The organism is Streptacidiphilus jiangxiensis (genome assembly GCF_900109465.1).
Lineage (GTDB): Bacteria > Actinomycetota > Actinomycetes > Streptomycetales > Streptomycetaceae > Streptacidiphilus > Streptacidiphilus jiangxiensis.
The window spans coordinates 332382-388670 of the sequence record NZ_FOAZ01000002.1; the positions used below are offsets into that span (position 1 = coordinate 332382).

Below are 56289 nucleotides of genomic sequence, written 5' to 3' on the forward strand. Positions count from 1 at the left end.
TCGCACCCTCGCGCAGCTGGTCGTGGGTGACGGTGAGCCGGCAGGAATCCCCGACGGGCTCGATCTGCCAGGTGACCCTGGAGGTGCCCTCGGCCTTGGCCTCGTCGCTCCACAGCGCCGTCATGCTCTGCACCAGGCGGTGCGGCGGATCGACCTCCAGGGTGACGCCCTCCCCCAGCGGCCGGCCCGCACCGGGCGCCGCCATCGTGAACGTGGCGCCGGGGGCGAGCTCCCCGATCATGCCGGCCCCGAAGTTGTACTTGGCCCGGATCGCGGGGTCGGTGATCGCCTCCCAGAGCCGCTCGGGCGTGGTGCGGATGTAGATCTCGAAGACCTTCTCCATGGTGGACTCCAGATCGTGCTTGAGCCCCGTGAGCGCGGCTGCCCAGGGCTCGGCGTACTTGCTGACCCAGCGGTCGTGGACCAACCGGATCGGGACGGGGTTCAGAAAGTGCAGCTTCTCCCGGCCCTGCCGTCGGGTGACGACCAGGCCCGCCTCTTCCAACTGCTTGAGGTGCTTCATCACGGCGAAGCGACTCGTCTCGAACCTTGATTCCAACGCACTCAGCGTCTGGCCGTCGTGCTCGTACAGCGCGTCGAGAAGGGCGCGCCGGGTCGGGTCGGCCAGGGCCTTGAAGACCTCGTCCACGCCAACAAAAATAGGTGACCTTTTGGTCACATGTCAAGGCGTCCGTTAATTTCCCCCCAAGACACCTTGTGACCAGCGGCGATATCAGGGCAGCATGTCCGCAACCTCCCCAATCGCCCTGCGAGGTCGCCCTGATCCCCGCGCAGCACACCGCAGAGGACGACATCCTTGACGTCGCTCCTCCCGCCGTCCCCTTTCCGGGGGCGGAACCCACGGCTCCGCGACGCCGCCCCACCGTCGCCGCCGTGGCCTGGCTCGTCGCCCTGGCCCTCGCCGGCGCCACCGGCGCCGCCTCCCCCTCCCAGGAGCTCGGCACCTCCCGCACCGCGCCCGTCGACCGCGCCGACGACCGCATCGGAGCGATCTTCAGTGGCGGCCTGTCCGGCACCCACTACTGCTCGGCCAGCATCATCGACAGCCCCCGCGGCAACATGATCGTCACCGCCGCGCACTGCCTGAGCGGCGACGACGGGGACAAGGTCTTCGTGCCGGGCTACCGCGACGGCACCGCCCCGCACGGCGTCTGGCAGATCACACAGACCGTCGAGGACCCCGCCTGGACCAGCAGCGCCGACCCCGACGTCGACGTCGCCTTCGCCCTGGTCGCGCCGCTCGGCGGACGCAGCCTGCAGCAGACGCTCGGCGCCAACCGCCTGGCGGTGGACGAGGGCTTCGACCACGTCGTGACCATCACCGGCTACCCGGGCGCGACGGATCTCCCGATCACCTGCTCGGACCTGGTCAACCAGTTCAGCTCGACGCAGATGCGGATCGACTGCACCGGCTACAGCGACGGCACCAGCGGCAGCCCCTGGCTCATCCCGGGCCAGGCCGGCCCCTCCCACGACGAGGGCGAGGTCATCGGCGTCATCGGCGGCTTCGAGACGGGCGGCTACACCGACGACGTCTCCTACAGCTCCTACTTCGGCGACCGCGTCGGCGACCTCTACCGCGCGGCGGTGGCCGACGACGCGAAGCGCTGACTGCGCGCGCAGGACAGGACAGGCGCCCGCCCCGGGTCACCCCGTCAGCGTGAAGGACCGGCCGTCAGCCGGGGCTTCCGGGGTACCAGGCGAGGGCGTGCGCCTCGGCGAGGGTGTCCCGGACCTGGTTGCGGTAGCGCACCGCCTGCTGGGGATCGGTTTCGGCCAGGGCCGCCGCCGCGAGCGCCGCCGCGGAGGTGGACCAGGCCAGAAGTCTGACCGCGTCCTGCGCCGACGCGTCCAGCAGCCGCTCGTCGGGAAGTTCCGCCGCGTGCCTGGCCAGGAGCGTGGACAGCACCCGCAGATGGGTGCGCGTCACGGCCGGAGGCGGAAGGGGTTCGTTCGCATGACGTCCCACGTCGACGACTCCATGAAGAGGGCAAGGGTTCGTAGACCCATCATGGCGCAATTGCCTCTGGCATGTACGCGCATTCCTTCAACAAATACGCACACCTTCCGCATCACTTGATCACTTGTGCGGCAGGCGGGGACTCGCGGAACGGCACCGTCGACACCAACCCACCACTCCCCTAGGCTCCGAGCCATCAAACCCGCCGTGAACAGGGAGCTCTCACCCATGTCCGTCGAGCTCGATCCGGGCCTCTCCCACCGCCGCGGCGCGGCCGAGCCGCCGCTGCCCGACGCGACGGTCAGCGCCGACCTGGCGCGCACCGCGCGGACCTTCCCCGACCACGACGCGCTGGTCGAACGCGCCACCGGCCGCCGGTGGACCTACGCCGCGTTCGACGCCGCCGTCGACGACGTCGCGCGCGGACTGCTCGCCGCCGGCGTGCAGGTCGGCGACCGGGTGGGCATCTGGTCGCCCAACTGCGCGGAGTGGGTCCTTACGCAGTACGCGGCCGCCCGCGCCGGGGCGATCCTGGTCAACCTCAACCCCGCCTACCGGCAGCACGAGATCGCCTACGCGCTCCAGCAGTCCGGCACCAGGCTGCTGATCTCGGCCACCCGGGTGAAGACCAGCGACTACGTCTCCCTGGTGCAGGCGGTCCGCGACGACTGCCCCGAGCTCGAGCGCGTGGTCTTCATCGGCACGCCCGACTGGGACGCCCTGGTCGAGGGCGGCACGTCGGTGCCGCTCGGCACGCTGCGCGAGCGCGAGGCCGGGCTGACCCCGGACGACCCGGTCAACATCCAGTACACCTCCGGCACCACCGGCCGCCCCAAGGGCGCCACGCTGTCGCACCGCAACATCCTCGGCAACGGCTTCCAGGTGGCCGAGGTGCAGGGCTGGACGGCGCACGACCGGGTCTGCGTGCCGGTGCCGTTCTACCACTGCTTCGGGATGGTGATGGCCAACCTGGGTGCCACCTCGCACGGTTCCTGCATCGTGGTGCCCGGCGCGCTGTTCGACCCGGTCGAGGCGCTGGACGCGGTCGAGGCCGAGCGCTGCACCGTGCTGTACGGGGTACCGACGATGTTCATCGCCGAACTCGCCCAGCTGGAGGCGCATCCGGGCCGCTGGGACCTCTCCTCGCTGCGCACCGGCGTGATGGCGGGCTCCCCCTGCCCGGTGGAGGTGATGAAGCGGGTGATGGCGGAGATGGGCATGGCCGAGGTGACGATCGCCTACGGCATGACGGAGACCTCGCCCGTCTCCACGCAGACCCGCCCCGACGACTCGCTGGAGCACCGCGTCGCCACCGTCGGCCGGGTCCACCCGCACGTCGAGGTGAAGGTCGTCGACCCGGAGACCGGCGCGACCGCCCCCGTCGGCACCCCCGGAGAGCTGTGCACCCGCGGCTACTCGGTGATGATCGGCTACTGGAACGAGCCGGAGCGCACCGCGGAGGCCGTCGACGCCGACGGCTGGATGCACACCGGCGACCTGGCCGAGATGGCCGCGGACGGCTACGTCTCGATCGTCGGCCGGATCAAGGACATGGTGATCCGGGGCGGCGAGAACGTCTACCCGCGCGAGGTCGAGGAGTTCCTCTACACCCACCCCGACATCGAGGACGTGCAGGTCATCGGCGTCCCCGACGCACGCTACGGCGAGGAGCTGATGGCCTGGGTCAAGCTGCGCCCCGGCGCGCCCGAGCTGACGACCGAGCAGTTGCGCGACTACTGCGCCGGCAAGCTCGCGCACTACAAGATCCCCCGCTACGTGCACCTGGTCGACGCGTTCCCGATGACCGTCACCGGCAAGGTGCGCAAGGTCGAGATGCGCGACGAGGCGCGCAAGCTGCTGGGGCTGTAGCCCCGGCTGGGCAGGTCAGCTTCCGCGCTGGACGAGGGCCGCGCCGAGGAGCACGATCACCGCGCCCACCAGGGTGTTCCAGTGCAGCGCCTCGCCCAGCACCGTCACCCCGGCCACGGTGGCGACCAGCGGGGTCAGGTAGGTGACGGTCTGCGCGGTGGTCGGGCCGACCTCGGCCACCAGGCCGTACTGGAGCAGGAAGGCGAGGCCGGTCCCGAGCACGCCCAGCGCGAGCACCGAGAGCGTCGGGGCGAGCTCGAAGCTGCCCGGCAGGTGCGTGCCGAACCCCGTGACCACGGCCAACTGGGCAGCAGCCAGCAGCAGTTGCCCGGACGTGAGGGTCAGGTGCGACTCGGTCCGGCCGGCCAGGGTACGGCGGACCCAGATCCAACCGACCGGGTAGCTGAGGGAGGCGGCCAGCGCCATCGCCGCACCCAGCGGGTCGACGCCCCGGAAGCCCTGCCAGGCGCCCAGCACCGTCAGCACCCCGAGGAAACCGAGACCGAGCCCGGCGACCCGCCGCCGGGTCGGCCGGTCCTCCGTGAGCGCGACCACCGACAGCGCCATCCCCCACAGCGGTGACGTCGCGTTGCAGATACCGGCCAACTGCGAGGGGATGCGCTCCTCCGAGTAGGCGAACAGCGCGAACGGCAGCGCGTTCAGCAGGAACCCGGCCACCGCCAACCGAACCCACAGGCCCATGCCACGCGGCAGCGGCTGCCGTTTCACGGCCAGCGCCACCAGCAGCACGGCCGTGCCCGCGACCAGCCGCCCGAGGGTGACCTGCAGCGGCGCGAAACCCCGGTTGCCGACCTTCATGAAGAGGAAGCTGAAGCCCCAGATCAGCGAGAGCGCCGCGAACTTCACCCGCCAGTCGACGCCGCGACGGCGCGCCGTCACGAGGGGGGTCGAGGTATCGGTGCTGGTCACGACTGTGGTGGCGGCTGGCATGAGCCCACTTTCGCCCCGCAGCACGAATAAGCACAAGCGAGAAATAGTTCCACCCACCGCGTAGTGTTGCTTATATGTTGAACCTGGAGCGTCTGCGCGTCCTCGACGCGGTGGCCCGGCACGGCTCGGTCACCGGAGCCGCCGACGGTCTGCACATCACCACGTCGGCCATCTCGCAGCAGCTGGCCAAACTGGAGCGCGAGGCCGGCCAGCCGCTGCTGGCCAAGCACGGGCGCGGGATCCAGCTGACCGACGCCGGCCGGCTGCTCGCCGAGCACGCCGCCGGCATCCTGGCCCAGGTCGAGCGGGCCCGCTCCGAGCTCGAGGCGCAGCGCGGCGAGGTCGTCGGCGAGCTGCGGATCGGCGCCTTCCCGACGGCCGTGCGCGGCCTGCTGCCGCGCGCGGTGACCGCGCTGCGCCGCGAACATCCGCAGCTGCGCGTACGCGTACAGGAGAGCGAGCCCGAGGGCTGCGCGCGGCAGCTGGTCCGCGGCGATCTCGATCTGGGCATCGTCGTCGACTGGTCCAACAAGCCGTTCGCCCTCCCGGCGGGGCTGCTGAAGGCGCCGCTGGTGTCCGACACCGTCGACCTGGCCGTCCCGGCCGACCACCGGCTGGCCGACCGCACCGAGGTGGGGCTGGAGGACTTCGCCGAGGACGACTGGATCTGCTGGCGGGAGGGTGAGTTCTGCTACGACTGGCTGGTCTTCACCATGCGCGGCATGGGTGTCGAGCCCCGCATCGTCCACCACGCCGAGGAGCACGAGACCCAACTCGCCCTGGTCTCGGCGGGCCTGGGCGTCGCCGTGCTGCCCCGCCTGGGCCGCGGCCCCGCACCGGCCGACGTCCGGCTGCTCCCGGTGCGCAGGTCGATCCAGCGCCACCTCTACGCCACCTGGCGCGCCGACGCCGACCGCCGCCCCGCGATCCGCGCGGCCCTCGCCGCGCTGACCTCGGGAGCGTCCGCCTCGGGAGCGTCCGCCTCGGCGTAGTGCCGTTCGCTACCGCTCCTCGCCGACGACGGACAGCAGGTTGGCGACGAGCGGGCTGCGGTCGTCCCGCCGCCAGGCCACCGCGACGCGGGTGCGCGCGTGCGCGGGCTCGATGCGGCGGTAGGCCACGCCGTCGAGGCGGATCCGCCGGATGCTCGCCGGGGCCAGCGTGACCCCGAGACCGGCCTGCACCAGCGCGCACAGCGTCTGCCACTCGACCGCACGCCCGGTGATCCGGGGCGCGAAGCCGGCGTCGGCACAGAGCCCGACGATCCGGTCGTGAAGCTGCGGGCCCACCGCGCGCGGCAGCAGCACGAAGGGTTCGTCCGCCAGCGCCCCCAGGGGCACCGTCCGGGCCGCCGCCAGCGCATGGCCGGTGGGCAGGACCGCGACGAAGGGCTCACGCAGCACCGTGCGGAACCCGAACTCCGTTTCCTCGTCCGGCGGTTCACGCAGCAGACCGATGTCGATCGCCCCCTCGCGCAGCGCGGTCAGCTGCGGGGAGCTGGTCATCTCGCGGACGTCCAGCTCCACGTCGGGGAACCGCTGCCGGTAGGTGCGCAGCAGGCCGGGCAGGACCGTCAGGGCGAGGGAGGCGGCGAAGCCGATCCGCAGCACGCCCAGCTCACCGGCTCCGACTCTCCGGGCCGCCCGCAACCCGGCGTCGAGGTCGGCGAGCGCGCGCCGTGCGGCGGGCAGCAGCTCCCGTCCGGCCGGGGTCAGTGCGACCCGCGCGGGGCCGCGGTCGAACAGCGGGTGGCCGACCTTCTCCTCCAGCCGCCGGATCTGCTGGCTCAGCGGGGGCTGGGCGATGCCCAACCGCTCGGCAGCGCGGCCGAAGTGGAGCTCCTCGGCCAGCACGGCGAAGGCGTGCAGTTGCAGCAGCGGAAGTTCGGGGCGGTCCATACGCCCAGTGATATCACCTCATGCCCTGCCCGCTATTGGACGTATCAGTGCAGGTCACCTAGCGTTCGGGCCATGACAGCAGAGAACACCGGGCGACGTTCCATCCTCAGCGGCTCGACCTTCGAGGAGCAGATCGGCTACGCCCGCGCCGTCGTCGACGGGGACTGGGTGCACGTGTCCGGGACGACCGGCTACGACTACGCCGGCATGACCATCTCCGACGACGTCGTGGAGCAGGCGGAGCAGTGCCTGCGCAACATCGGGGCGGCGCTGAAGGAGGCGGGCTGCAGCTTCGCCGACGTGGTGCGGGTGCGGTACCTGCTTCCGGACCGTGCCGACTTCGAGCCCTGCTGGCCGGTCCTGCGCCGCTGCTTCGGCGAGGTCCGCCCGGCCGCGACGATGCTGGTGTGCGGCCTGGCGGACGAGCGGATGAGGATCGAGATCGAGGTGGACGCGCGACGTCGGACGGCGTAGGCCCGGTCCGCCGGACCAGGGATCAACCGCCGTCGGCCACGGCCTGGTTGTAGAGCGCGAGGACGTCGTCGTCGAAGTAGGGGCTGTACGAGATGTCGGCGGTGTCCCCGCCCTGCTGGTAGCCGCCGATGACGCCGATGACCGTCCCGGTCCGGGTGGCCCGGTCGAAGGCGGTGAGCCACGGGCTGCCGCTCGTGCCGCCCGGAAAGGACGGGCAGGCGATCTTCATCTGGTGCTCGCTCTGCTGCGTCGTGGTGTTGAAGCAGGCGATCGGTTCACCGGCGTTCGACGGGTAGCCGGTCAGCGCGACGGTCCGGCCGAACCCGAGGTTCACGCCCAGCTTGTTGCCGCCGAGCACGGACTGGATGGTCTTGCCGTCGACCGTGCCGACCACCAGGAAGGCCACGTCGAGATCCGGGTCGGTGGAGTCGATCCAGCGCTGGTCGACGACGATGCTGCGGACCGGCCACTCGCCCTGCGGCTCGACGCCGTTCCGGTAGCCCGGCACGAAGACGATGTCGGTGTTGTAGCCGCCGCCCTTGCCACCGTGGACGCAGTGGGCCGCGGTCACGACGATGCTCTGCCCCTGGCTCTCCACGACGCTGCCCGTGCAGAAGTGGTCCCCCTTGCCGTTGTGCGCGAAGATCGCCCCCACCCGCGCCGTGACCTGGTTGGACGGCGCCGTGCCGGTCTGTCCGCCGTGGTCGGACACCGCCCGGGACAAGCGCTGTTGCGCCCAGGGCGACGGAGAGGCCACCGAGCGGACGACGGCGTTGCCGGCCGAGGCACTGGCAGCACCGGATGTCTGAACGGTGGCGGCGGAGCCGGAGCCGGAGGGTGGCGCGGCGGACGGGGTCCCCGAGGCAGCCGTGCTGCCGCTGCCGCAGGCCGCCATCAGCCCCGCGACCAACGCCACCGCGGCGGCGCCGGTCAACCGCTTCCGTGCCGTCGTCCCCACGTCCTGCCCCGGACGCCCGTCCTGCTCTCGTCCCTGCCCGCGCATGCGCCGCGCCCCTCCGTCGAATCGGTCGGCCACCGCTCGGTTCGCCTTCCGTCCATCCTGGGGCGCGGCGTGGACCCGCGCGCGGCGGCGCGCCGGTCCACGTCACGGGCCCGAGGCAGGCAGCGGCGGTAGTCGGTCAGCGGCGGTGGCGTTCCGGCAGCACGAGGCCGCCCAGAGCCACCGCCAGCACCGCCAGCCCGCCCCAGGAGAACAGCGGCAGCCGCTCGCCCAGCACCAGCACCCCGAGCACGGCCGCCACGGCCGGCTCCACCAGGGTCAGCGTGGTGGCCACCTGGGCGCTCGTCCGTCGCAGTCCGTGGCCGAAGAGCCGGTAGGCGAGGAACGTCGTGACCAGCCCCAGGTAGAGCCAGACGGCGGCGCCGCGAGGTGTCACCGCCCCATGGAGGCCGACGACGACCGGCACCGGCAGGACCAGCAGGGCACCACCGCCGAACATGGCCCCGAGGACGGCGTCGGAGCCGTGGCCCCGCGTGATCAGCCGGCCGCCGACCAGCGCGTACACCGCGTAGGAGAGGCCCGCGAAGACCGCGAGCCCGACGCCGAGCAGGTCGATCGGCGCGGCGCCGCCGGTGAGGTCCGGCCCGAGGACCAGCAGCGCGCACCCCAGGACGGCCGCCGCGGTCGCCAGGCACCAGCGCACCGTCGGTCGAGCACCGCCGGCCAGCCAGGCGAGCAGCCCGGTGAAGACCGGGGCACTGCCGAGCGCGACGACGGTGGCGACAGCGACGCCCGCCCGGGCGACCGCCGGGTAGAAGGTGACCGGATATCCGGCGACGCCCAGCGCACCGAGCGCGCACAGCCACCGGTCGCGGCGGTCGCGGGAACGCGGCAGCCTGCGCGCGTCCCGGCTGCTGAGCAGGAGGAGCAGTCCGCCGAGGACCAGCCCGGCGCAGCCGACGGCGGCGGGATCGCTGCCGTCCGGGGCGAACGAGGCGACGGTCCCGGTGCTGCCCCACAGCACGGACGCGAGCAGGATCGGTGCGGCCCCGCCCGGCGAGACGGGTCGCCGCTTCGAGGGGGCAGGCACGGAGACAGGGACAGGGGACGAAGAAGTGCGGTTCGGCACAGTCGTGGACTTCCGTTGTCGAGAACCGTATCTGGCATCGGATTCGCAACGGGCGCACGCCACAGCACCCGGGCACTGCCCGGGGCCACTGCTACGAGGTCAGACTGTCAGCGGTGCGCCCGGTCAGGCGCACAGCGGCGGCAGCACGACGTGCCAGTAGGTGTCCACGCGGCCGAGCGTACCGGAGGCGCAGGCGGCGGAGGAGCCCGCGCGCTGCCGCTCCGCCCGGTCGGCGCTGCTACGTCCGGTCGGCGAAGCGGAGCAGCGTGACGGTGGGGACGCGGTCGTGGACCGGCCCGAGGCAGTCCAGCGCGGGCGCGAGCCGTCCCCAGACCCCGCCGCGGCCGCGCGGGACGGGGATGGCGTGGATCTCCGCGACGCCCGGGTCCACCGTGTGCAACGCGGGACGCTCGTCGGCACCCATCGCCCAGGCCATGCCGGGCAGCGCGGGGCCGCCGGGTGTGCGCAACAGACCGGCGCGCGCGGCCGCGGCGAACCAGCGCGGCACCGCGTCGAAGACCAGCCCGCCGCCGTGGAAGCTGCGTGCGCAGAGCGCGATCAGGTCGCGGACCTCGGGCGGCCGCAGGTACATCAGCAGGCCCTGCGCGGTCACCAGAACCGGCGTGCCCGTCGCGGCCGCGTCCACGGCCCAGCGAGGGTCGCGCGCGTCGCACGCCAGCGCCCGTCGGCGTCCCCCGGCGGGCAGCAGTGCCTCACGCAGCCGCAGCGACTCGGGCAGATCCACGGTCAGCCAGTGCACCCGGCCGTTGTCGAGGCGCCAGAACTGCGTCTCCAGTCCGTCTCCCAGCGCGGCCACCACGCCGTCGGGGAACTCGTCGAGGAAGGCGCACACCACCCGGTCGAACGCCAGCGCCCGCAGCGCGATCGCCTGCGCCACCAGCCCCCCGGCCCGCCCGAACCGCTCCACGAACGGGTAGTCGATGCGTCGGCACAGGTCGATCGCCCAGGGGTCCACCAGCACCGGGTTCGGCCGCGCGGCCTCGCTCGCCCGCTGGTAGAGCGTCCACAGCAGGGTCTCGGGCACCCCCGTGAGCCCGGGCGCGACCTTGGTCGGTGACGGCGACGTCATGTCTTCATCGTCGCGCTGCCCCACGCCTGCGGCGCGCCGGGACACGGCCGGGCCCGTGTCGCCCATTCAGGTGGAGGTTCCAAGGAGACGGCGTGGCGGCTGCGCCGCGTGCGTATGGTTCACCCTGCGGGGGCGAAGCCGAGCCAGTGCTATGGCACCGGGAGCTCCACGTGATCGCATTGACGCTGTTCGTTCTGCTGACGCCTCTCTTCCTGCTGCTCGTGTGGCAGGCCGTCGAGAGCCGGGTGTCGCGGGCGCGCGAGGCCCGTCTCCGCGCCGCCCTGGCGCCCGAGGCGACGCACCCTCCGCTGGTCGGTGCGGGCGCTACGCCGGGTAGGCCCGCGTCTGAGAGGCCTTGACGGCGGCCCAGACCTCGCTGCCCTCGCTGATGCCGAGGTCGGCGACGGACGCCGGGGTGAGATCGGCCGTCAGGCGCAACGGGCCGGAGAGATCGAGGCGCACCTGGTCGCCGTGACGCTCCATGCCGAGGACGGTGACGGGCCACTGGTTGCGGGCGCTGGTGTCCGGCCGAGTGCGGTGCACGGTGACGGCGGCGGGCGGGAACGCCGCGAAGACGGGGCCGTCCCCGGCGTCCGCGGCGGTGAGCACGAGCTCCCCGTCGGCCCCCTCGGCCCCGTCGGCCCGGTCGAGGGTGACGTCGTGGCCGTGGGCGGTGCCGCGGAAGAGGTTGAGGCCGACGAGGCGGGCGATGTAGTCGCTGCGCGGGTGGCGGGCGATGTCGGCGGGTGCGCCCTCCTGGACGGCGCGCCCGTGCTCCAGCACGACCAGACGGTCCGCCAGGACCATCGCGTCGAGGGGATCGTGGGTGACCAGCACCGCGACGGCCTCGAACGCGGCCAGGTGGCGCCGCAGCGTCGTGCGGACCTCCAGGCGGGTGCGGGCGTCGAGCGCGGCCATGGGCTCGTCGAGCAACAGCAGACGCGGACGGGGAGCCAGGGCCCGAGCGAGGGCGACGCGCTGGGCCTGGCCGCCGGAGAGTGCGCGCGGGCGGGACCGGGCGTGGGCGGCGAGGCCGACCCGGTCGAGCCACTCGTGCGCGTGGGCGCGGGCCTCCGCCTTGGACCGGCCGTGGGCGCGCAGGCCGAAGGCGACGTTGTCGAGCGCGGACAGATGCGGGAAGAGCAGATAGTCCTGGAAGACGACCCCGACGGGCCGCCGCTCGGTCGGCACGCGCACCCGAGCCCCCGGGTCCTCCAGGACCTCGCCGTCGAGCCGCAGGTGTCCCCCGGTCAGCGGCGCGAGCCCGGCCAGCGCGCGCAGCGCGGTGGTCTTGCCCGCCCCGTTCGGGCCGAGCAGCGCGACGACCTCACCGGACGCGGCGTTGAGCGCCAGATCGAGTGAGAACCCGCCGCGCTCGACGACCAGCCGGGCGTCCAGCGCGGGTGCGGGCGCGGCCGCGGCGAGGCCGGTGCGGGCGGGGTCGGTGGGGGCCGGCGGGGTGGTCATGCCTGGGCTCCTGTGGTCCAGCGTCCGCGGAGCGCCAGCAGGACGGCGAGGGAGACCGCCAGCAGCACCAGGCTGAGGGCGACGGCGGCGTCCGGGCTGTCCTGCAGGGACAGGTAGACGGCCAGTGGCAGCGTCTGCGTGGTGCCGGGGAAGTTGCCGGCGAAGGTGATCGTCGCGCCGAACTCGCCCAGCGCGCGGGCCCAGGCCAGAACCGCGCCCGCGCCGACACCGGGGGCGATCAGCGGCAGGGTGACCCGGCGGAAGACCTGGAACCGGGAGGCGCCCAGGGTCAGCGCCGCCTCCTCGTAGCGGGTGTCGGCGCCGCGCAGCGCGCCCTCCACGCTGAGCACGAGGAACGGCATGGCCACGAAGGCCTCGGCGACGACGACGCCCGCGGTGGTGAACGGCAGCGTGACACCGAACGCGCTGTCGAGCCAGCGGCCGATGATGCCGTTGCGGCCGAGCACCAGCAGCAGTGCGACACCACCGACGACGGGCGGCATCACCAGCGGCAGGGTGACCAGCGTGCGGGCGAGGCGACGGCCCGGGAAGTCGGTCCGGGCCAGCAGCCAGGCGAGCGGGACGCCGAGCACGAGCGAGACGGCCGTCGCCGCCGTCGCGGTGGTGAGCGACAGACGCAGCGCGGGCAGGACGGTGTCGCCGCTGAGCAGCTCCGGCATCGCCCGCCAGGGCGCCCGGACCAGCAGACCCACGAACGGCAGCACCAGGAAGGCCAGGCCGACCACGGCGGGCACGAGCAGCGCCCACGGCCGACCACCGACCCGGGGCGCGCGGGCCCGGTCGCGCCCCCAGCGCTTGAGGCGGTCGTGCTGCCGCGCCGGGACCGGCGACGACTGCTCGCCGCCGGTCACCTCGCCGCGCCCGTCGGTCACGGCGTCACGCTCGTCCGACATGTCGTCACGGAGCCATGAAGCCGGCGCCGGAGAGGACCTGCTCGCCCTGCGCCGAGGCCACGAAGGCGGCGAAGGCCTGCGCCGTGGCGGCGTTGCTGCTGCCCTTCAGGGCGACGATCGGGTAGGTGGTGATCGCCTTGGCGGCCTCGGGGAAGTCCACCCCGGTGACCTTGCCGGACGCGCCCTGGACGTCCGTCTTGTAGACGAGCGCCGCGTCGACCTCGCCGAGCTCGACCTTGTTCAGCGCCGAGGTGACGTCCTGCTCCAGGGTGACCGGGGTGAGCTTGACGCCCGCGGCGTCCAGCGCCTTGACGGCCGCGGCACCGCACGGGACGGTCTTGGCGCACAGCGCCACCTTGACGCCCGAGGCGGTCAGGCCGGAGAGGGTGGCCAGGTGCTTGGGGTTGCCCTTCGCGACGGCGATCTCCAGCTCGTTCTTGGCGAAGTCGACCGGCGTGCCCGCGGCGTCGCCCTTGGAGACCACGGTCTTCATGGTGGTGGTGCTGGCGGCGGCGAAGACGTCGGCCGGGGCGCCGGAGACGATCGAGGCGGCAAGGGTGTCGCTGCCACCGAAGTTGAAGCTGACCGTCACACCGGGGTGCGCGGCCTCGAACTCCTTGCCGAGCTCGGTGAAGGTCTTCTTGAGCGAGGCGGCGGCGAAGACCGTCACCTTGCCGCTGAGGGCGGCGCCGGAGGCCGCGGCGGACGAGGGAGCAGAGGCCGAGGCGGTGGTGCTGGACCCACCGGTGGAGGACGAGGAACTACAGGCGGCGAGGCCGAGCAGCGCGACGGCGGCGGTGGCGGCGACGGCGGCGCGGCGCAGGCGCGGCGAGGTCGCGGTGTGCAGAGTGGTCATTGGATAACCCCCAGAGGTCTCAGGTCGGTTGCGGTACGACCGGCGCGCACGGCGCCGGCGGATCAGGTCCGCTCGACGACGACGTTGGTCGACTTGATCACAGCCACGGCCGGCACGCCGGGCTCCAGGCCGAGCTCCTCCGCGGACTCCCGGCTGATCAGGGAGACGACGCGGAACGGGCCGGCCTGGATCTCCACCTGTGCGGCGACGTCGCCGAGGATCACCTCGGTGACGATGCCGCGGAAGCGGTTGCGCGCCGACGAGGGGATGCCCTCCTCGGCGTTGCCCGACCGGGCGAGCTCGCGGGCGAAGGCCGCGAGGTCGGGGCCGGGCACGATGCGGTGGCCGTGCTCGTCCCGCTGGGCACTGAGCCGTCCCGCGTCGACCCAACGGCGCATGGTGTCGGCGCTGACCCCGAGCAGAGCGGCGGCCTCGCCGATCCGATAGCTGTTCACGTGACGATCATCCTGTCGCACCTGCCGCCCCTTCGTCACTCGTAGCATGGCACAAGCGAGCCTCCCGGCGAACTTCCTCTCGCATGTGCGGGTATCCAGAGATCATCCGGCCGCGTGGCCGGGCGTCCGGCCGCCGTGGAAGTTTCACGGACCCCGTCCACATCGCGATCGACGGGGTTCCGGAGGCAGCCCCGCCGATAGGATCTTGGTACGGACCTTTGACGCTGGGGGCGGCATGACGAACGGCGACGACACGGACGGCAGCTCGCCTTCGGACGACCGGACGGACGGCGACGGCACGGAGCGGCGGCGGCTCGGCCGGGCCCGACTCTCGGTCTCCGCCGTCTTCGCGATCCACGGCGCGGCGGCGGGCAGCTTCGCGACCCGAATCCCCTGGATCAAGGACCACCTCCACCTCTCCGCCGGACAACTCGGCCTGGCCCTGGTCGCTCCGGCGATCGGTTCCTTCCTCTCCATGCCGCTGGCCGGTCGGGTCCTGCACGCGCGCGGCCACCGGGCCGGCAACCGCCTGCTGATCGGCTTGTTCGCCGCCGCGCTGGCCCTGCCCGCACTGGCACCCGACCTGCCGCTGCTGATCCTCGCCCTCTTCGTCTACGGCGCCGCCGCCGGAGTCGCCGACGTGGCCATGAACGCCCAGGCGGTCGAGGTGGAGGCGCGCCTCGGCCGCTCCATCATGTCGGGGCTGCACGGGATGTGGAGCGTCGGCGGACTGCTGGGGTCGGCGGTGGGCGTGGCCGCGACGGCGACGGCCGTGCCCGGCTCGGTGCACCTGGCGGTGGCCGCGGGCGCCCTGGTGGCGCTGTCGCTGGCGGCCTGCCAGGGCTTGCTGGACGTGCGGCCCGAACCGGAGGAGGAGGCGCCGCCGCGGTTCGCGCTGCCGCCCCGCTCGGCGTTCGCGATCGGGCTGGTCGGCTTCTGCGCGGTCTTCGCCGAGGGCGCGGGCGGCGACTGGAGCGGCGTCTACCTCCGCACGGTCGCGAACGCGGCGCCCGCCGTGGCCGCCGCGAGCTACACGGCCTTCGCCTGCACCATGGCGATCGCCCGGCTCTCCGGCGACGCGGCCGTGCGTCGGTTCGGGGCGGTGCCCACCACCCGGGTGAGCGGCGTCCTGGCGGCGGCAGGCGGCGTGCTGGTGGTCACCGCGGGCGGCGCGGCACAGGCGATCGCGGGCTTCTCGCTGCTCGGCATCGGCATCGCCGTGGTCGTCCCGCTCTGCTTCGCGGCGGCCGGGCACAGCGGGGACAACCCGAGCCGCGCCATCGCGGGCGTCGCGACGGTCACGTACACCTCGGGGCTGGTGGCGCCGGCGACGGTCGGCGCGATCGCCCAGGCGACGTCACTGCGCGTCAGCTTCGGCGTGGTCACCGCCCTGACGGTCGGTCTGGTCGCGGGGGCCCGGCTGCTGTCACCCCGGCGAGGGATGCAGGTGGGGCCGGTCGCGGCGCGGCAGAGCGACACCGTCGAGTCGAAACTCTGATCGATTTCGAATATGCCGCTTTCTGGCTCATCCGACAAATCCGTGGCCGAAAAACGTTCGGGGCCGCAATCATAGGTGCATGAGTTCCACCGGACCCTCGGCGCCGAGCGAGCGTCAGATCGTCATTCCGGCCAAGGACGAGCGGACCGATCCGCCCTACCTGCTGGGCGAGCGGGCCATGCTCGAAAGCTTCCTCGACTGGCACCGGGAGACGCTGGCGTTCAAATGCGCGGGCCTCGACGCGGCGCAGTTGCGGGAACGCTCCATTCCGCCGTCGACGCTTTCGCTCCTGGGTCTGGTCCGCCATATGGCGGACGTGGAACGCTACTGGTTCCGGGCCGTGCTCGACGGCCAGGAGGCGCCGGCGCACCACTGGTCGGAGGCCTCTCCCGACGGCGACTTCGACGAGGTCGACACGGCGGACCCGCACGCCTCGGTGGCGTTGTGGCGTCAGGAGGTGGCACTGGCCAGGGAGCTGGCGCAGTCGCGCAGCCTGGACGACAGCGGCACCCGCCGCGACCAGGAAGTGCCGCTGCGCTGGATCTACGTCCACATGATCGAGGAGTACGCGCGCCACAACGGGCACGCGGACCTGCTGCGCGAACGGATCGACGGAGCCACGGGGGACTAGCCGCGGCCGGTCGCGGCGCCGAACCGGCGCCCGGACCTGGTCCGTCCGACGTGTTCAGGCGCCGAGCCGGAAATGTGCCCGCCCGGGCGCACGCGAAACCAGGCGCACTTCGAAGTCAGCAGATCCGGGGAACGAATAATCGTACTTCTGTTCGAGTGGAACCAGGGCAATCAGTATTACGTCCGAATGAATCGTCAGAACGGTTGACACGGACGGCGCGGCGAGGCGTCCGGACGGGTGCCTTGTCGGTGATCAATGCGATACTCGGACAGCATCGTGGGAAACCACGTCAGCAAGAAGCAGCCCTCGTCCCGGTGGAACACCGGGAGCGCGGGCATCACACGGGGCAGCAGGACGGATGGGGAGGTTGGGCATGGGAGCAGCACTGCGTGACGACTACCGCGGGTGGCTGTCGCCGTCGGGGCGGTACCCGGTGGCGGTCCCGGACTACGAGGAGCCGTGGGACTCCCCGGAGCCCGACGCGGCCCCGCTGTCCCCGCGCATCACCCAGGTGCGTCCGACGGGGTTCGACTCGGCGCGTGAGATCGGCGAGCACGTGCGCGTCGGCACCCCGGTCATCATGGATCTCACCCAGATGGCGGACCCGGACGCCAAGCGCCTGATCGACTTCGCCTCCGGCCTGGTCTTCGGCACCCGCGGCACGATGGAGCGGATCGCCCGCCGGGTCTTCCTGCTCGCGCCGCCGGAGATCGAGGTCATGGTCATCGACAACGCCTCGGACGGTTCGGGCTTCTACAACCAGAGCTGATCCACCGTCGGGCCCGCCTTGCCTCGGGTCCGACCTCAGTGCACCGCCGGCACCGTGCCCCCGTCGCGGCTCCGGCGGTGCGGCGTCTGTCGGCTTCTGTCAGTACCCCCGCTTAGGCTGCAGGTCGGAGGGACGGAACGGCCGTCCCCGGGAGCCGGGAGCGGGTGAGGCCCCTATGTTCGCGCTGCACGGCGTCTGGCGCGCCGACCACCGGCTCGCGCTCTGGGCCGAGGACGCGGCGCGTCCGGCCGCGCCGCCGGACGCGCAGAGCGGGCTGCATCCCTTCGCCTGCCCGCCCGCGGCACTGCGCGCACTGCTGTCCGCCGTCAGCCCCGGGCTGGCCTGGCTCACCGAACAGGCCGCGGAGGACGACACCCGGCTGCTCCTGCCTACGGCGGAGGGCGCACCGCTGCCCTCGCCCGAGATCACCTTCCCCTCGGCCCACGAACGTCGCAGCGCCGCACGCCTGACACCGTGGCGGGTCCCGTCCCTGCTCTTCACCCCGGGCCAGGCCGCCCAGCTGCTCGGCGCGCTCCACGCCCCGGACCGCCAGGCCGTCCACCCGGACCTCCCGGGCCTCGGCCCGGTCGAGGCCGCCTACGGCTCCTCGCTGCGGTGGCTCACCGCCCTCCACGACCTCGCCTGGCGCCTGGTCGGCCGCGGCCGGGTCCTCCCGGCGATCACGCTGCCGCGCACGACTGCCGGACCGGACGCCGGGCGCCCGAGCGGCGGCGGGCTGCCCGGCGCATCGGGCCATGACGACCGGACGACGCCGCTGCGCGGCGGGGGGCTGCCTGGCGCCGGCGCCCCCGACAGCCGCTCTCCCGACGCTGCCCCGCGCAGCGGCGGTCTCCCCGACGCCCCGACCCTGGGCGACTACCTGCCCGCCCCGGCCCCGGGCAGTGGCAGGTCGGCGTACGCGCGGTGGGTGGCGGCGCCGCAGGCGGCGGACGGCGAGGAGCTGGCCGGCTTGGTGGCCGCGTGTCCGGCGGCCTGCCGGGCGGAGGCCGGGGCGCGGCGCGCCGCCGCGGCCTTGGCCGAGGACGTGCTCGGGGCGCTCGTGGACGAGGAGGCGCGGGCTCGCCTCGCCGGGTCGGACGCTGCCGGCGGCCCGCCCGGGACGACCGGCACGGACGGTGCGGCCGGTGCGGACGGCCCCGGTCCCGACGGCACCGACGGCTCCGGCGCGGGCGAGCCCACAACGGTCCTCCTCGCCGCGCTGTCCGCCGAGGACGGCGCACTGCCGGGTCCCGCAGCGCGCTGGCGGTCGCTCGCGGAGCGCCTGCGGGCCTGGCGCGCGCCCAGCGAGGGCGCGTCAGGGGGTCGGTTGCGCCTGGGCTTTCGGCTGGTGGAGCCGCTCGGCGACACCCGGGAGGAGGACGAGGACCGCTGGTGGCTGGAGCTGTTGCTCTCCCCCGCCGACGAGCCCTCACACGTCGTCACCGCCGAGGACCTGTGGGCCGGCCGCGCGGGCGCGGCCGTGCTGGCGGAGACCGTCCCCTCGCCGGAGGGGGCCTTCGTCCTGGAGGTGCGCCGTGCCGCGCGCACGCACCCGCTGCTGGCCGTGCTCGCCGAGGAGGGGCGCCCGCAGGGCCGCTGGTTCGACCGGGCCGAGGCGCTGGCGTTCCTGCGGGAGGCGGCGCCCGCCCTCGCCGATGCGGGCTTCGAGGTGCTGCTGCCCTCGTGGTGGCGTGAACCACCGTCGCTGGGTCTGCTGCTGGCGGCACGTCCGGCCCAGGCGGGCGTGGTGGAGCAGGAGAGCACAGTGGGGCGCGAGGAGCTGCTCGCGTTCCAATGGCAGCTCGCACTCGGCGGAGAGCCCTTGACCGCCGAGGAGTTGGCGCTGCTCACGGCCGCGAAGGACACCCTGGTCCAGCTGCGCGGCCGCTGGCTGGTGGCGGACCGGGAGCGGCTGGCCGCAGCCGCCGCCTTCCTGTCCCGGGAGGGCTCCGGGGAGATGGCCGTCTCCGAGGTGCTGGGCCTGATGCTGGACGCGCGGGAGCCGGCGGGGCTGCCGGTGCTCGCGGTCGAGGTGGGGGGCCGCCTGCGCGGGCTCGTCGCCCGCCTCTCGGGCACTGCCTCTTCGCCCGGTGCAGGCGGGCCGTCCGATGCGGGCGCGCCTCCGGCGGCGCTCGCCCTGCCGGAGGGCTTCCGCGCCGAGCTGCGGCCGTACCAGCACGACGGCGCCGCCTGGCTGGCCGAGCTGACGCGTCTCGGGCTCGGTGGTGTGCTCGCCGACGACATGGGCCTGGGCAAGACCGTCCAGACCCTCGCCCTGCTCGCCGCCGAGTACGCGGGCACCGCTCCCCCGGGCGCCCCGACGCTCGTCGTCGTGCCCATGTCCCTGCTGGGCAACTGGGAGCGTGAGTGCGCGCGCTTCGCGCCGATGCTGCGCGTGCACGTCCACCATGGCGCTCAGCGGGGCGGCGGCGCCCGCGTGCGGCAGGCGGCGGTCGCCTCTGACGTCGTCCTGACCACCTACGGCCTCGCGGCCCGGGATTTCGAGGCGCTGAGCCCGATCACGTGGCACCGGATCGTCGCGGACGAGGCGCAGTACCTCAAGAACGCCGCGACGCTCCAGTCCCGCGCGGTGCGGGCGCTGTCGGCAGGGCACCGGATCGCGCTGACCGGCACGCCGGTCGAGAACCGGCTGGCCGATCTGCACTCGCTGCTCGACTTCGTCAATCCGGGCCTGTTCGGCACGACCGAACAGTTCAAGGAGCGCTACGCGGTGGCGATCGAGCGCAACGCCAGCGAGCGGGCGACGGCCCTGCTCCGCCGCCGCACCGAGCCGTTCGTGCTGCGGCGGGTCAAGACCGATCCGGCGATCGCGGCGGAGCTTCCGCGCAAGCAGGAGATGACGGTGCTGTGCAATCTGACGGTGGAGCAGGCCGCGCTCTACCGGGCCGTCGTCACCCGGCTGCTGCAGCGCATCAAGGGCATGGGCTACACCCGCGACCTGGAGCGCCGCGGCTCCGTCCTGGCGGCGCTCACGCGGTTGAAACAGATCTGCGACCACCCGGCGCTCTTCACCGGCGAAGGCGCGCGGGGTGGCGCAGTGCGCCTCGCGGGCCGCTCCGGCAAGGTGGCGCTGCTCGAGGAGATCCTCGAGGGGGCTCTCTCCGAGGGCGACAGCACCCTCTGCTTCACCCAGTACGCCCAGTTCGGCCGGCTGCTGCAGCCGTACCTGCGGCGCCGTCTGGGCTGCCGGGTGCGTTTCCTGCACGGCGGCGTGTCCGAGCCCGAACGCCGGGTGCTGGTGGATTCCTTCCAGGAGGACGACGAGCCGTCGGTCTTCCTGCTGTCGCTGCGGGCGGGCGGCACCGGGTTGAACCTGACGGCGGCCAACCAGGTGGTGCACCTGGACCGGTGGTGGAATCCGGCGGTCGAGGAGCAGGCCACCGACCGCGCGTACCGGATCGGTCAGCGCCGGGACGTTCAGGTGCGGCGGCTGGTCAGTGTCGGCACGGTGGAGGAGCGGGTGGACGAGCTGCTCACCGCCAAGCGGGCGTTGGCCGACGCGGTGATCGGCGGCGGCCTGCCGGCGGACGCCGGCGTGCTGGAGGTCCTCACGGCGTTGTCCCCGGACGCCCTCGCGAACGTGTTGGCCCTGGCCGAGGAGGCGGTGAGCGAGCTGTGACGGCGACACCGGCGGTGCCGACGTCCGGCCCTCGGTCCTGGTCGGACCGCTTCCTGGCCCGCGTCGAGTCGCTCGGCATCGGCCTGTTCGCCGACCAGATGCGCGAGTCCGGCGGCTCGGCGCAGGTCCGCGAGCTGTCCGTGGCGCCGGGCTCGGCGCGCGCCCGTGTCGGCGGGGTGGACGTCTGGGCGGATCTCACCGTCTTCGACGCGGAGCAGTGGCGCCGCGCCGAGGAGGCGCTCGCGCCGGTGCGCCACCGGCTGCTCGCCGACGAGTTCCCGCCGGACGCGGACGCCTTGTTGGCCCGCGTGGGCCTGCCCCTCCTGCCCGCACGGGCCGCGGAGCTGACCCTCGACTGCGCGTGCGGCCGGACCTCGGGCGCGAGCGGGGTCTGCCGCCACGTCGCGGCGCTGCTCGGTGCGCTCGCGATCGCCTTCGACCACGATCCGTTCCTGCTGCTGCGCTGGCGCGGGCGCGACCGGGTGCGGCTCCTCGCCCACCTGCGCCGCGCTCCGAGCCCGTCGGGTCCGGAGCCGCTCTCGCCGACCCCGACGGGCTTCTGGGCGGAGCCGGCGCCCTACCCTCCCCCGGGCCGCGACGACCTTCCGCCCGCTCCGGCCCTCGACGAGCTCGCCCCGACGGGCCTGACCGCCCGGGGCCGCCCGCTGGACCGCGCGCTGCGGCAGCTCTACCGGGCGATGACGGAGGAGTGAGCTGCCGCCGTCGGTGATCCTGCGGGCGGCGCGGCGGCAGCGGCGAGGAGCGTCTCGGCCGCCGCCGTACGGGCGTAGAGGACCGAGCGCCCCGCCCGGTGCGCGCTGACCAGGCCCGCCTGACGCAGGGCGGTGAGGTGCTGGGAGACCCCGGCCGGGGAGAGGCCCGTCCGGGCGGCGAGGTCCGTGGTGGAGGCCGGGCTGTGCAGTTCCGTCAGCAGGACGGTGCGGGACCGGCCGACGACCGCGGCCAGCGCGTCCGCACCCGCGACCGTCGGAGGATCGAACAGGGTGCCGAGGCCGCGCGCGGCGTAGGCCAGCTGCGGCGGGTCGGGCGGAGTGAAGCGGACGGCGAGCCGCGGACCTTTGAACACCGAGGGGATCAGCAGCAGGCCCGTGCCGACCGCCTCGCGGCCGAGGCCCCGCGGTCGACCGGTGAGCCGCAGGCCGCTGTCGTCCGTCCGCAGTGAAGGGTGCAGCTCGTCCAGCGCCCGGGCCGCGCCGTACTCCGCGACCTGGCGGGCCCGGTGGTGGATGTCCGCCTCCAGGACCGAGCGCAGGCGCGCCCAGTACGGGGCGAGGGCCAGCTCCCAGTACGCCTCGATCTCCTCGGCGACCCGAGGCAGTTGGGAGGCGGGGTCGGCGTGGAGGGCGCGCAGCCGCGGGCCCGGTGTGGCGCCCTTGCTCTCGAAGAGGTCGAGGTCGTTCCGGACCCGCGCGGCCGGAGTGGCCACGACGACGGCGAGTTCGTCCGCGAGCGTCGGGGCGGGGCCGACGGGCGCCGGATTGAGGAAGTCGGGCACGTAGCCCGCACCCGGCGGGATCAGCTCCGCGAGCCGACCCCGGTGCAGTCCGGCCGCCTCGACCCGGGGCCGCACCTGGTCGATCCACCTGCGGTGCAGCGGGAGACCGGTGGCGCCCCGGAGCATGCGGAAGCTCGTGCCGACCTCCCACATCGGCGAGACCGCGAAACGCATCTGCAGCAGGTCCTGGGCCGAGAAGGCCAGCTCCGTCATCGTGTCCCCCGCACCACGGCGCCCTGACGATTCAGTCGCAGCCGAATCAGTGGCCCTCACCCTACGGGCCGACGATCATTCCCGACATGCACACGGAAGAGCACTCGGTTCCCGCCGCCGCAGCAGGCACCTGGACGCTGGGCGACCTGCCCGTCCGCCGGATCGGCCTCGGGGCCATGCGACTGCCGCAGACAGGCGCGGCCTTCGACCCGGCCGCCGCACCGCGCGACCGCGACCAGGCACTCCATGTCCTGCGCCGCGCCGTGGAGCTCGGCGTCAACCACATCGACACCGCCGCCTTCTACTTCTCCGCCACCCGCAGCGCCAACGAGTTGATCAACCGCGCGCTTTCGCCCTACCGCGACGACCTCGTCGTCGTCACCAAGGTCGGTCCCGGCCGCGACCCGTCCGGCTCCTGGACCGCCCACGCCGCGACCCCGGCCGAACTGCGCGGCCAGGTGGAGGAGAACCTGCGCCAGCTCGGCCGCGACCACCTCGACGTCGTCAACCTTCGCATCCTCGGCGACGCCCCGATCGCCGAACGTTTCGGCGCACTGGCCGAGTTGCGGCAGCAGGGGCTGATTCGCCACCTGGGCCTGTCCAACATCCGTGCGCACCATCTGGACGAGGCAGAAGCGATCGCGCCCGTGGTCTGCGTGCAGAACCTCTTCGGCCTCGGCGCCACGACGCCGGAGCAGGAAGCGCTCCTGCGCACCTGCGGTGAACGAGGGGTGGCGTTCGTCCCGTTCTACTCGATCGCGGGGAGCGGCCGGGAGCGGGGCGGGGGCCTGCCCGAACACGACAGCCTGCGGGAACTCGCGCAGAGCCGTGGCGTCAGCACCGCGCAGCTGCGCATCGCCTGGACGCTGCACCAGGGCCCGCACGTGCTGGCCATCCCCGGCACCGGGGATCCGGCCCACCTCGACGCCAACGTCGCAGCCGCCGGGCTGCGCCTCTCGCCACCGGAGCTGGCCGTGCTGGAGTCCGCTCACCGTGCAGGTGCGCGGTGAGCGTGGTCGGATCGGACACCGTCGCGGCGCTGTGCCGCTACCCGGTGAAGTCGATGCTGGGCGAGTCGCTCACGCACGTCGCGGTGGACGAAGGCGGCCTGGAGGGCGACCGCCGATGGGCGGTGCTGGATGCCGGGACGGGCAGGATCGCCAGCGCCAAGCAGCCACGGCTCTGGCGTGAGCTGCTGACCTGCCAGGCCTCGACCGCCGACGGCGCGACGGTGCACGTCCGCCTGCCTGACCGCGCCCGTCTTCCGGCGGGCGATCCGACGCTCGACGCGCTGCTGTCCGCCGCGCTGGGCCGGACGGTCTCGCTGGCGGACACCGCACCGCCGGGGGCGACACTCGAGCGTTCCCGACCGGAACAGGTGCTGCGCGACGGGGTGACGGCTGACGTCGAGGCGGACATGGTGGCTTTCGGTTCGGCCGCGCCGCCCGGCTCCTTCTTCGACTTCGCCCCGGTCCACCTGGTCACCACCGCGACCCTGGAACGGATCGCCGCGCTGAGCCCCCGCGGCAGCGCCGAGATCGCGCGCTACCGTCCGAACATCGTGCTCGACACCTCCGCGGCAGCCTTCGCCGAGCACGACTGGGCGGGCCAGGATCTCCGGATCGGCCCTGACCTCGTCCTCCGCGTCATCGCGTCGACGCCGCGTTGCGCAGTGCCGACCCTCGCCCACGGCCCGCTCCCGCCGGACCCGGACGCACTGCGCGTCCCGGCGACGCACAACCGGGTGCCCGCCTTGCCCGGCCGCCCGCCCGAGCCGTGCGTGGGCGTGTACGCGCAGGTCGTACAGCCCGGCGGGATCCGGATCGGCGACCGAGCAGAAAGACATCCAAGCATCACCTGAGACAAACATGTCTCAGGTGATATATCCTTGCCGCATGGCCACCGATCGCGACACCGTCCTCCTCGCCGCCGTCGGGCTGCTCTCACGGCAGCCCACGGCCGCGATGGACGAGATCGCGCGCGCCGCCGGCATCAGCCGGGCGACGCTGCACCGCCTCTTCCCCGGCCGCGACGCCCTGCTCCACGAGATCGCCACGTTCGCGCTGCAGCGCATGGAGGCCGCGCTGGACACGGCGGCCGTCGACGAGGGAGATCCGGTCGAGGCGGTGCGCCGCCTGGCGGACGCGATCATCCCCGACGCGGAACTGGTCGCCTTCCTGTCCGGCGAGAGCAAGCTCTTCGAGGACGACACGATCACCGACGGCTGGGACCGGATCGACGCCCGGGTCGCCGCGCTCTTCCTGCGCGGCCAGCAGTCGGGCGCCTTCCGGATCGAACTGCCCTCGTCCTGGCTGAGCGAGGCCTTCTTCGCCCTGCTCGCCGGCGTCGGCTGGGCCGTCCAGGACGGGCGACTCGCCGTCCGCGACAGCACCCGCGCACTGACCGAGCTCTTCCTCGGCGGCGCTGTCCGGCGCGACTGACCCGCGGCGCCCTCCCCTTCACCACCTGTTACCTGCTACCTGCTGACCAGACTGAGAGCCCCTTCTCATGACCACGGACATGACCGTGCCGCAGACCACCTCCGCCTACCGATATAACCGCCCGGGTGCGCCCTCCGGCAGCGCGCGCACCCGCTGGACCGCCCTCGCGGTCCTCGTCCTGGCCGTGCTGCTGGTGGCCGTCGACGCCACCGTGCTGGTCCTTGCGCTGCCGTTCATCAGCGAGAGCCTCGCCCCGTCCGCGCCGCAGCTGCTCTGGATCGGCGACAGCTACTCCTTCGTCATCGCCGGCCTGCTGGTGAGCATGGGCTCGCTCAGCGACCGCGTCGGCCGCCGCCGGGTCCTGCTGCTGGGTGCCGCCGCCTTCGGCGCCGCGTCGCTGCTGGCCGCCTACGCGCCGAGCGCCGGCTGGCTGATCGCCGCCCGCGCCCTGCTCGGCGTCGCCGGCGCGACGATCATGCCGTCCACGCTCTCGCTGATCCGCACGCTCTTCCCCGACGACCGCGAGCGCGCCCGCGCCATCGGCATCTGGGGTGCCGCGGCCACGGCCGGCGCGGCGGGCGGTCCGCTCCTCGGCGGCGTGCTGCTGGAGCACTTCTGGTGGGGCTCGGTCTTCCTGATCAACGTGCCGCTGGTGCTGGTGCTGCTGGTGCTCGGCGCGCGCCTGCTGCCCGAGTCGCGCGACCCGAAGCCGGGCGCCTGGGACCTGCCGAGCGTCGGCATGTCGCTGGTCGGCATCATCGGCGCCGTCTACGCCGTCAAGGAGGGCGCGGTCGAGGGCCTGGGCCGCGTGGACGTGTGGATCGCCGGCCTGCTCGGTGTCTCCTGCCTGACCGCGTTCTGGCGCCGACAGCTGCGCCTGCCGATGCCCCTGCTGGACGTGCGGCTCTTCGCGAACCGCCGGTTCACCGCCGCCGTGCTCGCCGCGCTGATCGCCCTGATCGGCCTCTCCGGCGTGGTCTTCTTCCTGGCGCAGTACTTCCAGCTGGTCCGCGGCTACTCGCCGCTGGTCGCCGGCCTCGCCGACATGCCGGCCTTCGCCGGTTCCACGATCGGCGCGCTCGTCGCGGCCTGGCTCGCGGGCCGCGCCGGCCACCGCCGCACCCTGGCGGGCGCTCTGCTGGCGATGGGTCTCGGCATCGGCGTGCTGGGCTGGCTCGACGCCTCGACCTCCTACCTGGTGATCGGCGTCGCCTTCGCCGCGATCGGCATGGTCGAGGGCATCGTCTACGCCCTGTCGACGACGATGGTCCTGGACGCGTCCCCGGCCGAGAAGGCCGGCGCGGCGTCGGCGGTCTCCGAGACCGCCTACGAGCTGGGCACCGCGCTCGGCATCGCACTGGTCGGCACGGTGACCACCGCGATCTACCGCTCCGGGCTGCCGACCGGCACCCCGGAAGCGGCCCGCAACTCGCTGGGCGGCGCGGTCGAGACCGCGCACACCCTCCCGTCGGGCCCGGGTGCCGAGCTGCTGCGCGCCGCGCAGGACTCCTTCGTCCACGGGCTCAACGCCGCCGCGCTGCTCTCCGGCGGCCTGCTGGTCGCCGCGGCGGCCCTGGTGTGGTTCCTGCTGGGCCGCGGCAAGCGCTGACGCGCGCCGAAGTCACCGCCGCGGTGACGGTCACGGCCGCGGTCACGGCTGCGCCCAACCCGTGATCCGCTCGCGCAGCGAGGCGGCGTCCAGGCCGTGCGCGGCGATGTGCTGCTCCATCGTCCCGTAGTGCCGCAGCTCCTCCCGGGAGACGCCGAGGCCGAGCACCCGGTGCGCGCGGTCCGCCAACGTCTCGGCGACGAACGGGGTCGAGGTCCCGGCGAGGTACGGCTCGACGACCACCACGTCGGCCGCAGCCCGGTCGGCGAGCGCGGCGCGCAGCGCCGCCTGGTCGAAGGGTCGGACGGTGGCGGCGTAGAGGACCGTGGCGTCCACGCCCTCCAGGGCGGCGAGCACCTCGTCCAACACCGGACCGACCGCGATGACGACAGGACCGCCCCGCCCCTCGCGCACGGTCAGGAACCGCCCCGGCGTGATCGGCCGGGCTGCGGCGTTGCTCTGCAGCGAGAGCCGCACGTAGACGAGCCCGTCCGCGGCCGCCGCGTCGCGCAGCAGCAGCTCGGCCTCGTCCGGGTGGCCGGGCACGTGCACGGTCCAGCCGGGCAGGGTGTCGAGCAGTGCGACGTCCGCCGGTGACATGTGCGTGCGACCACCGGCCGGCCAGTCGTACGACCCGAGCGCGCTGACCAGCACGGCGCCCGCGCCCTGGTGGCCGAGGTCCAGCTTCACCTGCTCGAAGGGCCGCTCCACGAGAAAGCTGGCGAAGGTGTGGGCGATCGGCCGCATCCCGGCCAGCGCGAGGCCGCCCGTCGCACCGATCAGCAGCTGTTCCCGGATGCCGACGTTTATCACCCGGTCGGGGTGGGCGGCGGCCGCGCCGTCGAAGCCGGAGGCGGAGATGTCGGCGAGGACGACGGCGACGCGCGGGTCCTCGTCGAGCAGGGCGGTGGTGGTGGAGATGAATCGCTCGCGCATGATGGGGTCCGTTCCTTGCTGGTCCGTGGTGGCTGGTCAGTTCTTGGGCTCGACGACGGCGACGACCGCGTGCGGCCGCCCGGGGTGCGGCCGGGTGAACGCCTCGAACAGCGCGCCGTGGTCCCGCCCGTCGACGGTCACGGTGGACCACCCCGCCGTCGCGAAGTGCGAGGCGATGCCCCCGTACCAACCGTGCGTGGCCGACTGGTTGTCGATGACGACCGTGTGCAGCCGCTCCAGCCCGGCCGCCCCGGCGTAGGCGATCGCCTCGTGGTTGCTGCCCTCGTCCAACTCGGCGTCACCGATCAGCACCCACACGGCCGGATCCAGCAACCCCTGCGCCCGCAGCCCGAGCGCGGTGCCGACCCCGAGCGGCAGCCCGTGCCCGAGCGACCCGCTGCCGATCTCGACCCCGGGCACGAGCGTCCGGTCGGGGTGGTGGCCCAGCGGCGAGTCGTATCGGCCGAAGGTGTCCAGGAGCTCGGCGGCGATGAAGCCCTTCGCCGCCAGGACGGCGTAGTAGGCCATCGGACCATGGCCCTTGGAGAGCAGGAAACGGTCCCTCTCCTGATCCTCCGCCGTCTCCGGGGTCACGCGCAGCACCCGGTCGTAGAGCACCCACAGCACGTCGAGCGTCGAACTGGCGGCGGGACCATGCTTCTCGGCGCCGGTCATCCGGCTCATGAGTCCGCCGAGGTGGTGGAACGTCGGGGACGTCGGGTGAAAGGTGACGGCGTCTGCCGTGGTCAGCGTCATGGGATGAGCGTGCAACTTCAAGCGCACTTGAAGTCAAGCGGGCCGATGCGCTGCAAGGACCCGGTCGACTCGGTCTGTCCTCATCGGAGGTCGAGTCCTTGCTGCGGCATCGCGCGACGACCTCGCCCGCTGTGCCGAGTTGCCAGGGCACGCTGATCCGCCGGCGACCACCTGGTCCAACAGTTGTGGCAGGCGATCAAGGTTGTCCGTGTGGCCACGTGGACCAATTGTTTGTCTCGCATGCTTGGCCAGGCAGTCGGTCGGCGCTGCCGGTCCGAGGTGAGATCGTTGCCGCATGGTGGACGTGGATGGGGAAACGGCGGATGGCGGAGCCGAGCACGCTGTCATCGCGCGGTTCCGGCTTGCTCAGGAGGGCTTCGGCGGGGAGGGGGAGCGGTCGGTTGTGCGCGAAGCCCAGGGTCTGCTGAGGGAGGCCATCGAACGAGCTGGTGTCGGCGAGTTCGACGGAAACGAGTTCGGGGGTGGCGACGTCGTCCTGTACGCGTACGGGCCTGATGCCGACGCGCTCTTCGGCGTCATGGAAGCCACGCTGCGAGGACTCCCGCTCCGCCCGGCCCACGTTGTTCTGCGCTACGGGTCCGCAGCTGATCCCTCGGCGGCCGAGGTGCGTGTAGAGCTGTGACCTGTGTGTGAGGCGGTATGCAGACCCGCTCAGGCCGCCTTTGCCGGGATGGTCCGTCCACGCGTGGATCGGTGAACCGGGGGCGATGTGGCGCAATGCCGCGAACTCGGACTCTGTCCAGTTCAGCCACGATCACCGGCCCGCGCCTACGAGGCCGTCGGCCTGGGCCCGCCCGAGCGGACCAGACGTTCGCCGAGGGCGACCAGCGCTTCGGGGTCGACGCGGACCTCCGCGTCCCCCTCGGCGATCGACAGGGTGCCGTCCAGGGAGCTCACGGCTTGGAACGTCCGTTGCTCGAAGTTCTGGAACTCGACGAACGAGCCGGGCGCGCCTTCCAGCAGGCCGAGCTCACGCGTGAGCACGTCGACCGTCGTGAAGCCGAGGGCGGAGCCCATGCTGCCGCCGCGGGTCCGCGCGTTGCTGTAACGCATCTTCACGTACGGGGACGGCCGCCGGGTCAGACTCCCCGGGCGGAGCATCCGCGAGAACCTGGCTGCGGACTCCTGCGCGGTTTCCGTGCCGGAGAACTCGCAACGGAACGCCGGGAAGGCTCCCACCGCGACGCTTGCGAGTTCCGGGTAGGCCTTCGTGCTGTAGCCGTGCACCTCCTGGGCGACCAGACACACGACATCGAAGTCGTAGCCCGGGTGCGAGAACCCGTCGAGCACCACGAGCGACCGTCCGCCCAAGGGGCTCCCTGCCGACCCCCGTGAGCGCGCGAACGCGAACACGGCCGCCAGCAGCGGTTCGTCGAAGCCGTCCAGGACGTTCAGCCGGAAGAGCCACTGCCGACTCGCATCCTGGGCGGCCGCGTAGTGCATCCGGGGCGCAGGCGACCAGACCCACGCGCCCGACAGACCGCGCATCGGTACGACGTCCGGGACACGCTGGATCGTGTCGGCGATACCCAAGAGTGCTCCTCGTGTGCGCCCCCGCAGGCAGGGGCCGATAGGCTGTGGACTTCAAGCGCACTCGAAGTCCAGGAGTCCAGGACCGTGATCCGATGCCCCCGCAGCACGACCGACTGACGATCGGTGAGCTGGCCGCGCGCAGCGGGCTGGCCGCGTCGGCGCTGCGCTACTACGAGGAGCTGGGGCTGATCGCGTCCAGCCGGACCACGGGTGGGCAGCGACGGTACCACCGGGCGATGCTGAGGCGGGTGGCCTTCGTGCGGGCGGCCCAGCGGGTCGGGCTTTCGCTGGACGAGGCCGGGCAGGCACTGGCGCGACTGCCGGAGGACAGGGCCCCCACGGCCGCGCAGTGGGCACCCGTGGCGCGGGCGTGGCAGCGGCGGATCGACGAGCAGATCGCCGAACTGCAGCTGCTGCGGCGCAAGCTCGGCGGTTGCGTCGGCTGCGGGTGTCTGTCCCTCAAGCGCTGCGCCCTCTACAACCCCGACGACACCGCCGCGGATCACGGGCCGGGCGCCCGCTGGCTCCTCGGCGACACGCCCCCGGAGCCCGAGCCCCCGACGACGGCCTGACGCCGTCACGCCTCGTCGGGTTCCGGTCCGAGCGACGCGCCCGGGCCCGTGCGGTGGAGGTAGTACTCCGCGCCGAGGCCGATCTCGCGCAGGCCGGGGTCGGCGAAGACGGCCACGCTCGCGCCGCGCTCGAACTCCGAGGCGTGGCAGCGCAGTGCCGCCCACTTGGTGTCCAGCCAGGGACGGACGTCGACGGTGGCGGCGATGCGGTCGTCCGGGGTGGAGGGCGCGTCCTTCGGGTGGAGCCCCGCGTCGGCCGCCAGGCGGGCCAGCGACTCGGGGACGGTGACCAGCAGGACGGTGGACACCGCCCAGGCCGGGCCCGAGCCCGGCTGCAGGAACGGGACGGCCGCGGCCTCGACCGCCGCCAACGTCGCGCGGTGGACACGGATGTGGTCGATGTGGCCGGAGGCTCCCGCCGGATCGTAGGTGACCACGACGGACGGGCGCAGGGCGCGGATCTGCTCCACCAGGTGGGCCACCACCTCGTCGAACGGCGCCGCGCACAGCGAGCCCGGCCCGGTACCGTCCCGGCCGGAGTCACGGTAGGGCAGCATCACCTTGGAGGCCACGCCGAGCAGCCGCAGGGCGCGCGTCCACTCCTTGGTCCGGGTGCCGGGCGCGGCAGCCGAACCGCCGTCGGCGAGCTCACCGTCGGTGCAGGTGACGACGGCGGTGACGCGGCCCGCGGCGGCCTCGCGGGCGAGCAGGCCGCCGGTCCACAGGGACTCGTCGTCCGGGTGGGCGTGCACGGCCAGCAGGTCGTGGCGCGGCTCCAGCATCGGTGGGTCACTCCCCTCGTCGGTGACGGATCGGCCCACCGTAGCCGACACCCCGAACGGGCGTGGAACGGGCGTGGGCCCCGCGCCGACGGGAGCGGGGCCCACCGGGCTCGGGAGGTACCGCGTCAGGAGGCGTTCAGGGCCGCGTCGTCGACGACGAAGCTGGTCTGGTACTCGCTGTCCTCCGTACCCGTGAACTTCAGGGTGACGGTCTGCCCGGCGTAGCCGGACAGGTCGAAGGTGTGCTGCTGGTAGCCGCTCGCCGCATCCAGGTTGGAGTAGGTCGCCAGGGTGCCGAGCACGGTGCCGGAGGCGTTCAGGACCTGGACCTTCAGGGTGTCGTACGCCGTGGTCGTGCTGGTCTCGGCGGTGTCGACGTGCAGCCAGAAGGAGAAGCTCGCGCTGCACCCGGTGGGGACGGCGACGGACTGGGCGAGGGTGTCGGTGTGAGCGGTGCCGTAGCCGTCCAGCCAGGCGTCCCAGCTGCCGGAGTGGGCGGGCTCGGAGGTGGTGTCGTTGTTGAGCACGCTGGACGAGGTCGTCCACGGGGAGGCGGTGCCGGTCTCGAAGCCGGGGTTGCCCAGCAGCTGGCCGGGGGTGGCGCAGCCGCCGCCGGTGCTCGCGCCGACCGTCCAGGTGAAGGAGGTCGTGCCGGAGGCGCCGGTGGAGTCGGTGGCCGTCACGGTCACCGACGAGGTGCCGGACGCGGTGGGCGTGCCGGAGATCAGGCCGGAGGAGGAGATCGACAGGCCCGCGGGCAGGCCGGTCGCGCTGAAGGTCAGCGCAGCGCCCGCCGAGTCGGACCCGTTGACCTGCACGCTCGCCGCGGTGCCGACGGTGCCGGTCTGGCTGCCGGGACTGGTGACGGTGACCGTGTTGCCGGTGGTCGCGGAGGAGCCGAAGTCGCTGTCGAAGGCCTGCTCCAGGCCGTTCACCACACCGGAGTCGCTGACGATCAGGCCCAGTTCGCGGTTGTGGTTGAGCGAGTTGTCGGAGAAGTTCTCCGAGCCGGCGAAGGCCTTGGCGGTCGCGGTGCCGTAGTCGGCGACGATGGCCTTGGCGTGGATGTAGTAGCCGGTCGAGCTGGTGTAGGTCTTGACCTGGCCGCCCGCGGCGGTCACCTGGTTCAGCTGGGTGGTGTAGCTGTTGTTCTCGTTCTCCGCGACGACGCGCACCGTCACGCCGCGCTGCTCGTCCGCGACGATCGCGTTGACGAGCGCGGTGTCGCCGAACTCCTCCTCCTCGACGTCCAGGCTGTGCTGGGCGCCGTTGACCAGGCCGAGCAGCTGCGTCTGCGAGTCGGTGGGCGACCAGACCAGGTCCGCACCGTCGGAGGGGGTGATCGCGGTGTGCGCGTAGTCCGCGTTGAAGACCGCCTCGATCGCGCTGACGTCCGACGCCGTGGTGTCGAACACCCCGTAGTCGCGGGAGGTCGCGTAGTACGTGGTGTCGAAGTTGCCGGTGCTGACGTAGGACTTGGCGCCGTCGACGGTGATGGTCTTCTGGTGGGTGTAGGTGAACGTCGAGGCGGAGTAGTTGACGCCGACGCCGCCCGCCTGCAGCGCGCTGTAGGCGGCGCTGTTGACGGAGCTGTGGTTGGGGTCGATCAGGACGCGGACGGTGACGCCGGCCTTCTCCCTGGCGACGAGGTCGTTGACCAGCGTGGTGTCGCGCAGCTCGTAGATCGTCACGTCGATCGACCTCGTCGCCGAGTTGACGAAGTTGTAGATCGCGCTCTCGCCCTGGTCCGGCAGTACCACCAGCGAGTAGTTGGTGGTGGCGTGGGCGCTCACGGCACCCGGCAGGACCGCTGCCGTGGCGACCGCGGTGGCGGCCGTGAGGGTCCGGATGAGTCGGCGGCGTACGTCTCTCAAGGCGGGCTCCTGACGCGATGGTTCGGCTGACGATCAGCCAGTGGGGAGGCGCTGCACGGGCGCTGGAGACAGCGTGCAACGCGCGTAGCACCCACAAACTAGGGGTCAGTCGGGTACATGCCAGGGTGAGGGAAATGAAGTGATGTTGAACGACTGGAGGACGGATTGATCATGTTGCTTTCCCTCTGGACTTGTTGAGTTCTGTGCGGCATTGTTACCCGCCGGTATCCCAATTTCGCGCGTGCATGCCACGCGCACCAACAGGGAGTGACGCGTGACAGTCCGTACCGCACTTCGAGCCGGCGCCCTGGTCCGCGCCGCGCTGCTCGCCGCCGCGCTCGTGCTCGCGGGCCTCACCGGAGCGTCGCCGACCCCGGCCCGTGCGGCCTCGCTGCCGAACGCACCCCAGGTACTGACGGGAGCTCAACTCTCGGCCTCCTGGACGGGGCCGCTGAGCACCCGGGGGCGGTACATCGTCGACGCGAACGGCAACCGGTTCAAACTCAAGGCCGGCAACTGGGACGGCGCGCAGGGCCACTACCTCGGCAGCGGCGACGCGACCACGCCCGCGGACAACGAGCACGGCGAGGTCTCCTACAACATCCCGCTCGGCCTGGACCGCACCCCGCTGCCGCAGATCCTCGCCGACCTGCACACGCTCGGCCTCGACGCCATCCGCCTCCCCTTCGCGGACGCGCTGATCCACGACACCAGCACCGTCCCGGACGCGGCCGTCGCCGCCAACCCGCAACTCAAGGGCGACACTCCGCTCCAGGTCTACGACGCGGTCGTGAGCGCGCTCACCGGCGACGGCTTCGCCGTCATCCTCAACAACCACACCACCAGCTACCGCTGGTGCTGCGGCCTGGACGGCAACGAGCGCTGGAACAGCGGACAGACCACCGCGCAGTGGGAGTCCGACTGGCTGTTCATGGTGAACCGCTACAAGGCGAACAAGCGCGTCGTCGGGGCGGACCTGCGCAACGAGGTGCGCCGCGACACCTGGGACGACCCCAACTGGGGCTGGTACGACGACCACGACGAGTACGCCGCCTTCGAGGACGCGGGCAACAAGATCCTCGCCGCCGACCCCGACATGCTGGTCATCATGGAGGGCATCAACTGGTACGGCATCCCGACCGACATCACCTCGCACGGCCGGCCGATGCTGACCCCCGTCGCGAACCTCTCCAACACCCTGATCAACTCGGGCAAGCTCGTCTACTCCGCGCACTTCTACGCCTACACCGGCCCCGCCAACTCCGGTGCCGGCAGCGGCCTCGGCGCCACCAGTGATCCTCGCTACGAGGACTTCACCCCCGCCCAGCTGGCCCAGGTGGTGAACCAGGAGGCCCTGTTCGTCACCCAGTCCGGACAGCACTTCACCGCCCCGGTCTGGGTCAGCGAGTTCGGCGCCGCCGGAATCGGCTCGACCGACACCAAGGAACAGGCCTGGTTCGACAACTTCACCAACATCCTGGCCGCCAACGACACCGACTTCGCCATCTGGCCGCTGATCGGGTACACGGACTCCAGCGGCAACCTCCAGGACAACTGGGCGCTGCTCTCCTACGACGCCAACGGCAACCGCACCGGCCTGGAGGACGGCGGCGACTGGCGCGTCACCGACTGGAACAAGCTCGTCTCCGCGCCGAGCCTGACCGGCCAGGTCGCCCCGGTGAACCACTGGAACATGCTCGACCTCGACCACGCCGACTACGACGTCTCCGCCACGATGTCGGCCCAGCCCGACTGGTCCTCCGGCAACCGCAAGGGCAACTGCCCGGACAGCGAACGGCTGGTGGCGCTGGGCCGCAGTGACAGCCGCGGGCTGTGCACCGATGCGAACCAGCCGTCGAAGTCCGCCGCCGGTTGGACGACGGTGACCGACGAGCGCTACGTCACCGAGGGCGACTGGGCCTCCGGCTACAGCAAGCTCCAGTGCCCCGACAACACCTTCGCCGTCGGCTACAGCGTGCACAGCAACGCCATGGCCGCCCTGCTCTGCGCCCCCTCGGCCACGCCGCTGCCGACGACCGGCCACGACGTCTGGTTCGACCACGGCGACAACCGCCCCTCCAGCGGCGGCTCCACCGCCAGCGACTGGGCCCCCGGCTACTACAAGGGCCAGTGCGCCGACAACGAGTACGTCGCCGGCGTCGCCTACACCTGGAACTGGAACGACGGCGGCGTCCCGGACGCGCTGCTCTGCCGTCCGCTCGGCTGAGCCGGCGGACCGCCCGCTGCACCGGGGAGGACGCGGCATCGGGCCGCGTCCTCCCCGGTGGCCGGGCTCAGCCCGTCACGCGGCCGACGTGGTCCGCGCCCGGGCCTGGGACGAAGCGCGGGATCGCCTCGGGCTGGAGCCTGCCCTCCGCGGTGAAGACCGTCTCCTCGTAGGCCCGGAGCCCGGCCAGCTCCTCGGGGGTGAGGCCACCCTTCGCCAACCCCGGTGCGAGGTGCAGGAACTGGTAGTCGGAGTGGTCGTGGCCAGGGGCCAGGACCAGCTCCGGTAGCCGGCGCCGCAGTTCGGCGATCCGACGGATCGAGGCGTTCTGGTTGGGCACCCAGTCCCCGGCGCCGAAGGCCTGGACGTCGTCGTTGGCCAGGTGGCGCAGCGTGTAGAGCGTGTCGCCGGTGATCAGCAACTGGTAGCCGTCGAGCCGGACCAGGACGCAGAGGTGGCCCGGGGTGTGCCCGGGGGTCGGCAGCAGCTTGACCGTGCCGTCCGCGGTGAGGTCGTGGCTGGCGTCGAAGTTCTCGAACGCACCGGATGCGTAGTCGATGGTGGTGATCTTCCGGGCCGCCTGCAGGGAGGGCTGGTAGACCATCGGGAGGAAGCCGAAGAGCTTCCAGTCCCGGTTCTCCCACTCTCCCCTGCTGATGACCAGTTCCGCATCGGGCAGGTAGGAGAGGCCTCCGATGTGGTCCTCGTGCAGGTGGGTCGCCACGACCTTGCGGACGTCCTCGACACGGTAGCCGAGTCTCGCCAGTGCCGCCGGGAGCTCCTCGTCGCGGGTGAGCTGGTACTCGTCGTCGTCGAACAGGTAGTGGGCGATGCCACGGTAGTAGTCGCCGTGCTCGTGCGTCTGGCGCCAGTTGACACCCGCGTCGACCAGGATCAGCCCCTCCTCCGGGTGGTCGATCAGGTAGGCGTGGATGGGGACGATGATGAAGTGCTTCTTGTCGGTCGCGAAGCGCAGGACCGCCCTCGCGCCCCGCCATCCGTCCAGGCCGCCGTAGAACTGCCCGAACGGAACTTTCGTGGACCCGAGTCTCAGTGCGAACACCTTGATCATGCGGTCAGCCTTGCGGCATCAAAAGCATTGCACAAGTGCTTAGTTGGCGAACTCCGCCATTACCCCAGGTGCTTTGCGGCCTCGCGGATCGAGAGCGGGGAGAGCCGGTTGCCCTCCGCCGCGAGGAACGAGCGGACGGCGTCGGGGTCGGTGGTGGCGTAGGTGCGCAGCGCCCAGCCGATGGCCTTGCGGACGAAGAAGTCACGGTGCCCGGACTGGATCCGGCAGTAGTCGAACAGCCGCTCCGCATCCGTGTCCTGACGATAGGTCAACTGATGCAGCAGCGCCGTCCGGGCGAGCCAGAGGTCGGTGGCGGTGATCCAGCGGTCCATCTCCGCGGTCAGCGTCGGGTCGGCGGCGACGAGGCGGCCGACGACGTGGGCGGCGAGGTGGTCGACCGTGTCCCACCAGGAGCGGGTCACGATCAGGTACGCCGCCACCGGAAGGAACGACGCGTCGCAGACCTTCACGTGGCGGCGCAGGTAGTCGACGGCGAAGTACTGGTACTCGCGTTCCGGCAGCCGCCAGGCCCGCAGCGCGACCGACGCGCAGACGTCCTGGTCCGGCCGCGCCGCACCGCTCAGCACCGTCCGCGACAGCGCCCGACGCCCGGGGGTGGGCAGGCCCAGGAAGGGGAACTGGTCGCGCAGGTAGGCGGCCTGGCGGACCGCCTGGTCCGGGTCGGCTCCGCTCGGGTACACCTCGCGGAGCCGGCGGACGATCTGCTCCCCGGCCGGGCTCGGCGGGCACGGGGGTTCGGTGACGTGCTCCGGATCTACCAGCATCCCTCGACGGTAGTCGCCCACCGGTCGATCAGGTCGCGTGCGGAGGTCGTGTTGAAGCCGCCCTCCTCCAGGAAGGCGAACGCCTTCCACTGGCCGTCCTGCTTGTTCAGCGCCAGCCCGGCCAGGGCGATGGCGCCGGTCAGCGTGCCGGTCTTGGCATCGATCCGCCCGACGGCGCAGTTGGTCGGCGCCGTGGTGAACCGGCCCCAGGAGGGGCCGAGGGTGCCGTCGACACCGGCCACGGGGAAGCCCGCGCGCACGTACTGCAGGACGGAGGAGTAGCGCGGGTTGACGGTCAGCGCCGCCATGTACGCCAGCGCGTGCGCCGTCATCCGGTCCGAGCGGGACAGACCGCTGCCGTCGTAGAGCTGCACACCCGTCAGCGGCACGTGGTAGCGGCTGTTCAGCACGGAGCGCACCGCCGTCGTGGCACCCTTCCAGTCGGCGGACTGCCCGACGGCAAGGGCGGTCAGCCGCGCGAAGCCCTCGGCGTTGTCGTTGACGCTGTCCTTGAGCATCCGCTCCACCTCGGACGCCAGCGAGTCCGAGGTGTGCGACGCGAGCTGCGTGGCGGCACGCGGGGCCTTGGCGCGGCCCAGCACGCCTCCCTGCACGCCGATTCCGTGCGTGCCGAGGCGGGAGCGAAAGACGTTGCCCGCGTACAGGGCGCTGTCGACGTTCTCGTGGCCGAAGACCTGCAGCGCGCTGATGGACGAGACCTCGCCGGGGACGTAGCCGGGCTGCCAGCCCGGGGAGACCGGCTGCACGTGCGGGAAGAGCGAGTCGTCCACGTAGAGGGTCACGCCGGTGAGGTGCCGGGCACGCAGCGCGGTGGCGGTCGCGTCGGCGAGGGCGTTCAGGTCGTCACCGGTCAGGTGCTGGTCGGCGCCGCCGACGAGGTAGAGGGTGTGGCCCTCGAGCAGCGCGCGGGTGCGCTCGGTGTGGTTCGGGCCGAGGACGCTCAGCGCGGCGATCGCGGTGCCGATCTTGGTGGTGGAGGCCGGCATGAGCGCCTCGCCCGCACCCGAGGACCAGACCAGGTGACCGGCGGACGGCCCCGACGCGTCCAGCACCTCACCGGAGGCGAGGCCCGTCAGCGGGTGGAAGCGCAGCCTCAGCTGGTTGTAGATGCGCCCGTCCCCCGCTTCGCCGGCGGCCATGGCCGTGCCGACGCTCAGACTGAACGCGGAGGCGCCGACGAGCGCGACGACGCAGGCGCGGCGCAGGGTGGGTCGGCGCAGGATGGGTCGCAGGATCCGGCGAGGCATGTCTCCCCCAGGCCCGTACGCGCCTCACGCGCCGGGCGGCAGTGGCCCTCGGTGGGCCGTGGTGATGGACGGCTGATCTTCTCCGACAGCCCGCCCGATTCTGACAGCAGGGGCGCGCGGGCGGTAGTTCACCACTCCGGGGCGAATAGGCGGAAACCCACCCGTCTCACGCGTCTCACCTGCAAAAACGCTTCTCCCGGTTTTCTCTCGGCCGACGCTTCCGCGGCTGCGCTCGCCCTCCCGCGGACGGGCGCGGGAGGGCATGGGTGGACGCCGGGAGGACGCGGACAGGCGTGGGAGGACGGGCCGGGCGTCGGCCCGGCCCGCGCTCACTCGAACTCGGTGCCGCCCTTGCGCGTCAGGTACGCCGGGTTGATCACCTTGGCGATGGCGCGGCTACCGCCGAGGGCCACGCTGGCCCGCTCCGTGCGCGGGCGGACCACGACGCCCTCGCGGATGTGCAGGGCCCGCCCGGAGAGCGTCTCGCGGCCCTCCGCCAGCTCGAGCACCTTCTCGTGCGCAAACGGCCCGGTGTACAGCTGCGGCACCAACGGGAGCTCGCCCGCCAGCCACTCCTGCGGGTCCAGCCAGCGGACCACCCCCGTGCCGTCGTCGTAGGAGAGGTCGAAGACCACGAAGCCGGTCTCACCGCGCCGCACGTCCGCGCCGTAGGTGAGGTCCTGGACCCCGTCGCCGAAGACCTCGCCGAAGACACCGACACGGCTCGCGCCGAGCCGCTGCGCCAGACGCTCCGCGACCGCCGGCAGGTCGAAGGCGCGGGCCGCACGCCAGTAGAGGTTCCGCGCGTCCTCGACCAGGGCGAGGTGCGCGGCGCCCACGCCCTTGGAGGAGACCTGGATCCCTCCGTCGGCGGCGTAGTACGTGAACAGGCAGCAACTGCCGTGGACCTTCTCGGTCACCACGACCTCCTCGCCGTCCGCGAAGACGTCGGGATAGCGGCGCAGGTTCTCGATGTCCACCCACGGCAGCAGGTCCGGCGCCGGCTCCGCGTCGCCCGACATGGTGGCGGGCACCGGCGGAACCCACTTGGTGATCCCGAGCGCCGCGGCGAAGTCGGTGCCGTCCGCGTGCGCGGCGGCGAGGTCCGCGACCAGGGCGCCGGGGCGGCAGACGATGCCCTGCGAGAGCTCCCCGCGCAGCCGGATCGCCTTGACCCGGTTCTTCTCCGCCCCCGCGAGGCGTCCGGTCAGCCCCAGTTCGTCGATCAGCCCGGCGGGCAGCACGGCCTGCTCGGGGATGTAGACGGCGTAGTCGCCGGTCCGGTAGATCCCCTTGGCCACGACGGCGCGGAAGAGCCCGACCTGGGCCAGTTCCAGCGCGTCGGCGGCAGGGTGGGGGTGGATCGTCAGCGGCTCTGCGGTGACTCGGAGGCTCGACACAACAACGGCTCCTCGGCCGGATCGGGAGGGGGTGGCGCCCACGTGTCTGCGGGCGGAGCACCAGTCTCCCGATCGGGCGAGGAGCCGTCAGCTGGTTTTTGATCAGTCCGGCGAGCTCGGGTGAGCTCGGGTGGACTCAGGAGGTCGCGACGTCCTTGCGGGTCACGCCCAGGTAGCCGACGAAGCCGGCGATGAGCACGGCCAGCACGAGGCTGACCCAGCCGGTCCCCCAGTTCAGACCGCCGCGGGCGTGCGAGACGCCCATCCAGTCGGCGAACGAGGCACCCAGCGGGCGGGTGACGATGTACGCGAACCAGAACGCGAAGATCGCGTTGAGGCCGAGCTTCCAGTGGGCGATCGTCGGGATGGCGATCAGCACGGCGAAGAGCACGCCGGAGGAGAAGTAGCCGAGCTTCAGCGTGGAGGCCGTCATGTCACCGGTCGCCGTGCCGAGCGCGAAGGTGGTGAGCACCGTCGCCCAGTAGAACAGCTCACGGCGGCGGGTGGTGATGCTGTGGATGGACAGCGTCTTCTCGCTCCGGTACCAGAGCAGGAAGATCGCCACGAGAACGACCGCGAAGAAGCTGGTCGAGACGACATACGGAACGCCGAGCTGCACGTGCAGCACGTCCGCCGCCATGGTGCCGAAGACGCTGACCATGACGACCGCGAACCAGTAGATCGCGGCACTGTAGCGCTTGGCGGTCAGCTGCACGGCGAGCGCGGCCGCCAGCACCAGGCCGGCCACGGGCACGACAAGGAACGGGTTGAACGTCTTGACCAGGAAGTCGGAGGTGGTTTCACCCATACCGGTGGTGAGCACCTTGACGACCCAGAAGAGGACAGTGACTTCCGGAACCTTGCTCAGCGCCTGGCGGGCGGGCGCCTCGCCGTGCCGGGACTGCAGCAGTTGATCTCTCGCCATAGCCGCAGAGCCTTTCACACCGGAATGACGCTCCGGTACCGCGGGGGCTCGTCGCCGAAAATCTCACCGAGTTATGGAATCGCCCATATCGGGGCGAACCGGAACACAAGCCCCCGCTTGCCGCCGGCCGGTCAGCGGGCGACCGGGCATCCGCCCGTGAGACCGCCGAGGAACGCGTTCGGGTCGTAGAAGTGCTCGACCTCCAGCAGCTTCAGGTCGTCGCTGACCTTGGCGATACTCACGCCGAACATCTCGATCAGTCTGCCGTCGGGCTCGTGCCCGGCGTACTCGCCCTCGAAGGCACCCCAGTGCCGCCACTTGAAGGTGACCACCGGCGGAGGCGTGAGAACCTCCAGCACCTCCCAGAAGAATCCGTTCGGGAAGGCGGTGTGGAAGACCTCGTGCGAACCGTCGAAGTCGACCCGCGGGTAGAAGGGGCTGTCGCCGACCAGGATGTTGTAGCTGCCGTTCTCCACGATGTCCTGCGCGGAGGCCCAGGCGCCGCCGTTCACGCGGGTGCGGAAGCGCTCGGCGACCATGGAGACCCAGGTGGCCGGGTCCTTCTTGTGCGAGACCTCCATCTCGAAGACCTGCACGATGCCCTCGACGATCGCCTCCAGCGAGCCGGCCTCGAAGGAGGTGGTGCGCTGGGCGGGCATGATCTCGTGAGAGAAGTGGTAGTCCGGCGCCTCTTCGCGCCAGTCCTGCGCGTCGGCGGCGGCGATCACGGCCTCACGGCCCTGGAGCCAGAGGGGCGTCTCAGTCACTGTGCGCAACCTTTCCTGAAAATAGGCAAGTTGACAGCGCTTCACTTTCGAAAATGATCGAGCCGGATCATTTCGCACACGGGACGTCCACACAAGGGAAGCCGGGCGGCGGCTTACGCTCCGCTTTCGGGCCAGGGCAATCCGTGGTGACCTGCCCCTTTGATGCCGTTGGGTGCAGGCTTGGGCGTTCCCTCACCCGACTGTTCGAGCTCGATCAGCACAGGCTGCGGTCCCCATACGCCGCACGATCTCCTCACACAGCTCATGCATGCGGTCTCGCTGGTCCGGAACGAACATCTACGGCGTCCTGGTCGAGCGTGAGGAGGTCGCCGCAGCTTGAACAGCGGGCCTATCCTGCGGGGATGATCAAGCCCATTGAACTCGTCATATTTGATTGCGACGGCGTGCTCGTCGACAGCGAACGCATCGCCGCTCGCGTCCAGGTCGCCCTCGGAGCCGAGCTGGGCTGGCCGCTGACCGAGGACGAGGTCGTGGACCGGTTCATCGGCCGCTCGCACGCAGCCATCCATGAGCAGGTCGCCGCTCAGCTCGGCCCCGAGACGGCTGCGATCTGGTCAGAGAGATTCGAGCAGCTCCACCGGGAGGCCGTGGACGCCGAGCTTGCCCCGGTCGACGGCTTGCCGGAAGCGCTCGATGCGCTCACGCTGCCCACCTGCGTCGCCTCCAGCGGCTCCCACGACAAGATGAGGCACACTCTGGGCCGCACCGGGCTCTACGAACGCTTCGCCGGCCGCATCTACAGTTCAACCGAAGTCCCTCGCGGCAAGCCCGCCCCAGACCTGTTCCTGCACGCCGCTCAGCAGATGGGCGTCGACCCCGAAGCCTGTGTGGTGGTCGAGGACAGCCAGCCCGGCGTCCACGCCGCCCGTGCCGCCGGCATGCGCGCGTTCGGCTACGCCGGTGGACTCACCCCGGCCGAACGCCTCGAAGGCCGCAACACCACCGTCTTCCACGACATGCGCGAGCTGCCGGCCCTGATCGCCGAGCATTGCTGACGCGCGCCCACATCACCACCGGCCACTGGTCGGCATCGCCATCCGAAGCGGGCCGGAAGTGTCGTCTTCTTCGTGGTCGAACTCGGAGCCGAAGAGGCCATCCGTTTTCGAGGCGTGCCACTCGACGTAGCCCTTCATCGGCCGCGAGTTGGCTCAGGGCGTCCGACATGCCGCACTCCGTGATGGTCACTCTCGGTCAAGGATGAAGGGCGAGATCGCCAGCCCACGCTGGTGATCCCACGTTTGCAGAAATCGCCGCAGCCGGCAGCCGGAACCCCCGAGGCGTCCTCGTCCTCCCACCAAAACTCCCACGCCCCGTCCACGTGATGTGATCGACAATCAAGGCTGGTGCCCCTGCGACGTCTTGGGCCAGCGGACGATCTACTTCCGACCGTCCGCGGCACATTCGGGCGCTAGGATCCGGCTGTCGGTCAGAGGGGGCGTCAGGTACGGGGGCACCATGCTGAAGATCTTCCTGAGTTGGTCCGGCGAGCAGTCCCGGCTGTGCGCCGAGGAGTTGAAGCGATTCCTGCCGTTCTTCAACTCCTCGATCGAGGCCTTCGTCTCCTCGGCCGACATCAGGAAGGGAGACCGCGGGCTCCAGCGGATCGCCGCCCAACTCGAGGGGTCGACGTTCGGGATCGTCTGCATCACCCCGCACAACCGCGACGCGCCCTGGATCAACTTCGAGTCCGGGGCGCTGTCGCGTCAGGTCGCCGAGGGCAAGGTGATCCCCTTCCTGCTCGGCGCCAGCGTGCGGGACCTGCTCGAGAGCCCGCTGGAGCAGTTCCAGGCCGTGGTGGCGGACTCCGGCGCCGATGTGCTGGCGATGATCAAGTCGATCAACGCACGCTGCGAACCGGTGAACGAGGAGAAGAGGATCGAGCAGCTCTTCGAGGTGCTCTGGCCGGAGACGCAGCAGCGCCTTGCGGAGATCATGTCGAGCCCCGCGAGCCTCCCGGACGGATCCGTGGTGCCGCAGCGCCGGACCGAAGAGATCCTGGACGACCTGCTGCCGCTGATCAGGGAGCAGATCGACCGGATCACCGAGTTGGAGGGCGCAGTGCGGGCGTTGCGGCTGACCGCCGGCTCGCTCGCCCCGCAGCAGGACCGCAGGGTGCCCTTCAACGGGATGTTCGACGAGACCGGGCCGAGGATCCCCGCCGCTCCCCTGGGCGACATCACTGGCACGGCCGGCATCCAGCAGCGTCCCGCCGAATGAAGGCGGGCGATCTTCTGCGGCGGCTGCGCATCCTCGTCGGCACCCGTATCGGGCTGCGGCTGCTGGGTCGGAGCTGGGCGGTGCAGTTCGGGGTGCTGTCCGGAGTCGCCCAGCTGTACCTGACCTTCTGGCCGGACGCGCCGCTGCCGCGTACCACTGCCTTCGCTGCGATTGCCGGGGTCGCGCTCGTGGGCGGCGCGGCGACCGCGCTGCCGCGCAACCGGGTCCGTCGGGAGTTCAGCCACCCCGACTTCGCCGTCACCGTCGAGGTCGGTGACCTCTTCGAGCAGCCCGGGCACCTGGTCGTCGGGTTCAGCGACACCTTCGACACGGACACCGCGAGCGACTTGCTGGTGGTGGGCCGCAGCGTGCAGGGCCAGTTGCTGAACCGGGTCTTCGGTGGGGATGTGGCCCGTCTCGACGCCCTGCTCGCGCAGTCGCTGCGTGGCGTGCGAGCACTGGGCACGGAGCCGCGTTCGGCGAAGCCGCAGGGCAATCGGGTCCGCTACCCGCTGGGCACGGTCGCGGTGGTGGAGGAGGGCGCCCGCTGTCTCTTCTGCGTGGCCTACGGGCGGATGAGCAACGACCTGGTGGTCGACTGCGACGTCCGGGTGCTCTGGGACAGCCTGGCCGCGCTCTGGGAGTCGGTGCGGGTCCGCAGTCACCGCGAACCGCTGGCGATGGCGGTGGTCGGCTCGGACCTCGCCCGGATCAACAGCATGGACCACGCCGGACTGCTCCGGCTGATCCTGCTCTCCTTCGTGACCAGGTCGCGTGAAGGCGTAGTCTGTTCGGAACTGACGGTGGTGGTCCATCCGCGGGACTACCGGCGCATCAACATGCTGGAACTCGACGTATTCCTACGGTCCTTGTGAGTGGGGAGGCGGCGCGTTGGCGTCGGAGTCCTGGGCTGAAGGGGCGTCACGCCCCTACTTCTTCCTGAGCTACGCGCACACCCCTCGTCCCCGTGCTGAACGTCATCCCCGCGATCAGGACATCTGGGTTCGACGGCTCTTCGACGACCTGAGTGAGACGGTCATGGACCTGACCGGCGTCGACTCCAGGGAGGCGGCCGGGTTCATGGACCAGGGCCTGGTCCTGGGCGAGGGGTGGTCGGATCGACTGAGCGACGCCCTGGCGACCTGCCGGGTGTTCGTCCCGCTCTACTCCCCGCGCTACTTCCGCAGCCAGTGGTGCGGGAAGGAGTGGGCCGCCTTCGCGTCCCGGTCCACCTTCTCGCTGCGCGGGACCGACGGGGCCGAAACGGCCTCCCGGGCGATCGTTCCGATCCAGTGGGTCCCCATGTCTCCGGGGAGTCTTCCGCGCACGGCCGCGGAGCTGCAGTACTTGCACGACCTGTTCGGACCTGACTACGTGACGGAGGGCCTGTACGCCCTCAGTAAGCTCAACTACTTCCGCAACGCCTACGAGTTCGCGGTCCATCGCATCGCCCAGCGCGTGGTGGAGCTTGCGGAGACGACCGTCACTCCGGTCGGTCCCCGCCGAGGGTCCGAGTCCTTTCCCGATGCCTTCGAATCGGCGCGATCACCGCGTCGGCGTCTGCGGATTGCGGTCGTCGCTCCTACCGTCGCGGCCCTTCCCGCAGACCGCAGCAGCGACTACTACGGCGCCTCGGCGCTCGACTGGAACCCCTACCACCCCTCCGCGGAGCTGTCGTTGGGCCGAGTGGCGGTGGAGATCGCCAGGGGCCTCGAGTTCCTGCCGGTGCTGGAGGACTTCGACACGGTCGCCGAGTCACTGCTGACGGCGGCGTCCGCCCGGAGTCCCGTGCTCCTGCTGGTCGACCGCTGGGCGGTTCGGGACCCGGGGCGGCGGGCCCGGCTCGCCGCCCTCGACGCGAGTGCGCCGCCCTGGGCGAGCGCGCTCGTCCCGTGGAACACCACCGATCCGGACAGCCTCGGCGAGGGTGCTCCCGACGTTGCCGAAGTCGAGGCCGTCATCCCGGAACTGCTGCGCGCCGGCCGCTCTGCGGTGGGCACCGCCGGTGGCAGCATCACCACCCACGAGGAGTTCCAGAACGCGTTCGCCATCGCCTCCGCGCGGGCGCTGGCCGAATACGCACGCCTCGAACCGTTACCCACCGGCCCTGCGCCCAGCCCTGTGCCCAGCCCTGCGCCCAGTCCTGCGCGACCGCGTCTGCGCCCACCGTTCGGCGACGAGCGAGCGGGCGACGATCAGCCCGTCCGACCGATGAATCATCCCGCGCCTCCATCCCCCAGCGGTGCGAGGGTCGATGATGAGTAGTCAGCCAGATGGCCGGATCATCACGTTCTACTCCTACAAGGGCGGGGCCGGCCGGACCATGGCCGCGGCCAACGTCGCGTGGATCCTGGCCGCGAACGGCTTCCGGGTGCTCGTCTCCGACTGGGACCTGGAGACCCCGGGCCTGCACCACTACCTCCACCCGTTCCTGCCCCCCGACACGATCACTTCCACCACGGGGCTGATCGACCTCTTCGCAGGCTTCGCGGAGGAGGCCCGGACGGTACTCCGGCGCGAACGCGTGCCCGGACTGTATCGGGACCACGCCCGGGTCCGACCGCACGCGGTCTCCGTCGACTGGCCCTTCCCTGCGGGCGGGCGACTCGACTACCTGTCAGCGGGGCGCCGGAACCGGGACTATCTGAGCACCCTGGCCTCCTTCGACTGGAGCGACCTGGACGAGCCGTTTCTCGAGGCACTGCGTCAGGACGTGCGCCGGAACTACGACTTCGCTCTGATCGACAGCCGCACCGGACTCGGGAGCGCGGTGGAGATCTGCACCAGGGACCTGCCCGACATCCTGGTCAGTTGCTTCACCCTGAACAGCCAGAGCATCGAGGGGGCCTCCGACACCGCTCGCTACATCGACCAGACAGCTCCTGCGCGCGGGATCACCATCTTCCCGGTACTGATGCGCATCAACGAGGGATCAGGGTCGAGGGCGATCGCCTCGGGAATGCGCCGAGCCCGGGAGAGGTTCCACGGGCTGCCCCGCGGGCTGTCGGCCGCCGAAGCGGACCGGTACTGGGAGCTGACCCAGATCCCCTACCGCCCCGAATACGACTGCGAGGAGATCCTCGCCACCTTCGGCGACCGTCCGGGCGAGCCCAACGGGCTGCTCGCCGCCTACGAGCGGCTGGCCTCGCTGGTCGCCGCCGAAAGGGTCACGGGACTGCCGACGCTGGACGAGTCGTTGCGCCTCCGCCACCTCGGCTCCTTCATTCGGCCCGCATCGCCCGAGGGCGCCCGGCTGATACTCCACCACGCCCCCAGGGACCGGATGTGGGCCGAGTGGATTCGCTCGGTGCTCACCCAGGCCGGCTTCCACGTGCTGGCTCCGGATGCGACCGACACCCCGGACGAGGCGCGTGCGGTCGCCGTCGTGTCCGCGGCCTTCCTGCGGACGCGCTTGGGGGATCGCCTGGCATCGCAGGCAGGGGGCACGGCCAGGGACGCGGGCCGCGCGCCGATCCTGCTCCAGATCGGCGACGGCGAGGGCACGCCCGGAACGGTCCTGCTCGGCGGCCTCGACGAATCCGCGGCCGCATCAGCGGTTCTCAGGGCGATCGGGGCGGCCAAGCCTTCAGGTCCGAGCCACACGGCTGCACGGTTCCCCGGCCGTGGCCCCACGGTGTTCGGAGTCCCCGCGCGCAACCCGCAGTTCTCAGGGCGCGACCTGGTGCTGGACGGGATGCACGACGCCCTCGGGGTCAACCGCGCGCTGGTGATGGTGGCCACGGAGCCTCGCGGACTGGGTCGGCGGCAGTTGGCGATCGAGTACGCGCACCGGTTCGGCAGCGACTACGACCTGATCTGGTGGGTACCGGCAGCCTCCCGCCAGACGGCCCTTTCCGCGCTGGCCCGTCTGGCCCGCAAGCTCGACCTCCCGCCCGGCCCGGACGCCGCGTCCGCGGCCGACGCCGCGCTGGCCGTGCTGACGGAGAACGCAGCGGAAGCCCGGTTCGGCCGCTGGTTGCTGATCTACGAGGACGCCGCACCCCCGAGGGATCTTGACGGGCTGCTGCCCAACGGCGGCGGCCGCATCCTCGTCACCTCACGACACTCGGCGTGGACGGACGAAGGCATGGACGTCCTCCAGGCGCAGGAGTTCAACCGTCGGGAGAGTGCGGAACTGCTGCGGAGCCGGAAACCGGGGCTGAACGGCAGCGCCGCGGCCGCACTGGCCGAGGCGCTCGGTGACGTGCCGCTCGCCCTGCACCAGGCGGCCCGGCGGATGGCGCGGACGGGCGAGTCGGCGGAGGACTACCGGGGCCGGCTGGCCCTCGCCCCTGACGGGGTCGACGCCGGCACCTGGACGGCGTACACAGGCCTGCAGCAGTCGGCTCCGGCGGCGCACCGACTGCTCGAGTTGTGCAGTTGCTTCGCCCCCCTCCCGGTGCCGCTGATCATCGTGCAGAGCGAAGTCGTCCTCGACCAGCTGAGACGCTACGACCCCACTCTCAGCAACCAACTGGAACTGGGCCCGCTCGTGCTGGAGTTGGACCACGCAGGACTTGTCGAGGTCGACCAGCCCGCGCAACGGCTTCGGGTGCCCGAGTTGGTGCGCCGGACCGTGCTGAACCAGCTCACGGGAGAGGTGCTGGCCACGTTGGGCCACGAGGCGCACCGGGTGCTGGTGGCGGTCGCCCCCGCAGCCGGGGGAGATGAGGACTCCTGGTTCGGACGGCGTGAGTTCGAGGAGCTGTGGCCGCACTTCGACGCGTGCGGAGCGGATCGGTGCCGCGCGCAGGGAACCCGCGCGGCACTACTGGAACGGGTCAGGCGCACCGTTCAGCTCTTCGGTGCGGACGCCGGCTCCAGGCTGGCACAACGTCTGGACGAGGCCTGGAAACTCGCTGACGGCGGTGCGGACGGGGTCTGCCGTACCGACCTGGAGGCGCTCTTGCAGAGCTTCGGGACGCGCGACCGGTCCAGGGCCACCACCGACGCCGGGTGAGTGGCCGCGAGCCGTGCCTCCGCCACCCCCGCGCGGCAAGCGCACAGGTCGGCGCAGAGCGCTGGTCAGGATGCTTCGATCCGACGCACGACCTCCTCGCACAGCTCATGCGTGCGCAGCGCGTCCTGCGCATCGATGATCTTGCCCGAGCGGACGGCGTCCAGGAAGGCGAGGACGGCCTGCTCGATGCCGCGCTGGCGGGCCACCGGAATCCAGTCCCCGCGACGGGTGACGGTCCGGCCGCCGTCGTGGTCGACCACCTCGGCGAGGTTCAGCACCTCGCGCTTGGCGTCGCCGCCGGAGACCTCCAGCACCTCCTCGGTCGACCCGCTCCTGCGGTTCATGATGCCCAGCGCGGTGAAACCCTCCCCGGCCATCGTCAGCACCAGATGCTCGACCAGGCCGTCCACGCTGCGCGCCCGCACGTCGACGTGCTCGATCTCACCAGGGACCAGGAAGCGCAGCGTGTCGACGACGTGGACGAAGTCGTCGAAGACGAGCGACCGGGCCGCCTCGGCGAGCCCGACGCGGTTCTTCTGCAGCACGATCAGCTCGCGCGGGCCCTGCTTCGCCCGGACGTACCCGGGCGCGTGACGACGGTTGAAGCCGACCATCAGCGAACGCCCGCGACGCTCGGCGAGTTCGACGAGCCGGCGGGCACCGTCCAGCGTGTAGTCGAGGGGCTTGTCGACGTACACGTCGACGTCGGCCTCCAACAGCCGCTCCGCGATCGGCACGTGCTGCTCGGTGGAGGCGTGCACGAACGCCGCCCGGATCCCGCTGTCGATCAGCTCGCCGAGATCGGTGAACCGGTGTTCGGCGGCCACCCGGTGGGCCTCCCCGAGCCGGTCCAGCTTCGCCCGGTCCCGCGTCATCAACCGCAGGTCCAGGCCGGGGAGCGCCCCGAGCACCGGCAGATACGCCTTCTGCGCGATGTCACCGAGGCCGATCACGCCAACCGGCAACAGGACATCGGACGCGAGGGAGTCGGACACGAGCGCTCCAAACAGGTCAGTGATCACCAACGCACCGACCCTACGACACCACCCCCGGGTCGACGGCCCACCTGGTTCTACGACCGTGCGGCCGTTCCCCGCCTTCGGGGTTCTTCGACCGCCCCGGGCCGTCGCCGGTTAGCCTGAGCCGAAGCCGGTAGCCGGTAGCCAGTAGGCGGGGACGAGTCTTTCGCGGGGGGTAGGCGTGGCTCTGGAGATGATCCCGGACCGTCCTGGTCGGGAGGTTGCGTTCGAGCCACTGCTCGACGGTCTGTTGGAGCTCTTCAGCCCCTCCTGGACCCTTCCCGAGGTGATGGCGGGCGAACATCCGCGCCACCGGTGCGAGGTCAAACGGTGGGAGATCGGCCGGGCCGCGGAGGAAGACCTCGACCTCACGCGACGGCAGGCCGACCTGCTCGTGCAGGCCGCCGTTCTCGACCAGTGCCGAAGCGGCGTCGATCAACTCGTCCGACCGCTGGTCGCGGCCATCGGGCACCGCTCCACGCAGGAGCGGATCATCCGCTACGTGCGCGACGGCTCGGACGCCGAGAAGGTCGGTGCCACCATGGCCTGGTACTTCACCGGACCCGGGCTGCGCTACGCGTCGAGCGAGGACCTGCGGAACCGGAGACCCACGCCGGAGAGCCGAGCCGCCTTGGACGCGCTGTCCGATCTGCGCGCCGACTACCGCGCCGCGGTGCTGGCAGCTTTCCTGGCCTGCGACGATCCGAAGACCCGCCAGGATCTCTCGTTGTGGATCTCACTGGACGCCTCTGCGTATCCGGAGTCCCTGCAGGCCGACCACACCGCGGCCAAGAACCTCATCCTGGCCGATCCCGAGCACTATCGCTGGATGCTCCAACGCTCCGACCGCCACTGAGGGGGGCGGGAGCCCCGGCCGAGCACGACGGCCGGGGCGGCCCCCGCCCACAGGACGCAGACGGGCGTTCCGCTTCTCATGCTTCCGGAACCGGTCGGCGGTTCGCTACCACCGCCCGGCGGTACCGGCACCCTCGTTCGTCGGGTTCGTGTCGCGGTCGGAGCATCTGGTTAAGAAAGGTTATTAACACCCCTTGTCCGACGGCTCGTTGCCACCCTAGGCTCCCCGCGAGCCAGCAGATTGACATGCTCACACCGTGAACCAGCAGAGGAGTCCCCCATGCGCTCCGTCCCCCGCGCATCCCTCGCCCTGGCAGCCGCCGCACTCGCCCTGCTCACCGCCGGCGCGCCCGTCCACGCACGGACCACCGACAGCCAGACGCTCCAAGTCAACGTCACGTCCTACGGCTACAACGACAACGACAACGGATCCGGCAGCTACGGCACCGCCGTCATCGCCTACCCCCAGATCCACTCCCTCGCCACGGAGGGGAGCGGCAGCTACGACGACCCCGTCACCTTCGCCACCGACGAGAACGAGTTCGCGCCCGGGACGATCATCTACGTCCCGCACCTGCAGAAGTACTTCGTGATGGAGGACGGCTGCGTCGAGTGCACCAGCGACTGGAACAACGGGGTCCGCCACGTGGACCTGTGGATGGGCCCCAACGACGGCATGCAGCCCGAGCCGGCCCTCGACGACTGCGAGGCGCTGGTGACCCGCGACAACGCCGACATCGTCGTCGGTCCGGACCCCGGCCTGCCCGTCGACACCACACCGATGTTCTCCGGCGGCCAGTGCACCGCGGTGCTGCACTGACGCACTGACACAGCGTCACGCCGCGGGCTCTCGGGCCGCACAGGTGACTACGCCGGGCGCGCGGCCGCCTCGCGGCTCTGTGGCAGACCGTTCGCCAGGTCCTCCAACAGCAGCCGCTTGGCGATGCCGTCGACGGCGGCACGCAGCTCCGCGCCGCCCGGGCGGCCGATGTCCTCGGCGAGCCGGGCACCGAGCCAGTCCGACCAGGCCGTCGTCAGGACGCGGACCTGCCCGGCGCCGGCCGGGGTGTGGTCGAGGAAGTCGTGACTGCGCGTCAGGTAGCCCTCGACGACCATCCGGTCGAAGACGGGGTCGAGGACCTCCGGCGGGACCCGCTTCCGGGCGGCGACCAGGCCGACCCGGGCGTGGCCGACGCTGCGGGTGAGGCCCTCGACCTCCATCAGCGCCCAGGCCCCGGCGATGTCGACCTCGGCGCCGGAGCCGCGCACGATCTCGCGCGCGGTGTCCAGGTCGACCCGGGAGATGATCTTCCCGACGGCGTACTCCAGTTGGCGCCCCGAGTCCCCGCCGGTCGGCTGCGCGAAGCCCTCCCCCACGTCCGTGGAGACCGAGCGCGCGGTGTCGCGCAGCTTGACCTGCTTCAGGAAGAGCGAGACGACGAAACCGAGCAGCGCGACCGGGACCGTCCACAGGAACACCGTGTGGAGCGAGTCCGAGTAGGCCTTGACGATCGGCGCGGCCTGCGCCTTCGGCAGCGCGTGCAGGCCCTGCGGGCTCTGCGCCGCCTTGCCGAGCACGGCCGGGTCCGCGCCGGTGAGCCGGGCCGAGGCGGCCACACCCGCGACCAGGTTGGTCTTCAGGCTGTTGGCGTAGATCGTGCCGAACACCGCCGTGCCGAAGGAGCTGCCGAGGGTGCGGAAGAAGGTCACGCCGGAGGTGGCGGTACCGAGGTCGGCGTAGTCGACGGTGTTCTGCACGGCGATGGTGAGCACCTGCATGCACAGCCCGATGCCCAGCCCGAGCACGAACATGTAGAGCGAGCTCAGCCACACCCCCGTGCTGGGCTTCATCAGCGACAGCAGCCACAGGCCGAGCGCCATGACGAGCGACCCGGCGATCGGGAACAGCCGGTACTGGCCGGTCTTGCTGACCACGTTGCCGCTGGTGATCGAGGCGAGGAAGAGCCCGGCCACCATGGGCAGCATCCGCAGCCCCGACACGGTCGCGCTGACCCCGTCCACGTACTGGAGGTAGGTGGGCAGGAACGTCATCGCGCCGAGCATGGCGAACCCGACGATGAAGCTCAGCACGGTGCAGACGGTGAAGACCGGGTTGCGGAAGAGCCGCATCGGCAGCATCGGTTCGGCCGCCCGCGTCTCCACGTACGCGAAGAGCGCGAGCGCGAGCGCGCCACCGACGAAGAGCGCGACGATCGTCGCCGAGCCCCAGGCGTACTCGTTGCCACCCCAGCTCGTGGCCAGGATGAGCGCGCTCGCGCCGATCGAGACCAGGGCGATCCCGAGGTAGTCGACGACGGGACGGGCGACGGAGCGCACGGACGGGATGGTCCGCGCCGCGACGACGACCACCAGGATCGCGATCGGGACGTTGACGTAGAACGCCCAGCGCCAGGAGAGGTGATCGGTGAAGAGCCCGCCGAGCAGGGGGCCGATGACGGTGGCGACGCCGAACACCGCCCCGATCGCGCCCTGGTACTTGCCGCGTTCGCGCAGCGGGATGACGTCGGCGATCAGCGCCATCGAGGTCACCATCAGCCCGCCGGCGCCGAGACCCTGCAACGCGCGCCAGGCGATGAGCAGCGTCATGTTGGTGGCGAGCCCGCAGAGGAACGAGCCGGTGATGAAGACGATCGCGGACACCTGGAAGATCAGCTTGCGTCCGAACAGGTCGCCGAACTTGCCGACCAGGGCCGTGCTGACGGTCTCGGCCAGCAGGTAGGAGGTGACCACCCAGGACATGTGCGCGGCGCCGCCCAGGTCCGCGACGATGGTGGGCAGCGCGGTGCCGACGATCGTCTGGTCCAACGCGGCCAGCAGCATGCCCAGCATGATCGTCCCGAAGACGATGTTGCGCTGCCGCACGTCGAGCACGGGCGGCACGGAGGTCTGCGGCGGGTCGGCGACGGTGCTCATGAGCGAAGCCTCACACCGCGCCGCCTGCGGCGCGAGCCCGGAGCGCCAAGGCGGTGACATGGCGAGGGCGGGCAGGGCGTGCTGACATGTTAGCGCTAACAATGCATGGTCGGCCCCCTGCCTGGGAGCGCTTTCGCGGTAACGTGCTGCGACGAAGCCGCATGCGGGCGGCGTCGCGACGGCGCGACGGCACGACGGCACGACGGCACGACGGCACGAACGACGAGGGGCGAGGGGCGAGGATGACGGCGGAGACCGCAGCGACCGGGCGCAAACCGGTCATGTCCGATGTGGCGCGCCTGGCGGGCGTGTCGCACCAGACGGTCTCCCGCGTGCTCAACGGCAGCCCGCACGTCAAGGAGGCGACGCGGGACCGGGTGCTCCAGGCCATCCACGAGCTCGACTACCGCCCGAACTCGGCGGCGCGGGCGCTGGTCACCAACCGCTCGCAGACCCTGGGCGTGGTCAGCTTCGACACCACCCTCTACGGCCCCGCGTCGATGCTCCACGGCATCGAGCAGGCGGCCCGCGGCCACGACTACTTCGTCAGCATCGTCAGCGTACGCACCTTGGACGCCCACTCCATCCAGCAGGCCGTGGACCGACTGCGGGACCAGGCCGTCGAAGGGGTGCTGGTGATAGCGCCGCAGAACTCCGCGCCCGGCTCGCTCGCCGGGCTCGGCGGGGACCTGCCCGTCGTGGCGGTCGGCAGCGGTCCGAGCGGGAGCGTGCCGGCCGTCGCGGTCGACAACGAGGCGGGCGCGCGGGCGGTCACCCGCCACTTGCTGGACCTCGGCCACCGCACCGTCCACCACCTCGCCGGCCCCGCCGGCTGGCTCGACTCCCAGGCCCGCCTGGCCGGCTGGCGCGCGGTCCTGGACGAGTCCGGCGCGGCCGTCCCCGAGGTGCTGACCGGCGACTGGAGCGCGCGCTCCGGCTACGAACTCGGCCTGCGCCTGGCCGCGGACCCCTCGGTGACGGCGGTCTTCTGCGCCAACGACCACATGGCGCTGGGCCTGCTGCGCGCCCTGAACGAGGCCGGGATCTCGGTCCCCGGCGACATCAGCGTGGCGGGCTTCGACGACATCCCCGAGGCGTCGTACTTCACGCCGCCGCTGACGACGGTCCGTCAGGACTTCGGCGCGCTGGGACGCCGAGGGCTGGAGCTGCTCGTCGACCGGATCGAGGCCGGCCCGGAGAGCGCCCGGCAGCCCCACGCCCTGATCCCCCCGGAGTTGGTGCCGCGCGGCAGCACGGCCGCGCCGGGGCGGTAGTTCTGCACAGACCGGGAGTTGCACCTCCGGAGAGGCATGTTGTGCCAAGCCTTGACGGCTGGTGATTGTTAACGCTAACAATTACCCACGCACACCGCCCTGCATCCCTTGAGCCTCCGCCCTCGCCGAGAAATGTGAGCGTTAACATGACCACCAGACCGCCGAACGTCACCGTCGGCGTCGACTTCGGCACCCTCTCCGGTCGCGCGGTCGTCGTCTCCGTCGAGGACGGCACCCTGCTGGCCGACGCCGTGCACGAGTACCGCCACGGCGTGGTCACGGACCGGCTGCCGGGCGGCGGAGCCGCCCTCGGGCCGGACTGGGCGCTGCAGGTGCCGGAGGACTGGCGCGAGGTGCTGCGCAGCGCGGTGCCGAAGGCGCTGGCGAAGGCAGGGGTCACCGCGGAGCAGGTCGTCGGGATCGGCACGGACTTCACCGCCTGCACGGTGCTGCCGACCACCGCGGACGGCACGCCGCTGTGCGAGCTGCCGCGGTTCGCCGACCGGCCGCACGCCTACCCGAAGCTGTGGCGTCACCATGCCGCCCAGCCGCACGCCGACCGGATCAACGCCCTCGCCGCCGAGCGCGGCGAGAGCTGGCTGCCCCGCTACGGCGGCAGGATCTCCAGCGAGTGGCAGTACGCCAAGGCACTCCAGCTGCTGGAGGAGGACCCGGAGGTCTACGCCGCCGCCGAGCGCTGGATCGAGGCCGCGGACTGGATCGTCCGGGAGCTGACGGGCCGCGAGACCCGCAACAACTGCACGGCCGGCTACAAGGGCATCCACCAGGACGGCGCCTACCCGTCCGCGGAGTACCTGTCGGCCCTGAACCCCGGGTTCGCGGGTTTCACCGCGAAGCTGGGAGACGGCCCGCCGGCCCCGCTCGGCGGGCGTGCGGGCACCGTGACCGCCCGGGCGGCGGGCTGGACCGGGATCGGTGAGGGGACCCCGGTCAGCGTGGGAAACGTCGACGCCCACGTCACCAGCGCCGCCGCCCGGGCTCTCGACCCGGGCCACCTGCTCGCCATCATGGGCACCAGCACCTGTCACATCCTCAACTCCGACATCCTGGCCGAGGTGCCGGGGATGTGCGGGGTCGTGGCGGACGGGGTGGTGCAGGGCCTGTACGGCTACGAGGCGGGGCAGAGCGGTGTCGGGGACATCTTCGCCTGGGCCGTGCGCACGGTCCTGCCGGAGTCCTACGCCGTGGAGGCGCGCGAGCGCGGGCTGTCGGCGCACGAGCTGCTGACCGAGAAGGCGCAGGCCCAGCCCGTCGGCGCGCACGGACTGGTCGCACTGGACTGGCACAGCGGCAACCGCTCGGTCCTGGTGGACCACCACCTCTCCGGCCTGGTGCTCGGCCTGACGCTCGACACCCGCCCGGAGGAGATGTACCGGGCCCTGCTGGAGTCGACCGCCTTCGGCACCCGAGTGATCGTCGAGGCCTTCGAGGCCGCCGGCGTCCCGGTGCGGGAGTTCACCGTCGCGGGCGGCTTGGCGAAGAACCGGTTCCTGATGCAGCTCTACAGCGACGTGCTGCGCCGGCCGGTCAACCTGGTCGGCTCGGAGCAGGCCCCCGCTCTCGGCTCGGCGATCCACGCGGCGGTCGCCGCGGGCGCCCACCCGGACATCCGGACCGCGTCCGAGGCTATGGGCCGGATCCAACGCGCCGCGTTCACGCCGGACGAGGAGCGCGCCGCGGTCTACGACGCGCTGTTCGCGGAGTACCG

The 56289-nt window shown here is 72.0% G+C and carries 50 protein-coding genes (2 of these 50 running past the window's edge); 25 read left to right on the plus strand and 25 right to left on the minus strand.

Annotated elements, in window-relative coordinates; genetic code table 11:
* Positions 1–649: the 5' portion of an ArsR/SmtB family transcription factor gene (locus BMY61_RS04990; protein WP_042454501.1), read on the minus strand. It extends 110 nt beyond the left edge of the window; the window shows 649 of its 759 coding nt (coding positions 1–649); its start codon is at positions 647–649; its stop codon lies off the left edge, out of view.
* 245 nt (positions 650–894) lie between these two features.
* On the opposite strand from BMY61_RS04990, the gene BMY61_RS04995 reads away from it, so the two are divergent.
* Positions 895–1632 carry a trypsin-like serine peptidase gene (locus BMY61_RS04995; RefSeq protein WP_052439150.1) on the plus strand — a complete coding sequence of 246 codons (738 nt, stop codon included), beginning with the start codon at positions 895–897 and terminating at the stop codon, positions 1630–1632.
* Between the two features lie 64 nt (positions 1633–1696).
* Here BMY61_RS04995 and BMY61_RS05000 read toward each other — a convergent pair whose 3' ends face one another.
* Positions 1697–1951, minus strand: a complete 255-nt coding sequence (locus BMY61_RS05000) for a hypothetical protein (protein ID WP_042454503.1) — start codon at positions 1949–1951, stop codon at positions 1697–1699.
* 258 nt (positions 1952–2209) lie between these two features.
* Here BMY61_RS05000 and BMY61_RS05005 point away from each other — a divergent pair, with 258 nt between their 5' ends.
* Positions 2210–3850, plus strand: a complete 1641-nt coding sequence (locus tag BMY61_RS05005; RefSeq protein WP_042454506.1) for an AMP-binding protein — start codon at positions 2210–2212, stop codon at positions 3848–3850.
* A gap of 15 nt (positions 3851–3865) precedes the next feature.
* Here BMY61_RS05005 and BMY61_RS05010 read toward each other — a convergent pair whose 3' ends face one another.
* Positions 3866–4801: a DMT family transporter gene (locus BMY61_RS05010; RefSeq protein ID WP_143094167.1), complete on the minus strand. Its 936-nt coding sequence runs from the start codon at positions 4799–4801 to the stop codon at positions 3866–3868.
* A gap of 74 nt (positions 4802–4875) precedes the next feature.
* On the opposite strand from BMY61_RS05010, the gene BMY61_RS05015 reads away from it, so the two are divergent.
* Entirely contained in the window at positions 4876–5793 is a 918-nt protein-coding gene (locus tag BMY61_RS05015) for a LysR family transcriptional regulator (RefSeq protein ID WP_042454509.1), read from the plus strand.
* Positions 5794–5802: 9 nt separating this feature from the next.
* On the opposite strand, the gene BMY61_RS05020 is transcribed toward BMY61_RS05015, so the two are convergent.
* Complete coding sequence (locus BMY61_RS05020) at positions 5803–6699, minus strand: LysR family transcriptional regulator (RefSeq protein ID WP_042454511.1); 897 nt, start codon at positions 6697–6699, stop codon at positions 5803–5805.
* 72 nt (positions 6700–6771) lie between these two features.
* Between BMY61_RS05020 and BMY61_RS05025 the strand changes: the two genes are divergently transcribed.
* Positions 6772–7173: a RidA family protein gene (locus tag BMY61_RS05025; protein ID WP_042454513.1), complete on the plus strand. Its 402-nt coding sequence runs from the start codon at positions 6772–6774 to the stop codon at positions 7171–7173.
* A gap of 22 nt (positions 7174–7195) precedes the next feature.
* Here BMY61_RS05025 and BMY61_RS47430 read toward each other — a convergent pair whose 3' ends face one another.
* From BMY61_RS47430 to BMY61_RS05065, 7 genes are all read right to left on the minus strand, one after another.
* Complete coding sequence (locus BMY61_RS47430; RefSeq protein ID WP_082015388.1) at positions 7196–8176, minus strand: trypsin-like serine peptidase; 981 nt, start codon at positions 8174–8176, stop codon at positions 7196–7198.
* A 136-nt stretch (positions 8177–8312) separates the two neighbouring features.
* Positions 8313–9224: a DMT family transporter gene (locus BMY61_RS05035; protein ID WP_042454516.1), complete on the minus strand. Its 912-nt coding sequence runs from the start codon at positions 9222–9224 to the stop codon at positions 8313–8315.
* Positions 9225–9501: 277 nt separating this feature from the next.
* Positions 9502–10353, minus strand: a complete 852-nt coding sequence (locus BMY61_RS05040) for a class I SAM-dependent methyltransferase (protein ID WP_042454598.1) — start codon at positions 10351–10353, stop codon at positions 9502–9504.
* A gap of 324 nt (positions 10354–10677) precedes the next feature.
* Positions 10678–11820: an ABC transporter ATP-binding protein gene (locus BMY61_RS05050; protein WP_042454520.1), complete on the minus strand. Its 1143-nt coding sequence runs from the start codon at positions 11818–11820 to the stop codon at positions 10678–10680.
* Positions 11817–12734 (minus strand): ABC transporter permease, encoded by a 918-nt coding sequence (locus tag BMY61_RS05055; protein ID WP_063773341.1) that lies wholly within the window; start codon positions 12732–12734, stop codon positions 11817–11819. The genes BMY61_RS05050 and BMY61_RS05055 overlap by 4 nt, the downstream gene beginning before the upstream one ends.
* A gap of 4 nt (positions 12735–12738) precedes the next feature.
* Positions 12739–13590 carry a molybdate ABC transporter substrate-binding protein gene (gene modA, locus BMY61_RS05060; RefSeq protein ID WP_042454523.1) on the minus strand — a complete coding sequence of 284 codons (852 nt, stop codon included), beginning with the start codon at positions 13588–13590 and terminating at the stop codon, positions 12739–12741.
* Between the two features lie 62 nt (positions 13591–13652).
* On the minus strand, positions 13653–14045 hold the full coding sequence (locus tag BMY61_RS05065; protein WP_042454525.1) for a TOBE domain-containing protein: 393 nt from the start codon (positions 14043–14045) through the stop codon (positions 13653–13655).
* 235 nt (positions 14046–14280) lie between these two features.
* Between BMY61_RS05065 and BMY61_RS05070 the strand changes: the two genes are divergently transcribed.
* The 5 genes from BMY61_RS05070 to BMY61_RS05090 all read left to right on the plus strand — a co-directional run bounded on the left by BMY61_RS05070 (position 14281) and on the right by BMY61_RS05090 (position 21296).
* A complete protein-coding gene (locus BMY61_RS05070; RefSeq protein ID WP_042454527.1) occupies positions 14281–15543 on the plus strand; it encodes an MFS transporter in 1263 nt (420 codons plus the stop codon).
* Between the two features lie 79 nt (positions 15544–15622).
* Positions 15623–16174: a DinB family protein gene (locus BMY61_RS05075; RefSeq protein WP_042454529.1), complete on the plus strand. Its 552-nt coding sequence runs from the start codon at positions 15623–15625 to the stop codon at positions 16172–16174.
* 373 nt (positions 16175–16547) lie between these two features.
* Positions 16548–16943: a cell division protein SepF gene (locus BMY61_RS05080; protein ID WP_052439153.1), complete on the plus strand. Its 396-nt coding sequence runs from the start codon at positions 16548–16550 to the stop codon at positions 16941–16943.
* Positions 16944–17118: 175 nt separating this feature from the next.
* A complete protein-coding gene (locus BMY61_RS05085) occupies positions 17119–20583 on the plus strand; it encodes an SNF2-related protein (protein WP_075003758.1) in 3465 nt (1154 codons plus the stop codon).
* Positions 20580–21296: a hypothetical protein gene (locus BMY61_RS05090; protein WP_052438397.1), complete on the plus strand. Its 717-nt coding sequence runs from the start codon at positions 20580–20582 to the stop codon at positions 21294–21296. Before BMY61_RS05085 ends, BMY61_RS05090 begins: the two co-directional genes overlap by 4 nt.
* Here BMY61_RS05090 and BMY61_RS05095 read toward each other — a convergent pair.
* Complete coding sequence (locus BMY61_RS05095) at positions 21272–22312, minus strand: ArsR/SmtB family transcription factor (RefSeq protein WP_052438398.1); 1041 nt, start codon at positions 22310–22312, stop codon at positions 21272–21274. The genes BMY61_RS05090 and BMY61_RS05095 overlap by 25 nt on opposite strands.
* Before the next feature lie 86 nt (positions 22313–22398).
* On the opposite strand from BMY61_RS05095, the gene BMY61_RS05100 reads away from it, so the two are divergent.
* The 4 genes from BMY61_RS05100 to BMY61_RS05115 all read left to right on the plus strand — a co-directional run bounded on the left by BMY61_RS05100 (position 22399) and on the right by BMY61_RS05115 (position 26362).
* The gene (locus BMY61_RS05100; protein ID WP_042443595.1) at positions 22399–23322 is read left to right on the plus strand and encodes an aldo/keto reductase; all 924 of its coding nucleotides are present in this window, start codon (positions 22399–22401) and stop codon (positions 23320–23322) included.
* On the plus strand, positions 23319–24173 hold the full coding sequence (locus tag BMY61_RS05105; RefSeq protein ID WP_342342510.1) for an MOSC domain-containing protein: 855 nt from the start codon (positions 23319–23321) through the stop codon (positions 24171–24173). Before BMY61_RS05100 ends, BMY61_RS05105 begins: the two co-directional genes overlap by 4 nt.
* Positions 24174–24207: 34 nt before the next feature.
* Positions 24208–24753 (plus strand): TetR/AcrR family transcriptional regulator, encoded by a 546-nt coding sequence (locus BMY61_RS05110; RefSeq protein ID WP_042443597.1) that lies wholly within the window; start codon positions 24208–24210, stop codon positions 24751–24753.
* A 67-nt stretch (positions 24754–24820) separates the two neighbouring features.
* On the plus strand, positions 24821–26362 hold the full coding sequence (locus BMY61_RS05115; protein WP_042443599.1) for an MFS transporter: 1542 nt from the start codon (positions 24821–24823) through the stop codon (positions 26360–26362).
* Positions 26363–26404: 42 nt separating this feature from the next.
* On the opposite strand, the gene BMY61_RS05120 is transcribed toward BMY61_RS05115, so the two are convergent.
* Together BMY61_RS05120 and BMY61_RS05125 are read right to left on the minus strand one after the other, a co-directional pair.
* Positions 26405–27298 carry a transketolase family protein gene (locus tag BMY61_RS05120; protein WP_042443601.1) on the minus strand — a complete coding sequence of 298 codons (894 nt, stop codon included), beginning with the start codon at positions 27296–27298 and terminating at the stop codon, positions 26405–26407.
* Positions 27299–27334: 36 nt separating this feature from the next.
* Positions 27335–28054, minus strand: a complete 720-nt coding sequence (locus tag BMY61_RS05125; RefSeq protein WP_042443602.1) for a thiamine pyrophosphate-dependent enzyme — start codon at positions 28052–28054, stop codon at positions 27335–27337.
* Between the two features lie 295 nt (positions 28055–28349).
* Here BMY61_RS05125 and BMY61_RS05130 point away from each other — a divergent pair, with 295 nt between their 5' ends.
* On the plus strand, positions 28350–28697 hold the full coding sequence (locus tag BMY61_RS05130; protein WP_042443605.1) for a hypothetical protein: 348 nt from the start codon (positions 28350–28352) through the stop codon (positions 28695–28697).
* Between the two features lie 146 nt (positions 28698–28843).
* Here BMY61_RS05130 and BMY61_RS05135 read toward each other — a convergent pair whose 3' ends face one another.
* The gene (locus BMY61_RS05135) at positions 28844–29608 is read right to left on the minus strand and encodes a hypothetical protein (protein ID WP_042443607.1); all 765 of its coding nucleotides are present in this window, start codon (positions 29606–29608) and stop codon (positions 28844–28846) included.
* A gap of 92 nt (positions 29609–29700) precedes the next feature.
* Between BMY61_RS05135 and soxR the strand changes: the two genes are divergently transcribed.
* Positions 29701–30180 (plus strand): redox-sensitive transcriptional activator SoxR, encoded by a 480-nt coding sequence (soxR, locus tag BMY61_RS05140; RefSeq protein ID WP_042443610.1) that lies wholly within the window; start codon positions 29701–29703, stop codon positions 30178–30180.
* A 5-nt stretch (positions 30181–30185) separates the two neighbouring features.
* Here soxR and BMY61_RS05145 read toward each other — a convergent pair whose 3' ends face one another.
* Together BMY61_RS05145 and BMY61_RS43960 are read right to left on the minus strand one after the other, a co-directional pair.
* Positions 30186–30962 carry a PIG-L family deacetylase gene (locus BMY61_RS05145; protein ID WP_042443612.1) on the minus strand — a complete coding sequence of 259 codons (777 nt, stop codon included), beginning with the start codon at positions 30960–30962 and terminating at the stop codon, positions 30186–30188.
* 125 nt (positions 30963–31087) lie between these two features.
* A complete protein-coding gene (locus tag BMY61_RS43960) occupies positions 31088–32836 on the minus strand; it encodes a phospholipase D-like domain-containing protein (protein ID WP_143094168.1) in 1749 nt (582 codons plus the stop codon).
* Positions 32837–33110: 274 nt separating this feature from the next.
* On the opposite strand from BMY61_RS43960, the gene BMY61_RS05160 reads away from it, so the two are divergent.
* Positions 33111–35063: a glycoside hydrolase family 5 protein gene (locus BMY61_RS05160; protein ID WP_042443614.1), complete on the plus strand. Its 1953-nt coding sequence runs from the start codon at positions 33111–33113 to the stop codon at positions 35061–35063.
* Positions 35064–35130: 67 nt separating this feature from the next.
* Here BMY61_RS05160 and BMY61_RS05165 read toward each other — a convergent pair whose 3' ends face one another.
* The 6 genes from BMY61_RS05165 to BMY61_RS05190 form a co-directional block, all read right to left on the minus strand.
* Complete coding sequence (locus BMY61_RS05165) at positions 35131–36135, minus strand: N-acyl homoserine lactonase family protein (RefSeq protein WP_042443616.1); 1005 nt, start codon at positions 36133–36135, stop codon at positions 35131–35133.
* Positions 36136–36194: 59 nt separating this feature from the next.
* Positions 36195–36920, minus strand: a complete 726-nt coding sequence (locus BMY61_RS05170) for a DNA alkylation repair protein (protein WP_042443618.1) — start codon at positions 36918–36920, stop codon at positions 36195–36197.
* Positions 36911–38188, minus strand: coding sequence for a D-alanyl-D-alanine carboxypeptidase/D-alanyl-D-alanine endopeptidase (gene dacB / locus BMY61_RS05175; protein WP_042443620.1), 1278 nt, complete (start codon positions 38186–38188; stop codon positions 36911–36913). The genes BMY61_RS05170 and dacB overlap by 10 nt, the downstream gene beginning before the upstream one ends.
* Positions 38189–38517: 329 nt before the next feature.
* A complete protein-coding gene (locus tag BMY61_RS05180) occupies positions 38518–39588 on the minus strand; it encodes an RNA ligase (ATP) (RefSeq protein WP_042443622.1) in 1071 nt (356 codons plus the stop codon).
* A 136-nt stretch (positions 39589–39724) separates the two neighbouring features.
* On the minus strand, positions 39725–40513 hold the full coding sequence (locus BMY61_RS05185; protein WP_042443624.1) for a COG4705 family protein: 789 nt from the start codon (positions 40511–40513) through the stop codon (positions 39725–39727).
* Between the two features lie 131 nt (positions 40514–40644).
* On the minus strand, positions 40645–41280 hold the full coding sequence (locus BMY61_RS05190; protein ID WP_082014785.1) for a SnoaL-like polyketide cyclase: 636 nt from the start codon (positions 41278–41280) through the stop codon (positions 40645–40647).
* 362 nt (positions 41281–41642) lie between these two features.
* Between BMY61_RS05190 and BMY61_RS05195 the strand changes: the two genes are divergently transcribed.
* The 5 genes from BMY61_RS05195 to fxsT all read left to right on the plus strand — a co-directional run bounded on the left by BMY61_RS05195 (position 41643) and on the right by fxsT (position 48478).
* Entirely contained in the window at positions 41643–42296 is a 654-nt protein-coding gene (locus tag BMY61_RS05195) for an HAD family hydrolase (protein WP_042443628.1), read from the plus strand.
* 460 nt (positions 42297–42756) lie between these two features.
* Complete coding sequence (locus BMY61_RS05200) at positions 42757–43518, plus strand: toll/interleukin-1 receptor domain-containing protein (RefSeq protein ID WP_042443630.1); 762 nt, start codon at positions 42757–42759, stop codon at positions 43516–43518.
* Positions 43515–44393: a macro domain-containing protein gene (locus BMY61_RS05205; RefSeq protein WP_042443633.1), complete on the plus strand. Its 879-nt coding sequence runs from the start codon at positions 43515–43517 to the stop codon at positions 44391–44393. The genes BMY61_RS05200 and BMY61_RS05205 overlap by 4 nt, the downstream gene beginning before the upstream one ends.
* Before the next feature lie 16 nt (positions 44394–44409).
* Positions 44410–45783 (plus strand): TIR-like protein FxsC, encoded by a 1374-nt coding sequence (locus BMY61_RS05210; protein ID WP_052438400.1) that lies wholly within the window; start codon positions 44410–44412, stop codon positions 45781–45783.
* Entirely contained in the window at positions 45776–48478 is a 2703-nt protein-coding gene (gene fxsT, locus BMY61_RS05215; protein WP_052438401.1) for an FxSxx-COOH system tetratricopeptide repeat protein, read from the plus strand. Before BMY61_RS05210 ends, fxsT begins: the two co-directional genes overlap by 8 nt.
* 65 nt (positions 48479–48543) lie before the next feature.
* Here fxsT and BMY61_RS05220 read toward each other — a convergent pair whose 3' ends face one another.
* The gene (locus BMY61_RS05220; protein WP_042443957.1) at positions 48544–49443 is read right to left on the minus strand and encodes a Gfo/Idh/MocA family protein; all 900 of its coding nucleotides are present in this window, start codon (positions 49441–49443) and stop codon (positions 48544–48546) included.
* A gap of 235 nt (positions 49444–49678) precedes the next feature.
* On the opposite strand from BMY61_RS05220, the gene BMY61_RS05225 reads away from it, so the two are divergent.
* Together BMY61_RS05225 and BMY61_RS05230 are read left to right on the plus strand one after the other, a co-directional pair.
* Positions 49679–50353, plus strand: coding sequence for a hypothetical protein (locus BMY61_RS05225; protein ID WP_042443635.1), 675 nt, complete (start codon positions 49679–49681; stop codon positions 50351–50353).
* A 279-nt stretch (positions 50354–50632) separates the two neighbouring features.
* Positions 50633–51172: a hypothetical protein gene (locus BMY61_RS05230; protein WP_042443637.1), complete on the plus strand. Its 540-nt coding sequence runs from the start codon at positions 50633–50635 to the stop codon at positions 51170–51172.
* A 47-nt stretch (positions 51173–51219) separates the two neighbouring features.
* Here the strand turns inward: BMY61_RS05230 and BMY61_RS05235 are convergent, their stop codons facing one another.
* The gene (locus tag BMY61_RS05235; RefSeq protein ID WP_042443639.1) at positions 51220–53286 is read right to left on the minus strand and encodes an MDR family MFS transporter; all 2067 of its coding nucleotides are present in this window, start codon (positions 53284–53286) and stop codon (positions 51220–51222) included.
* A 242-nt stretch (positions 53287–53528) separates the two neighbouring features.
* On the opposite strand from BMY61_RS05235, the gene BMY61_RS05240 reads away from it, so the two are divergent.
* Positions 53529–54560, plus strand: a complete 1032-nt coding sequence (locus tag BMY61_RS05240) for a LacI family DNA-binding transcriptional regulator (RefSeq protein ID WP_083555133.1) — start codon at positions 53529–53531, stop codon at positions 54558–54560.
* Between the two features lie 146 nt (positions 54561–54706).
* Positions 54707–56289, plus strand: the 5' portion of a protein-coding gene (araB, locus tag BMY61_RS05245; protein ID WP_042443647.1) for a ribulokinase. 127 nt of this gene lie beyond the right edge of the window; the window shows 1583 of its 1710 coding nt (coding positions 1–1583); its start codon is at positions 54707–54709; its stop codon lies off the right edge, out of view.

Excerpts from the sequence above, each read along its gene's own strand:
- BMY61_RS05125 (WP_042443602.1), bottom strand. The coding sequence starts at position 28,054 with ATGACGCTGACCACGGCAGACGCCGTCACCTTTCACCCGACGTCCCCG.
- dacB (WP_042443620.1), bottom strand. The coding sequence starts at position 38,188 with ATGCCTCGCCGGATCCTGCGACCCATCCTGCGCCGACCCACCCTGCGC.
- BMY61_RS05075 (WP_042454529.1), top strand. The coding sequence starts at position 15,623 with ATGAGTTCCACCGGACCCTCGGCGCCGAGCGAGCGTCAGATCGTCATT.
- BMY61_RS05005 (WP_042454506.1), top strand. The coding sequence starts at position 2,210 with ATGTCCGTCGAGCTCGATCCGGGCCTCTCCCACCGCCGCGGCGCGGCC.
- BMY61_RS05165 (WP_042443616.1), bottom strand. The coding sequence starts at position 36,135 with ATGATCAAGGTGTTCGCACTGAGACTCGGGTCCACGAAAGTTCCGTTC.
- BMY61_RS47430 (WP_082015388.1), bottom strand. The coding sequence starts at position 8,176 with ATGCGCGGGCAGGGACGAGAGCAGGACGGGCGTCCGGGGCAGGACGTG.
- BMY61_RS05015 (WP_042454509.1), top strand. The coding sequence starts at position 4,876 with ATGTTGAACCTGGAGCGTCTGCGCGTCCTCGACGCGGTGGCCCGGCAC.
- BMY61_RS05185 (WP_042443624.1), bottom strand. The coding sequence starts at position 40,513 with ATGGCGAGAGATCAACTGCTGCAGTCCCGGCACGGCGAGGCGCCCGCC.
- BMY61_RS05110 (WP_042443597.1), top strand. The coding sequence starts at position 24,208 with ATGGCCACCGATCGCGACACCGTCCTCCTCGCCGCCGTCGGGCTGCTC.
- BMY61_RS05050 (WP_042454520.1), bottom strand. The coding sequence starts at position 11,820 with ATGACCACCCCGCCGGCCCCCACCGACCCCGCCCGCACCGGCCTCGCC.
- fxsT (WP_052438401.1), top strand. The coding sequence starts at position 45,776 with ATGAGTAGTCAGCCAGATGGCCGGATCATCACGTTCTACTCCTACAAG.
- BMY61_RS05170 (WP_042443618.1), bottom strand. The coding sequence starts at position 36,920 with ATGCTGGTAGATCCGGAGCACGTCACCGAACCCCCGTGCCCGCCGAGC.
- BMY61_RS05100 (WP_042443595.1), top strand. The coding sequence starts at position 22,399 with ATGCACACGGAAGAGCACTCGGTTCCCGCCGCCGCAGCAGGCACCTGG.
- soxR (WP_042443610.1), top strand. The coding sequence starts at position 29,701 with ATGCCCCCGCAGCACGACCGACTGACGATCGGTGAGCTGGCCGCGCGC.
- BMY61_RS05010 (WP_143094167.1), bottom strand. The coding sequence starts at position 4,801 with ATGCCAGCCGCCACCACAGTCGTGACCAGCACCGATACCTCGACCCCC.
- BMY61_RS05120 (WP_042443601.1), bottom strand. The coding sequence starts at position 27,298 with ATGCGCGAGCGATTCATCTCCACCACCACCGCCCTGCTCGACGAGGAC.
- BMY61_RS05235 (WP_042443639.1), bottom strand. The coding sequence starts at position 53,286 with ATGAGCACCGTCGCCGACCCGCCGCAGACCTCCGTGCCGCCCGTGCTC.
- BMY61_RS05230 (WP_042443637.1), top strand. The coding sequence starts at position 50,633 with ATGCGCTCCGTCCCCCGCGCATCCCTCGCCCTGGCAGCCGCCGCACTC.
- BMY61_RS05200 (WP_042443630.1), top strand. The coding sequence starts at position 42,757 with ATGCTGAAGATCTTCCTGAGTTGGTCCGGCGAGCAGTCCCGGCTGTGC.
- BMY61_RS05115 (WP_042443599.1), top strand. The coding sequence starts at position 24,821 with ATGACCACGGACATGACCGTGCCGCAGACCACCTCCGCCTACCGATAT.
- BMY61_RS05070 (WP_042454527.1), top strand. The coding sequence starts at position 14,281 with ATGACGAACGGCGACGACACGGACGGCAGCTCGCCTTCGGACGACCGG.
- BMY61_RS05195 (WP_042443628.1), top strand. The coding sequence starts at position 41,643 with ATGATCAAGCCCATTGAACTCGTCATATTTGATTGCGACGGCGTGCTC.
- BMY61_RS05240 (WP_083555133.1), top strand. The coding sequence starts at position 53,529 with ATGACGGCGGAGACCGCAGCGACCGGGCGCAAACCGGTCATGTCCGAT.
- BMY61_RS05025 (WP_042454513.1), top strand. The coding sequence starts at position 6,772 with ATGACAGCAGAGAACACCGGGCGACGTTCCATCCTCAGCGGCTCGACC.
- BMY61_RS05040 (WP_042454598.1), bottom strand. The coding sequence starts at position 10,353 with ATGACGTCGCCGTCACCGACCAAGGTCGCGCCCGGGCTCACGGGGGTG.
- BMY61_RS05095 (WP_052438398.1), bottom strand. The coding sequence starts at position 22,312 with ATGACGGAGCTGGCCTTCTCGGCCCAGGACCTGCTGCAGATGCGTTTC.
- BMY61_RS05085 (WP_075003758.1), top strand. The coding sequence starts at position 17,119 with ATGTTCGCGCTGCACGGCGTCTGGCGCGCCGACCACCGGCTCGCGCTC.
- BMY61_RS05205 (WP_042443633.1), top strand. The coding sequence starts at position 43,515 with ATGAAGGCGGGCGATCTTCTGCGGCGGCTGCGCATCCTCGTCGGCACC.
- modA (WP_042454523.1), bottom strand. The coding sequence starts at position 13,590 with ATGACCACTCTGCACACCGCGACCTCGCCGCGCCTGCGCCGCGCCGCC.
- BMY61_RS05130 (WP_042443605.1), top strand. The coding sequence starts at position 28,350 with ATGGTGGACGTGGATGGGGAAACGGCGGATGGCGGAGCCGAGCACGCT.
- BMY61_RS05145 (WP_042443612.1), bottom strand. The coding sequence starts at position 30,962 with ATGCTGGAGCCGCGCCACGACCTGCTGGCCGTGCACGCCCACCCGGAC.
- BMY61_RS05020 (WP_042454511.1), bottom strand. The coding sequence starts at position 6,699 with ATGGACCGCCCCGAACTTCCGCTGCTGCAACTGCACGCCTTCGCCGTG.
- BMY61_RS05080 (WP_052439153.1), top strand. The coding sequence starts at position 16,548 with ATGGGAGCAGCACTGCGTGACGACTACCGCGGGTGGCTGTCGCCGTCG.
- BMY61_RS05055 (WP_063773341.1), bottom strand. The coding sequence starts at position 12,734 with ATGTCGGACGAGCGTGACGCCGTGACCGACGGGCGCGGCGAGGTGACC.